This is a genomic window from Streptomyces capitiformicae, from assembly GCF_002214185.1.
Classification (GTDB): domain Bacteria; phylum Actinomycetota; class Actinomycetes; order Streptomycetales; family Streptomycetaceae; genus Streptomyces; species Streptomyces capitiformicae.
This window is the reverse complement of the sequence record NZ_CP022161.1, coordinates 2716184-2772865: the sequence shown is the minus strand read 5'-3', so window position 1 is coordinate 2772865 and position 56682 is coordinate 2716184. Positions and strand designations below refer to the sequence as shown.

Genomic DNA, 56682 nt, shown 5'->3' with positions numbered 1-56682 from the left:
TTCAAGAGCGCATCGACCGTCATCGGAGCGGAAGGCGGCGGCAGATCGGGGCCAGGCATGAAGAGTCCTTCCTCCTCCGGTGTCGCAGCCAGTGCACGCGCCACCTCAGCCCGCGGCACTTGGACCTTGCTTGCTGCAGGCGCGTGCATCAATGTGTACGGCTACCCGGCGTGCTCGAAGACCTCCGACACGGGCGGCCGACCAGTGGGCTGCGTCGGGAAGGAGCCGACGTCAGCCAACGGGCTCGGGCACCAGGTCGAAGAAGCGGGCGCGAGCGAGTTCCACACCCACCTCGACGGTCCCAGTCCGGCCATGCCTGTTGTACGGCACGACGAGCTCGGCGCGCTGCACGGCCGGCTCGGGCAGCCCGTACCGCGGGAACAGGTCCGCCGGGTACAGCTCGGGGTCGGGTGAACGGTCGTAGCGGCCCGCGCGGTGCTGCGGGTCGTAATAGGCGGATCGGTGCAGCAGGATGATCGTCTCCGCGTGGCTCAGCAGGGCCTCACCGTGACAGAGGTCGCTGAGCCGGGGCCGGTGATCGTCCCGGAGTTCCGGCGCCCTTGTGAGCTGTTCCACGATCACCACGGCGGCCTTCAAACGGGTCGCCAACTCCTGGAGATCTGCCACCACATGCGCGACCTCCTTCCTCCGGTCCCCCGACGCACGCTGCTGCAACGCACCGTGCATCAGGCCGAGATAGTCGACGACCAGCAAGTCCAGATGGCCGTCCCGGCCCACTACGGTGGCGCACTGCCGCTCGATCTCGGCGACGCTAGGCGTGGTGCCGTCGCCACCGAAACTCAACTGCGCCTTTCTGGCGGCGTCTGCAAAGGCGTGAATGAGGCCGCGGTCAGAGGGATCCAGCGTCCGGCGACGGATCCTTTCGGTAAGGACACCGGTCTCCGCGGCGAGCATCCGCTCGAAGAGCCCCTCGTTCGACATCTCCAGGGAAGCGACCAGAGCGGGACGCCCCTGCCGGAACGCACAGTTACGGGCCACGGTCAGGGCGAGCATCGACTTGCCCATTGCGGTACGGGCAGCGACCACGGCGACCCGTCCAGGACGCAGCCCACCACCGAGAAGATCATCAAGGGCCGTTAGGCCGGTCAGGACCCGAGGCTTGGGCGCCTGCTGCTTCACCGCGCTCCGGTGGCTGCCCCCACCGGACAGGGTGCTGCGGCGGGCATCGGCCTTGCGGGCGTGGTTACGAACCACGGTGTCTTCCGTTCTGACGCGTCAGGCCCGTGGTCCCGTACGCGCCGTCGCTCAACGAGTGACCATGCCGGGAAAACGCTGGCATTGATGCGCAGGCACCTGGGGTTCAACGCCCCTGGTGGTCCACGGGACCGGTCAGAGGCTCACACGGGCCGACGCAGCAGCGGCCATCGCACAGCAGCGTAGCGAAGCAACGCCCTCTCCACCGGGTCCTCCACGCCGGCGCGTGCGCTCTCGGACGGGCGGCGTGGGCGTGCCCGTCGCGACGCTCAGCCCGTCCGGGACCGTGCGCCACCACCGCTGGGCCGCAGAGTGGTTGACCTTCTCCACCACCCCCTTGCGAAGGCGGCCTCGCGGGTGCAGTCCGCGGCCGCGAAGTCCAGCAGCAGATTCGCGTCTGCCGGAGCTGCCCGGGGTGACAAGGCCTGAGCCAGCCTCACCGACTTGTACATCCTTCGGCGTGAGGCCGACGGCACCTACGATGCGAAACGGTTCCGTCCCCGGCAGGTGAATGCCGGGGACGGAGCCGCCTCGAGGGCGGCCAGACGAGCCAGACCTGGGTGGTCTGTGGGGGCGATCAGGGGGCGTCGGCGAGTTCCTCAATCTGGTGGGCGAGGCGTGAGTCGGGGCGTAGGACCCGGAATCCCCACTCCTCAACTTCGTTGACCTTCAGCCGGCCGACTGCTTCGCGCAGGGCCAGGGTGGGGCGGTGTCGGGGGGTGCGGCGCCGGGAGAAGGGCGTGAGGTGGATGTGGGTGTCCAAGGTGGCCGCCTGGTGGGCCCAGTGGTCGGCGTCGCGCAGTTCGCCGCGGCCGAGGTGGAACAGGTGGAGGCAGTAGGCGGCGGTGGCGTTTCCGGCTCCGGCGGCGAACTGCCACCACCATTGGGCTCCCTCGGCTGAGTCGGCGAGGCTGAGCAGACAGGCGAAGTGCAGGGCGCCGTCGACGTCGGCGGGCTCTTCGGTGAACTTGGCCAGGTGCGCGCCGGCGTCGTCGCTGTAGAGGAGCTCAGTGGCCAGGGCCTGGAGATCTATGTCCGCGCGGTCCAGCATGATCGGGAAGCGGTCATCGGGGGCCAGCCGGGTGCCGAACATGAGGGTGGCGGTGACCTCGCGGACGACTTCCTGCTTCAGGCCGGCGACGTCCTGGTCGGTGAACGCGTCGGGCGGGGCGGTCTGCGCCAGGATGTCGCGGATGCTGCGCGGCACGGTGTTACTCCTTTTCTTCGTCGCCAGCCGGAATGTCCAGGCCGAGCTTGCTGGCGATGCGTTCGCGGGCCGAACGCCGGTGTCCGCGGACGGTGTCCGGCTTGATGCCCATGATGTTGGCGACCTGCTGTGTGGAATAGCCCAGCACGTAATGGAGCACGATCACGTCGTACTGGCGCTCGGGCAGCGCCGCTATCGCGGTGTAGAGGCCCAGGGCCGATTCCATGGCCTCCAGTTGCCGGCGCATGGCCTCCAGCGTGGCCCGGGCCGCGCGCTGCATCGCCGCGATGCGCACGTCCGGCGCAGTGGAAGAGCCGAGGCCTTGTGTACTGCCGGTGATCCGCGAATGGAGCTCCACGCGTTGCTTGAGCAGGCGCCAGGCATACGCCTCCGGGCTCGCCTCTTTCAGGACAACGGTCCAGTTCAGCGCGAGATGCGAGTAGCAGCGCTGAACGACGGTCCTGGCGGCCTGTTCGTCGCCCAGCATGGTGTGCGCGTAGCGCAGGTGAGGCCGGGCGTAGAGGTCGACGAAGGCCTCAAGGTCCGGGGGCATGACGTAGTGGATGCCGTGGAGGGCGTTGAGTTCTGCGGCGGTGCTCGGCAGAGTGAACTGTGCCTCGCTCGCGCCGTCGGAGTCCTCGTAGGGCGGGAAGGTGCTCATGACCTCAGGCCTCCTGGTCGTGGGAGGCCTGAGGAGTCGACGCCGGCGTGCGCGCGGGGTTCTGCAGCAGCTCGCTCACGCCGACCTGGACGCCTGCGCGGAGCAGCAGACGTGCCGCTTTGCACATATCCGGTGCGAAAACGCGCAGTGCGGTGACGCCCGCCAGCGCGGCGATCACATCGTCAACGGTCACTGGGGTCCTGCTCTTTCAGTCTGCGGGCAGCACCAACTCCCCCTCCCCAAAAGGGAGGTGGCGCTGAAGGACACCGCTGTCCTCACTCGCAGGATTTCGGATCACGGGCCCCGAACGCGATTTCACAAGCGATCAATTTCTGACCCAAAGTGATCGCGCGAACACCTACAGAAATAAACAACCCTCTAAGCTATCGCTCATGCACTTACGGTGATCAGCGGAAACGCGTCTCGGTCACCTCGAAAACCCGCCCCAGTGCACCCCGGGAACATCCACTTCCCATTCGAATGCGTGACGCAGATCACAGCATAAGGCGTTTCGCGGCTACCCGTCTCCATCTCCTTAAGCTCGTTCCTTATCGTCGGCTGTCACGCAGAGCGATGAGTGTCTCGGGGCGTTTGACGGTCTTGCCCACGTCGTAGCGGGTGGCGGGGTGCCGGTTCTTGGAGCCGGGTGGTCGTCCTGGCCCCGGCCGGGTGGGTTTGGGTGCACGGGCCGGACTGCCCAGGTGAGGGCGGATGTTCCTGAACCCCCGCCGGACGCGGGTCGGGGTGAGCGCGGTGCCGGGGCGTGTGGTCTTCTCCCAGGGCTTGCGCCGGTCGGCTGTGAGCGGGAGCGCGAGGCGGAGCTGGGTGTGGGCTGCGATGACGAGCCAGGTCCACCGGTCCGCCGCCCGCGGGTCGCGTAGCCGGGGGCGGGTCCAGCCCAGGGACTGCTTGAACAGGCGGAAGGCGTGCTCCAGGTCGAATCTGCGCAGGTAGCAGGACCAGACGAAGTCGACGTCGTCCGGGGTGGCGCCGGTCGCGGAGGACCACAGCCAGACCGGTGGCGCGTCACGGTCGCCGGGCAGGTGATCGACCTTGAGGCGGATCAACGTGCCCTCGACCAGGGGGAGTTCGCCGTCCAGGTCGATCCAGGCCGAGCGGTGGGTGAGCCGGGGATGGACTCGGTCCCAGGCACGGGCCTCGGCCTTGCCGTAGCGGGGTGTGTCGTTGAGGGTCACCGCTGCCGGCTCCGGCCAGGTCTCCGGCTTCGCCAGGCGGAACTCCGGGCCGTGCTTGGGCGGCCGACCGCCCTTCGGGTCGTAGACACGCGGCGGCTTCGGCAGCCGCAGTACGCGATCCGAACGAAGGCGCCCGACCAGCTCGACGGGCAGGTCGCGCAGCACCCAGGCCAGGCGCATCACGTCATAGCCCGCGTCCATCACGACCAGGATGTTCCGGTCACCGCACTGCCATTGACCGGCCGCGACCAGGCGTTCGACCACGGCCCGCAGCTGGTTGGCGGTGACGGCCGCGGTGTCGTCGGTGGGCCCCAGCCGGACCGCGTCCAGGACCTGCGTCCACGACGTGCGGTCCGGGGTGAGCGCGGCGACGAACGAGTACAGCCCGGGATGATCTGCGCGGCCTCACGAGAACGGCCGTGGACGTGGCAGAACAGTCGCTCCGGCGAGCAGGACGCGTCCGAGCGCAGCCACGGGGAGACGTCCACGGTGAGTACGATCCGCCCATCGAAGCGCGGCATCGGCAGTGATATCAGCAGGTCCCGCAGGCCGTCCGTGTCGAGCCGACCGTGATTCAAAGCCCCGTACAGCGAGCCGTAGCCGCGTTGGTGCTCGGCGAGCAGCGACAGCTCGACCGGTGTCCGGGTCGGCCCGTCCGCACACAACAATGCGTCGGTCAGATCAACGAACGCATCGGCCCGCGCGGACAAGCACCCGTAGAAGACCGTCCGAAAGCGTGACAGTTCCGCGAACCCATCCCGTCCGCCCACCTGCGGCAGCACACTCATCCCCACGGCCTTCCTGGTGAACTCCTGCATCTCGTCGCAGAGTTCAGGATCACGAGGAAGACCACACGGCCGGGTCCGATGTTAAGGAACAAGCGTACGTCCAGCAGTCCGGACGTTATTGCAGCTCAGAAGGGATGTGAACGATGTAACCGGACGACAAGCTCAGGATAGCCAGCCGGTGCAAGTCCGGTCCGGGGAGACGCCAGGGTCCCCGGTAGCTGACTCCCGGCGTCGCTCGAAAGGGTGGCGTCGAAGTGGAGTGACAAGCGCCCTTTGGGGGCGTGCAACCGGCCAGTCCGCAACATGAAGTGAAGCCTGCAGCGCCGTCATTTAACCCCCGCCCGTGGGCGGGCCAAGGAGGAGCCGAGCCTGTGCTTGTTCGGCGAAGGCCATGGAAGGCGATCTTGGACCTGGAGCGGTCGCCGAAGAACCTCCCGGCGTAAGGGGCGTGGAATGGCCGGACGGTTGTCCTGGGAACTGGAGAGAGCCTCCTCGGCCCCGCAACTTGCGGTGCGGGAAGCGTGACCTGCCTATAACCGGTGGAACCGGGAAGTGGCGGGTTGCCGAGAGGCAGTCGGAGGGGGTCGTAGTAGTGCCGATCGGCGGGACAACACAACCCGCAGGGAGCGAAGGGCCCCTGCTTCATCGATGCGATCCGCGAACAGGGAGGGGTCCGGATGAGTGCCGTTTCGGCTAGGTCCATCCGCCGGGAGGAAGGCGCCGCGAGACTGGGCGGCCGTCCTTTGGACAAGGTCCGAGCCTTGCAGCGGACGCTCTACCGCTGTGCCAAGCAAGAACCCGAACGCCGGTTTCATGCCCTGTATAGCCATGTCCACCGCATGGACGTTCTTCGGCGGGCGTGGGCCGGCGTGTGTGCGAACCGGGGAGCCCCCGGCGTGGACGGCGTGACCGTCGACGCGGTGGCGGCCTCGGGGGTGGATGCATTCCTCCAGGACCTGTCGGAGAAGCTGCGGACGTATATGTATCGTCCGTCGGTGCTGCGGCGGGTGCAGATTCCCAAACCGGGGCGGCCGGGAGAGTTCCGGCCGCTGTCGATTCCCACCGTGGCGGACCGGGTGGTGATGACAGCCGCGAAGCTGGTCCTGGAACCGGTCTTCGAGGCCCAGTTCACCGAGGCGAGCTACGGATTCCGGCCCAAGCGGTCTGCGATCGACGCGTGCGAAGCCGTGCGCGTCGCGGCGAACCAACGGCGGGAATGGGTCTTCGAGGCCGACATCCGGGACTGTTTCGGCACGATCGACCACGATGCGCTCATGGCCCAGGTGGCCCGGCGGGTGGTGGACCGGCCGTTGCTGAAGCTGATCCGGGCCTGGCTGCGGATGGGAGTCCTGGAGGGCGGGGTGACCTCCCCGACAGGGGCGGGAACCCCTCAGGGCTCACCGATCTCCCCGCTGCTGGCGAACATCGCCCTGCATGTCCTCGATGAGGCGTGGGAGGACGGGGGCCGCCGGCTGGGGGTGTTGGTGAGGTACTGCGACGACTTCGTGGTCCTGTCGCCGACCAGACAACGGGCCGAACAAGCCCAGCAGTTGGCGGCAAGGGTGCTGGAACGGCTCGGGATGCGGTTGCATCCGGAGAAGTCCGGCATCACCTGCCTCACCCGGGGCGGGCAGGGCTTCGAGTTCCTCGGCTTCCACCACCGGAAGATGGAATCGTGGAAATGGCGAGGCAGGTTCTACCTGCAACGCTGGCCCTCGGCCCGAGCGATGAACGTACTGCGGGACAAGATCCGCGCGGCCACCTCCCGCTCGAAGACCGAACGGCCGGTGTCTGCCGTGGTCGCAGACCTCAACCCCGTGCTGCGGGGCTGGGCAGCGTACTTCCGCAACGGGAACTCCGGGCGGAAGTTCAACGCGGTCGACGACTACGTCCACGAGCGGCTGGCCATCTTCGCCAGTCGGAAACACAGACTCCGAGGCCGGAACTGGACCACCCGTTTCACCTACGGATGGATCACCTGGCTTGGGGTCTACCGCCTCACGGGAAACGTGCACAGGGCGACGGCGCATGCCAGTCGGTGAACGATGTCGGAAAGCCGTGTGCGGGAGAACTGCACGCACGGTTTGAAGCGGCGGGGGCTGGAAACGGAGCGGAAGCCACCGCGCCAGTCCCCGACCCTACTTATTGAGTGGGGAGGCTCAGGGTGAAGTGGGCGCCGCGGGCGCTGGGTGTGAGGGTGAGTGTGCCCTGGTGGGTGCTGGCGATGCGCTGGGCGATGGCGAGGCCGAGTCCGGCACCTCCGGTATCGCGGGTGCGTGCGTCGTCGAGGCGGGTGAAGCGTTCGAAGATCCGCTCGTGGTCTGCCAGAGGGACTCCCGGCCCGTCGTCGAGGACGTCCAGGACGGCTTGGCGGTTTGTCTTGTGGTGTGTCAGGCGGACGGTGACAGTGCTGTTCGCGTGGCGTTCGGCGTTGTCGAGCAAGTTGCCCAGGACGCGGGTGAGTAGTGCGGGATGGCCGCGCACTGTGACGGGGCCGGGATCGGTGTGGACATCGAGAGTGAGACCGCGGGAAGGCCGACGGCGGGTGGCCTCGTCGCGAACCAGGTCGGTAAGGTCGACGACCTGGTTGGGGCCGTGGCGCGTGTCCTCGGCATCGAGGCGGGCCAGGAGCAGCAGGTTCTCCGTCAAGTCTTGCAGGTGCATGGTGTCTGTGTGGGCGGCGTGGACGACTTCGGGCCAGTCGACGGTGTGAGGTTGGTTGAGCGCCAGTTCGAGTTCGGTACGCAGACAGGCGAGGGGCGTACGCAGTTCATGGGAAGCGTCTGCGGTGAACTGACGCTGCTGCTCGACTGCGGTCTGCAGCCGATCCAAGGTGGTGTTCATCGTCGTAGCCAGGCGGGCGATCTCGTTGCCGGAGCGGGGGACTGGGACGCGTCGGCCGAGATGGCGAGCGCTGAGCTCGGCGAACTCGGCTCGGATCGCTTCGACTGGTTGAAGGACCCGGCCGACCGCAAACCACGTACTGCCCGTGATCAACGCTGTGACCCCGAACGTTGCTCCGGCCAGGAACCAGATCATTGCATTCAAGCGATTTTGTTCTGTTTCCAGAGAACCGATCAGCATTGGCGCTTGCCCATCTACGGCGCGATGGCTGAAGACTTGCCGGATGGGCGTGGGGCCATGGTACGGATCTGTCCAGGGCTTCATGGAAAGCACCCCCACGTCATCGGTGGCAGGGTCGCGCACTTCCACCGGCGTTCGGCAATGGCTGATGTCCATGTGCCTTTTCGGCTTGGGCGAGGGTGAGCCACAATCAGGCAGCTCACCTTCCTCAAGCAGCCTTTCCGCATCGTCTGCCGCCTGCAGCCATTGTCTGCTGGTCGTCATACTCGTGGCTTGCTGCAGGAGGTAGGCCTGCCAAGCGATCGCGACACCTAGGGCGGTGGGGGCCAAAGAGAAGACAGCGATCAACATGGCCAGGAGCGTGAGCCGCATGCGCATGGTGGCAGGCCTTAACCGACGCAGCAGGGACAGGCGACAGATCCGTTTCATGGCCGTGTGTCTCCTGCACCGTCCACGCGATAACCGGCGCCGCGGACGGTGCGGATCGTGCGCTGCTGGAACGGGGTATCTATTTTGCGGCGCAGGGCGCTGACATAGACCTCGACGATGTTGACGTCGCCATCAAAGCGGTCGTCCCATACGTGCTCGAGCACCTCGCATTTGGAAACGGTCTCTCCGCTGCGACTGGCGAGGTATTCCAGAACGGCGAATTCCCGGGCGGTGAGGGCTACGTCGATGGCGCCGCGTCGGCAGCGCCGTGCGGCTGGGTCGATTTCGAGGTCACCGATCCGCATCACGGCGGGCCGCTGAGGCCGTCCTCGGCGGATCAGAGCGCGTAGCCGCGCAGCCAGCGCGATGAACGAGAACGGCTTGGTGACGTAGTCATCTGCGCCGGTGTCCAGGCCCTCGGCTTGGTCGTACTCGCCGTCCTTCGCGGTGAGCATCAGCACCGGCGTCCACACCCCCGCCTGACGCATCTGCCCGCACAGCCGGAAGCCGTTCAGGTGGGGCAGCAGCACGTCCAACACGAGCGCGTCGTAGTCGGTCTCCAGCGCCAGTTCCAGGCCGCGTCGTCCGTCGTGCGCAACGTCGACGGCGTACCCCTCGCCGACCAAGCCACGGCGCAGCAACTCCGCCAGTCGCCGGTCATCCTCAACCACCAGTATCCGCATCCCCCCAGCATGGCGGCCCCGCCCTGTGAGGAACCTGAAGACCCTTCAGGAACCCTCAGCATCCCCACAGCCCTGACGTGTCACCGTCTCATCCGGGCTCACAACAAGGTGAGAGATCCGCGAAAGCCAAGACGCCGGACAAGCCTGTCCAGGCGCCTGAACAGTTCGTGGAGTGAGTGCCAACGAGACAAATCCGAGCGAAGGGGAGAATAAAGTGGACAAGCGTAAAATGCTCAGGGGAAGCCGTAGGGCTCTGATGGTGGGAATCGCTGCGGTCGGTCTCTCCACCTTGGCCATCGCTCCGGCATCCGCGAGGGACGTCGACGTTTCGCAGGGCGACGACTATGCATACCTGGATCAGCTTGGCAGCAAGGACCGCGTCGGAGTGTGCGACATCGAACGCGACGGTCACGGCGTCTACGTCAAGGTCTGGCTCGACAACGGCTACGACGAGTTCAGCGACGGCAACGGATCGGCAACTGGCTGCAGCACCCGTGACTACGGCGCCTACAGTGTCGACTCCATCGAGGTCTGCGAAAGCGTGACAGGACCCGACTGGTGCTCTGACAGGAAGTACTCGTAGTCCTGGCTAAGGGCAACGCCCCACTGCGATACGCAGGAGAAAATTGGTATCTCCTGATTTTTCGCGGAGTGGCTTCGGGAACGACGGCTGGACCCACCTTCGGGCCACTCTTGGCCCCCCTTCGCGATCTCCGTGGAGCTTGATCGGGAGTGAGTACTGACCCCTCCCCGGTGGGGGCTGGCCTGGTCGGTGGGTAGGACCAGAACTCGCTGGAACCGCCTCCCGGAAACCCGTGGTGGGGCCGAGGCTCCTCGTGGGGTGGGCCACAAGTCGTCCCCGGAATCACGGGGGAGGAGTCCGGCACCGTACTGCCTTCAGACCGGTGGAGCTTACCTCCAGAAGGCAGTACGGCTGGCCGGACTCTCGCCGTGCAAACTGCGCTCGATCACCCAGCGGCGTCCAGCCCCATGCCGTGCTGTGCTCCGCAACGGGCGCCGAGGATCGCCGCAGGCAGGGGCGAGCCTGGAGACGCTCAGAACCGCTGCTCGTCAAACGTCAGCGGCTGCCTCCGCCAGCAGGGCCTATGGCAGCCCCATGATGCGGTGCATGAACGTGACGTCGCTCCTCACCCATGACACCTAGTCGAGGTGGATGACACCGGCGCCTCGTCGGCACGGCCGTCGGGGTGCGGGGGGCCATTGACCGGCAGACACCTTGGTCCAGGTGACAGATGGGCCGACCACCGCGAGCGAGTGCCAACAACGATCTATCGCGACCAGTCACAGGCATACGCCGATGGTCCATGCCGCGTTGTTGGTGGTCGTCAGCCGTACAGCCACTGCTCCCAGGCTTTGCGGCCGGTCAAGGCGGTGGCGGGGATGCCCAGTTCGGTCAGCGCGCCGGGGTACACGCGCTCGTAGGCCGTGTTGTAGGCGCTGGCGAGGGCGGCGTCGCCGAGCAGCCACGGCGCGCGGGCGTGGTCGAGGTCGAGCACGGCGAAGGCGCCTTCGTAGCGGATGCGGCCGTGGAGGAGGCCGCGCTCGAGCAGGGTGTGCCAGCCGCGCCCGACGCGCTCGACCTCGGTCATGCCCTTGGCGGTGTCGATGACGGAAGCGACGTCGAACCGGCGGGGTGGGATGCGGGCATAGAGCTTCGCGATCATCCAGGGCAGGCCCAAGATCCGAAAAAGGTGTGTGCGATGGGCGCCGCCCATGGAGACGCTGTAGAGCGGTCCAGCCGGTCCGTTGATGACACTGAGGGAGATTGCGGGTTCCTCGGCAAGGTGGTGGCGGAGGAACGCGGCAAGCTGCTCGGGCTTGGTGGTGAGTAGTTCGCGGGTGGCGCGGGGTATCCAGCTGGGGCCGCGAGACGCCTCGGACCGGTCGAAGTCGCCCCAGAGCTCATCGATGGCATGCACGATGGCGTCGGTACGCACCCAGGCGGCGCTCTCGCTGGCTGCCCAGTCGTGCTCCCTCTGGCGGTTGTAGAGGTTGAAATGCGGCGACTGTGGCGCACTGGTCTGGAGCTGGGTGGTGGCCGCGCGCACCCGATCGCTGATCTCGTGCTCGGGCCAGGCCCGCTGAAGTTGGGTGATCGCGGCGACGGTGGCGTCGAGCGCGGCGCGGTCGGCATCGAAGGCGCGCAGGACATCCACCCGATCGATGCCGGGTGGGTCACTGCCCGCGGCGGGGGCTTCTGGCCGTTCGCCGTGCAAGGTCAGGGTGATCTGTGGGCGGTGGCGGCTGGTGGCCTCGAACGACTGCAGGGCTTGCTCGGCTGCGCCGGGGGTGGCGCTCCAGCCGTGCACACAAAGACCGTCGTCGCGGTGCGCGGTCAGGGTGCCGTCGCTGTGCCACGTCGCTGCCCAGGTGCCGCCCGGCCGATCGAGGTGCACGGGCCGGCGCGCGAGGTCGGCTTCAAGTCGCTGAAGGTCGCCGCGGCGCCGGGCACGGGCGAGCAGGCTCGGCGCGGGGCGCAGCACACCCGCCAGGAGTGCTTCGTCGAGCGGATACTCTGCGCGCTCGCTGTGCCATTCGTGCAGGAGGTCTCGTGCCTGGGTGATGCGGTGTGCGGCCTGCTGGGCTGCGTCGCGGAGTTCGTCGCCGTCGAGGTGGCCCTCGACGGCGGCCGCCGCGTGCCGGCCGGCCGCAGCCACCACCTGGTCCCACAGGTACAGCTCGTCGGCGGCCTGGTGCCACAGGTAGCCCTCGCGGGCGGACGTGTCCGACTCCTGGGCCGCGGTTAGGGACCGTACGATCTGGGCGCGTTCGGCGGGCGGCTGGCCGCGGCCGCGGCGTACTGCGAACTGCAGCAGGATCGAGGTGAGGCGGCGGGCGAGGTGCGTGGGCCGGGGGCGGCCGTCCTTCGTGGTGCACGACTTCATGCGCGAAGCCGCGCACGTGGGGCATGTCCAGTCCAGTGCGTCCCAGTCGGCCGCCACGCATCGGTCCTCTCGTCGGCGATCAGGTCAGTCACCCCCGCAATGGGGACGGTTGCAGTGTGACAGCGGGGACTGACACGGGAGCGCGAATTGCACCGTCGTATTGACAGCCGAAATCAGCTTCGGCGCGCTCCAGCGCAGTTTCGTGCCGTACACGGGAGCCTCGGGGACGACGTCCAGGCGGCCGGTGTCCCCGTCGCACGCCACGGGCCTGGCGTGCGAGGTCGACCCGCTCTGCTCGCTGCTCACGCGATCACAGCCCCAGCCGTCTCGCCGTCCAGTGTGCGCGGGGCCAGCTCGGTCAGCCGTACCGACCACGGCGCGGCCGCCGCCTGCCCGGTTCGGTCCGCGGTCCGCTCGCGTAGCTGCTCCAGCCGCACCGTGAACAGGTACTCAGCAGTGCGCTCCCGGGCGGCGTCGGCGGCCTTCGTCGCGGCGGCGACCGCGTCTGCGCCGTTTGGGTTCGCGCGGAACCACCTGCGGTTCTGCTCGGTCCTGTACGCCCGGCGGGCTTCCTCCTCGGCCTCCTCCGTGCTGCCCAGCCGCCCGAGCGCGCTGCTGCGGTACTCCGGCAGCGCCTGCTCCACCACCTGGAGGGCGTTGAACGCGAGCACGGACGCCGCCGCGACCCGGTCCGCCTCCAACTCGCCTGGCTCCATCAGCTCAAGGAACTGCTGGTGGGTGGCCTCGATATCGGCCTCCAGCGTCGAGCGGACGTGCGTGGCCACCGCGGCGACGTCGGCAGCGTCGTCCAGGTCGGCCGCCCAGGTCGCTGCGACCAGCCCGGCCTCCACGATCGCCGCCTCGGTCCGGCGCCGAAGACCGCACGCCTCGCACAGCCCGGCCGACCGGCCCTGCCCGCAGTCCTCGCACGGCAGCAACTGCCGTACCCCTTCGGCGGCCGCCGCCTCCTGGCGCTCGCGCTCCCCCCGCTCCCGGGCAGCCGCACGAGCCGTCTCCCGCCGCGCCTGCTCCACCAGCGCCTGCTCACGGCGCCACACGAAGTCCTCCGCCTCCGCCACGGCGTGCTCACGCAACCGGTCCTCGAGGACCTGACGGCGCTCCGCCGCACCGATGCCGGGCAGCTCCCGGTCGATGTCGGCCGCGATCCGCACCCGGCGAGCACGACGGATGTGGATCACGTTGCCGCAATTGTCGCAGTCACCGCCAGTGTCCAGCCGGATCCCGTCGTCACAGCGCACATCCGAGCACGCCGGCCGCTGAACCAGGCCCCGCCGCGTGATCCAGCCGAACGGGCTGCTCACCCGCGCCTCACCACCGGTCTCCTCCAGCCGGTCAGTGAGCCGGTCGGCCAGCAGCCGAGGCGCACCCTCCGGCTGCATCAACAGGTCCTTCAGCCGCTCCAGCTCGGCGTTCACAGCCGCCACGACCTGGTCCTGCTGCCAGCGGTTCAGCCCCGCCCACAGCCACGCAACCGGCCCCAGGGCTACCCGCAGACCAAGATCGTCGGGAAGGTCCACCCTCCCCTGCTGCCGCATCTTTCTACTCGCCACGACCTTCTGCCGACCACCGGGCTGTACCTCGGCAGCACGCTGCCCACCCTGCTCATCAACCGCGGACTTGCCAGGCTTTTCCCCGCGGAGCGGGCCGACCTCCGCCACCGACAACGCAGACTCGGCAACGGCGTCCTCGCCACCCGCGGCCTGGTCCTCGCGCACGCACACGCGCTCCGGCCGACGGCCTTTACCCCCACGGCCTTCGCCGGAACAACCCACAGAGAGCGGCGGAGAAGAGACGGGAGTAACCACAGAAGCGTGGACTGCGTGGAACTCTGCACCATCGGGACGCTCCAGATCCCCCGCCTCCACAGCCGGCCTAGCACCACAAACCCGAGACGTACCAAGGGCATTGGCGTCCTGACCAGGACCAAGATCTCCGCCTGCACCATCGGGACGCTCCGAAAACACGGGCTCAGAGCCCTGGACGGCCTCCATGAGAGCCGGAATCCGTCCGTACGCGCGAGCGACGGGCAGCAACATGACCCGGCCACGGCCGTTCATCCGCGTCACCGTGGCCTTCCGCCCACGGGAGACCACACCGGCCTTCGTCAACCGGGCCAGCACCTTCCGCGCCCCGGACGGCGAGCACCCCAGCAGCCGCGACAGCGTTGCAGCCCCGCGCCCCTCCTTCTTCCGCACCGAGCCGCCACACAGCTGCAGCCAGCCGGACGCCCGGGTATTCAGAACCATCAACAGCAGCCCGAGCCGGTCGGTCGCCGCCCCCTTGCCGATACGGTCGGCCAGCAGCCCCGGTGGCGTGGGCTCCTTGTCCGTCGGCGTCCAACCAGGTCCGAACAATGCCTCCAGCAGGCGCAGCAGTACCGCCAGCTCCACCTTCGACAGCGCCAGCGGGTGAGCCGCTCCCTCGTCCTGGTGCGCCCGCCACAGTGGCATGACCAGGCAGTCCAGACCGACCGGGTGCCCCTCATCGTTGGTGACCATCCGGGTGTGCAGGGCGTTGGTCTCTCGCAGCACGGGCAGCACATCGTGATGGACCGTCGACTCCGTCATGCCGAGCCACCGGCCCAGCTCCGCACCCCAGATGTACGACTGCAGATCGTCCTTGCGACCCTCCAGCGCCCGCGACTTCGCGTACAGCACCACCGTCGCCAACCGCGCCGCGTCCCCGAGACCAGTCAGAGAAGGATCCGCCAGCAGAGCCCGGATCGCGGCCAGCAACCGCAGCCGCATCCCCCGACCCAACCGAAGCGCGTCATCCAGGCCCCCACCTGGCAACAGTCGCAGACCATCCCGCCGCCCGGGACGCACGGGAGCATCGACCACGGAATCGTCGAGGAACATCGGCGCCAACGCGGCCGACCCCGCAACGCCGCTCATTCTCCCGCCTCCAGAACAGGCACAGCCCGCACGTCGGTCGCCAAGCGAGCGCGACTAGCCCGGCCGAGCGTCAGCGGACGCCCCGAACCACCCTCCACAACCGGATCGGCAGTCTTCGGAACCGCATGCAGCCAACGACGACGCGACGACCGGTGTCCGCCAGTCAGGGCCGCGGCGCTCACCTGGACACCTCGGCGGGCAGCGCGCAGGGCGCTGCTCCAGCCGGCTCGCATGGCGAAGTGGTCGGCTGATGGGGAAACTGTGATGCGGAAGACGGTACAAAATGCGCCAACCGGGCATGGATGGGCTGACAAAGGGCAGCGCAATGCTGCAACATTGGAGAGTGCCTCGCTTCGATATCGAGGTGGGCATAACGAAGGGCCCTTTGGCGCTTCGTAGGTTCTGGAGCGAACCAAGATCGAACTGTTCGACCGGCTGCTAACCGGAAGGACAGGTCCTTCGGGAGGGCCCGCTAAGCCCACCCGGTGGCAGATGGGACGCCATAGCCGAGGTGACCGCTAATCACCTGGGTGGCCGGGCGTCCCGGCGGCTCGAAGCCCCGTTCAACGGGCGCCGCCACAGACGGCTACGACATCTCGCCCCCCTCCGGGGCAGAGGTGCGCCCGCAGCCGGACTGGCGCGGGAAGACAAAACAGGCACCCAGCCGGAGCGACGTACGAGTCATCGCTGCCACGGCGGGTGCCTTGGTGTGTGTCTGTCGGAGGGTACGGGTACCCTTCATCGCGTCGAGACCTTCCCTGGATAGGTCTGCGGCCGTGCCCCGGAGTGCAGCCTCGCGGGGCTTAACCATGTCCATATGGATCTTATTCACGGACACGGTACCCCTCTGAGATCCCACAACGACACCCCGGTACCCCTCGTGTCGCCAACAGACATGGGCCTCCTGACAGAGCGCCAGAACTCCCCGACTACCTGCCCCGCTCCACAGATGAGGCACCGCCCGGGCATGATGAGCGGTATGCACGCGACGCAGAAGCCCAGGAACGATGATCACCTTGACGTGGAGACCTTCGCTCGCCCTGAGCAGCAGCGCCGCTACACCGCGGCCATGAACCGCATCGCCGCAGAGCGACGCCCCGACACGCCGGTCCGCGTCTACGTCAGCGCCGCTCCCAAGACCGTCAACGACTCCAACTGGGAGCGATGGCTCAAGCGCATCACCGAGGACTTGCCTGGCGGAGTCGAACTCCTCCACTACCGCTCCGCCTTCGGGGAATCCCCGTACGACTGGGACACGCTCGCAGACCAGCTCGACGGCCTCGTCGTCATCGGACGACCCAAACGACTCGGCAGCCGCGTCCACGTCCTCGGACCAGTAGCTCGCCTCGAACTCCGCTCCCTGGTTGCGAAGAAGCCGGTCTTGCTCTTCACTCACAATTTTGGCCTCGTCCCAGTCGTTGACTGCATGAGCCAGGTCATGTCCCCGGCCGAGGCACCGCGGCTCAAGCTGATTGCGCCCAAACGGTGGAACCGTGACTCGCGCACCCTCCACGCCGCCCTGGACGCCCTTCGGCCAGCTGGCCTCGCCAGGCAGGAGCCTGAACCGCGCCAAAGCGCGCAGGGTCACCTGGTGGCTCCGTTCGCCGTCGGCGCGAGCTGACCGCTGATGGCAGGTGCAGCGTGCTGCGCAGCCTTTCGGGAGGGTCACCGAATCCCACCCCCATTGGGCAGCGCGGTGTCGTAGTAGTAGGCAAGCACGGCCTCGGCGCCCGATCCATGTGCGGTGGCAATGCGCTGGTAGCGCGCGGACCGGATGTCGCCGGCGATCCGGATGCGCCGGTGCTGCTTGTCGGGTGGGCAGTAGCCATCCTCGGCAGACACGAGCCCAGTCACAGCCGCCGGCTTGTTGCCGAGGTTGTTGAGCACCGACGTGGCGGCGTAGATGGTCTTGGCCCCATCGTGGCCTTCGACCTCGACCGTCCAGCCGCCGCCGTACGAGGGCTTGGTAATCGTTGTGTGCGAGATGGGCACGAGCCGTACGCGGCCGTCGTCCTCGACTTCGGTCGCCTTGTATGTGTCGGCTGGTGGGCACAGCACGTGCAGGGTCGTCGTCACATCCGGGTGCGCTCGCAGCCAAGTTCCGAGCGGACGATCAGCACCGAGAACGTACGTTCGCACGGTGAGGTCCTGCGGAGTGGCGCGCCACAGCGGTGGAGCGGAGAACTCGTCGGAAGCGGTTATCCACTCGGCGTCGGCCGGGGCCAAGTCGGTCACGCCCGTGGCGACCACGACGAACTCCGCAGAGAGCACGCGGCCGTCGGCGAGGGCGAGTTCGGCCCGGTCGTCGTGCCCACTGACCCTCGCGGCGAGGCCTTGCACGAGCGTGCATCGCCCGGCTTTCTCCAGGCGTCCCAGGTCTGAGGCCAGGGCCTCGGCCAGTTGGGGGCCGGTCGACCAACTGCCCGGGACGTTCTCCAGGGCACCGATCCGGTGCAGCTTGCCGCCCACCGGGCCAGCCTCCACGACCGTGGTCCGCAGGTTGAGGCTGGCCGCCATGACCGCGGCCGCTACCCCGGCCGGGCCCGCGCCGACCACGAGGACATCCGTGTCACATGATTGTGTATTCACGCGTACTCCCCCGTGTTTCCGTGGATTTGAGACAGGACGACCTCACTGGTGACCAGGTGGTCCGCACTGATGTTTCGGGCTGCCATGAGCAGCGCTGCATCGTGGTACTGGGGACCTCCGGTGGAGGCGCAGGCGTCGGTGACGATCCACGGCCGGAGCCCTTGGTGATAGGCGTCTCGGGCTGAGTCGTACACGCAGGCGTCCGTGTCGATGCCGCATAGCACCAGGTCGGTCCAGCCCGCGTCCCGGATGAGCTGCGTGCCCTCGGATGTGAATACGGAAGCCTGGTCTTTGTCAATGACGGCGGTCGCGGCATCAGCGAACGGTGCGAGCTCGGCGGCGAGGGACTGTTCCTCGGAGGAGCGCAGCCGGGTCCATCCGGTGATCATTTCGTACGGCGATCCGGGTGTGTTGTGGAACCTGGTCAACACTACGGGTGCACCTGCTGCCTGCCAGCCCTCAACGAGCCGCGCGATAGCGGGGAGAACACCACGGCTGTGCCGGTTGACGAAGCCCTGCTGGACGTCGATGACCAGCAGCGCTGCCGAACGAAGTTCCACTCAGTCCGCCTTCCATATATATGTCTGTTATGGGTTGCTGTCTCGCAGTGCATCCTGGGCGGCGCGGAGCCGATCAGGGAGTTCGCTCGTGGCCAGGATCGCCTCGCGCATCACCCGATGCTGGGCGGTCTCCGTCGGCCGGGCGGTGGTCAGCCGTACGTATGCGCCGCGCAGGAAACGCCACCCGTACGCCGGGGGCATAACGGGGTCCTGTCCTTCCTCGATCATGCGCAGGATGTGTGACGACAGCGCCCACAGCGCCTGGACGTCCAACTCCAGGGAAACGATCTGGCTCGTCGTCAGGGCACGCTCGTCCGTCTGCGGGTGATAGGACACTCCGGACCAGCCAGCCACTCCCCTCGAGGCACCGCCGTCGAAGGCCACGGCTTCCGGGTGTGCCCAGCCGTCGTGGAACTTTGCGTGCTCAACGCCGGCACCGAGAGGCCTGATGTTCTGCGGGTCCTGCCGGTTAACGAGGACCGATGGTGTGGTCAGCAGCTGCAAGGCGGGATCGAGCCCCGTCTTCGTCCACGAGTGATCACGCAACTCGTATACGGACAGGACGTACTCCGGATCCGGCGACGGATCAACCGCCTTCCCGCCAGAGTGTTGCTCCAACAGGTGCGTCATGCGCTGACCGGCCCAGGCCCGATCCGTTAAGTACGACCGGTAGCGCCACAGAGCCAACTCGGTCAGCGAGCCAACGCGTTGGTGTTCTTCCAGAAGCGCCAACGCGATCCCGCAGGCGAAGATGTGGACTGTGGAGGCGTGCGCCGTCCGATGCTCCCCGGGCAGAACCCGCTGCTCAAGCCCTCCGGGGCCCGACGGTCGGGGCGCCCCGGCAGCGTAGAGCGAGCCGAGTCGATCGCCTAGGTACACCGGCAGGAATTTGTACGACACAACGGTGCACGGTGCTGGCTGGGCTGCGTCAGCCCCAGGCGCACTAACAGGCTCCCCGCGCAGTGCCGCGAGCCGGAAGCGGAACGCTTCCTGCTCTTCCGGCGTACACCGGGCGAGTGCGGCATCAAGGATCTGTGCCATATGGGGACGGCATTCGCGAGTTGGATCCTCTTTCCAGTGCGAGACCGTCCGGGGGCTGATGCCGAGGTCGTCAGCGAAGTCGCGGACGGACTGGCGCTTCACCGACCGCAGCAGCAGCCCCTCTTCACCTGTCCACTGCTCCACAGCGATCACTAGACACCTCCTTGGCGGTCCTTGGCCAGGCGGATGAGGCTGTATTGCCACGCTGAGTCCACACCACTGCTACGCGGGGGCATCTCGCTCACGGGCCTTGGGCCGGAAGCTGGTTCTCGTTGATCCAGTCACGCGAATCCTGGTCGGGGAGCCTCATGTCGAACGCCGTAGGACGGTCAGGCCGACTCATTGCCGTCCTTAGTCAGCTGGGCGCTGGGGCTGCGGCTGATGGAGTAGCCGATCTCGAACTCCTCAGCGGACATGACGGTGTCGTTGACCTCGACTACCCGCCCGCTGGGAGAGGTTGTTACTCGCACAACGCGAAGCAGCGGGACCCCCACGTCGGCGGGCAAACCCAGCACCTGGGCCTCTTCTGGAGAGGGCATGCGGGCGCTCACCGACTCTGTCCATTCCAGAGGGCCGTGGCCCATCTCCTCCAGCCGGTCGTAGATGCCACCAGGGCCGGTGTCGCGCTCGGCAAGTTGGGTTCCCTGGGCGATATCTGCCGGGAGGTAGCTCGTGGCCAACTGCTTGGCCTTCTTCGTCTCAGGATCGCCCATCACGCGAGCGCGCATCAGCACTTCGGCACCCACGTCCACGCCCAAGACTGGAGCGAGGTCGACAGGGACCGTTCCCCATCGAACGGCTGGAGTCTGGACGGCAACCCAACCCTGGGCCGTCGGATCGAAGTAGTAGCCGATCTCGTCGCGGTACACCTGCCGCGACCTGGTGACCCTTCGTCTCTCAGGACGCTCGCGCACAATCGTTCCTCGTCGGCGGATCGCGACGACCAGACCTTCTTGCTCCAGCAGCGCGATCGCGCTACGCACGGTCTGGTAGCCAGCTCGGTACTGCTCCTGAAGCTCCGTCAACATCGGCAGCTTTTCGCCCGGCTGGTACCGCCCCTCGATGATCTGTTGCCGCAGTTCGGCGGCGATATCGCGGTACGAGACGGACATCGAGGTCACCTTTCCCCTGAGCTGGCGTGGCCAAGTCTAGAGCTAGCCATATCAACCGGCCCTCGTGCGACATCGAGCGTGTTCCAGAGTTATAGCTATCGCTATTGACATCGCGCAAGGCTGCGGGGTCCAATAGCGATAGCCATAACGCTCTGTCGATGCGATGTGGCGCTGAGCTGCCCGGTTTGCCGGGCTCACATCTGAATAGCTCGCTCGTGTCCGAGGTGACGAACCACGAGATCCCTCACCGAGCGGGAGCACCATCCCTTCTACCGCGATGCGGTGTCCACATGCTCAGGGTCCGAATGGGGCCTGAGCTGCGGAGACTTCATCCGCTTCCCGTCGTTTCGAGGCCGCTGCCCGTGGGAGCCTGCGTGAAACCTGATACGTCCCGCCCTGCCCTGAAGATCAGCACGATCCCCGCCCACCACGTCCAGCTTCGTGAAGGTGAGCGCCGCTCCATCGTCTGTCCCGAGTGCCAGGAGTGGCACTTGCTCCGTCGCAACGTCGTCTGGCCGCACCACTTGGAGCGCACCGAGCGCGGCAAGAACGGACCCCGCTGTCCGGGCAGCGCCCGCCGAGTCGAGATCGATGTGGACCTCGCTGAATGGGCCCGTCAGGTCGCGGAAGCGGATGCCACGGTGACAGGGCGCCGCTCCAACCGCGTTAATCGCAAGCCAGGGAACGTGACCCCGCCGCCTGTCAGCCGCTTCGCGACGGCCCTCAAGGAGTCGACGCCGCGGCTGCCCGCCGTGCTGGAACGGGCCCGCACAGCTATTGCGCTCCACCGCGACGCCTGCCCCCAGTGCCGGAGCGGCGCCCGGTGCGAGAAAGGCCGGGAACTGGAGATTTGGTTGGGCGAGACAGAAGCCTCCTCCCGCTTTGCCCAGGAACAGAAGCAGCGGGCGGAACGGCAGGCGGAGCGAGTCCAGGCCCGGCAACGCGCTGCGCAGTGGCGCCGAGTCCAACGGGGCGTGACCCGCACAGACACCCAGCGCAAGGCGCAGATTCCTCAGACCTGAACTCCCTCCTGGGCTACCTGCGATCGCCGCCCGCGTGACGAGCGGCGATGGCAGGGGGCAGCAGGACCATTTTCGGTCCGCAGTCCCGCTGCGGGTGGCCTCTACCAGGGGAGGCCACCCGCAGCTGTGCAAAACCAAAAAGGACGGCCCCGGGATGCACCCCGGGGCCGTTGTCGGCCGCTGAAGTTCATCGCGAGAGGAACACGACCTTGTTGGAGAACATGATGACATCCCCCGGGCCGATCAGTGCGCAGGGGGACGGTAACCCGAGCCAGGAGGACGAGGCGTTGCGCCGCGCCCGGGAGGAAGACAAGAGGGGTGGGAGGCGGTGACCGCCACCGTCTACGGCACCGGCACCCTGCACGCCGTGGCCGTGGACGAGAGGCCGTTGCTTCCCGATCCGGTGCCGGGACTGATGGTGAGCGAGCGCGAGCGCGGTTTCCGCGCTGACCTGACGGCGTCCCGCGAGGCCGTCAGCGGCGTCCGCAGGCTGACCCGGTCGATGCCGGCGTCGTACGGCGCGGACGCGAGCCTTGCGGAGTCCGCGGAGCTTGTGGTCTCCGAGCTGGTGGGTAATGCGGTGCGGGCGAGTGGCCCGGACGTGGACGTCCCGCTGGTCGTCGAGGTGTACGCCGCGCTGGTCGGCTCGCCGGGCATTGAGGTGATCGTGCACGACACCGTCCCGGGGCAGCCGCACCGCGGTGAGGCCGCGCTGGACAGTGACGAGGCGGAGTCGGGCAGGGGGCTGGGCATCCTTGCCGCGCTCACGGACGGCTGGTCCGTCGAGCCGTCGCCGGAGCCATCCTTCGCAAAGATGATCAGGTGCCGCGTCAGCCGAGCTGAGTAGCACCGCCGCTGTACGGGGGGCGGCGCGAGGAAGGTCAGCCCCCTCCGGCGTTGCCCTCGCGCCCGACAGGGCCGGAGATCACCTCGCGCCCGCCCCCCATCCGCCCGAACGGGCTCAGCAAGTCCCTCAACTCTGGTGCTGGCCGTCCTGTTGGCCAGCGCCTCTCGACTACTTCACGGAGGAATCACATGGACTGGCGTCACAACGCGGTGTGCCGGGACGAAGACCCCGAGCTGTTCTTCCCGATCGGCAACACCGGCCCGGCACTGCTGCAGATCGAGGAGGCGAAGGCTGTATGCCGCCGCTGCCCGGTGATCGAGCAGTGCCTGCAGTGGGCGGTCGAGTCCGGCCAGGACTCCGGTGTCTGGGGTGGGTTCAGCGAGGACGAGCGCCGGGCCATGAGGCGCCGCGCCGCCCGGAACCGCGCCCGGCAGACCAGCGCCTGACTGTCCCGCCACCTGCAGCCCTGCGCTGCCCGGGCGCCACCGGACCAGCCCCTCGTTGGCCCGGTGGCGGCGGAGAACGCAGGGACCAGGCCGCGCCAGACCGTGGTGCGGCCGCTCCTGGACCCACACCCCTCCGACATCCTCAGGGAGATCCCCGATGGTCGCGAACACCCCGTGCAACCACACCCCGCTCTGCCCGACCGCCGACAGTCCCGATCGCGAGGCGGCCCGCGTCATTGCCAGTCACCCGGAGCAGGGATGGAGCCTGCTGTGCAACGGGTCCGTCGTTTTCGAGGACACGGGTGAACTGCTGCCCGACGGACGGGTCATCGCGCCGCACCGGCCCACGGACACGCCCGCTCCCCTCTCCATCCGCTTCGCGGACACCAGCGTGCTCATCGGCGGCACGTCCGGCAGCGGGAAGACCAGCGCGGCCGCGGCGATGCACCGGTTCGCCCTGGCCTCGGACCGCGACCGTGCCAACGTTCCTGCGGACCACCCGTCGGTCTGACGGCTGTCTCCCCCGTCCGTTCCGGCCCGGCGCCGGCACGGACGGGGTCGAAGAGAGCCGGACAGCCCGGACGGCACGGCCACAGGTATAAGGGGGAGAACCATGCTCCGTGTCATCACGAGCGGCACCCACCGTCGTTTCCAGGAGGCGGTGACCGAGGCCGAGAGGATTCCCGGCCTCGAAACCGAACTCGCCGACCTCCGCGCGAAGTTGAAGAACGCGCAGAGCGGGAAGGACGACGCCGCGCGCACGGCCGAGGACCTGGAGGACGCCCGACAGGCCGGGGCCGAGATCGCGGCGACGCTCACCCAGCCGGACGCCCGGCAGCGGGATGCCATCCTCGACATCGCCGCCTCGCTCGTCCGGCACGCCCAGGGCCTCGGTCTCGATGTGAAGCGGCTGCACAGCGGCGAGCCTTACAGCACGTCCCCCACCGCCTCCGTCGAACCGGAGTCACCTCCGGCCGCGGCCGAGAGCGGGGAGAGCGCGCGCCTTCCCTACGTGCACGTCTACGTTCACCAGGGGCAGATCCGTTCCGTGCACCGCTGGAGCGAGGCTGCCGTGCGCCAAGCCCATGCCGACGGCGCTCCCCCGGAGGGCTGGTGCCAGGACCGCAGCTGCTCCGAGATGCCCGGGCCGATGCCGTACTCGCTGTACCCGCTGCCCGTGCAGGAGCCGTGGCCGGACCGCAGCCAGGTGCACCTCCTGCTCCGGGGCCGGCCGATCGCGGCGTTCGGAACCGAGCAGGCCGCCCGCCGTGACAGCGTCATCACGCGCATGGCCGCCACCGAGTCCGCCCTCATCACGGTCGTCAGCTGGCCGATCGCGGACAGCCACCTGTACCCGACGGGCACCGAAGATGAGCACGGCCTGGACACCGACGACGCACAGCGGCATCACGCCCGGCTGCTCGCGGCCATGGCGACCGGCCGGTGCGCGGCAATGCGCCGCGAGAAGGTCGAGCCGCCCGAGGACTTCCTCCAGCTCTGCTCGAACCTCCGCGCCGCCGCTGTGAAGCTCTCGGTCACCGAGGCCGAAATCGACGAGTACGCCTCGACCTGGGCGGCACTCCTCTGATCGCGGCTCCACGGCGATCCGACCACGGAAGGCCATCTGTCATGCCGATCGCGCTCCTCCTCGTCCTGGTCGTGTTCGGCGGCACCGCGCTCGTCCTGGTCGCCAACCCGAAGCAGCCGTTCATCCGGCAGTTCTTCGGCACCGATCGGCCCACGGAGCAGCGCCCGGACGGCCAGAACTGACCTGCTTCCCTGTGTTGCCTGTCGCCCCCGCCGACCACCTGGGCGGGGACGGCGGGGAGTTGCAGGGGCGTTCCCTCGATCCTGCGCTCCACGGCCGACCTCCTCCGTGGGAGGTCGGCCCTCCTGCTCTCCCAGCAGGACCATTTCGTGCCCGGCCCGGTGTGCAGTCCCCCGCCGAAGCCTGAGCTTCGTGCCCGCTCTCCAGGAACTGCCGGCTGTTTCGCCCCCACCTGTCGACGCTCCCCGGAACCCGCGTCCGTCCCGGGCGGGATGGCCTCTCGCCATAGCCCGGTTTCGGGGGCGCGTCGGCGCCTCGGAGCTCGTTTCGGCTCCGGCGACTGCCGTTTCGGGAGCGGCCCTCACTGTTTCGAGCACACCCTGAACCGCCCCTTCCGGAGGCCATCATGACGATCACCGAAGTGCCGCAGAAGGCGGCACACGAGACCCCCGTTTCGCACGCGCGGACCCCCGCTTCGGAGGCAGCCGATTTCGTTTCGGATGCACGCGGGACCGTTTCGAGCGCGGAAGAGCGGAAGCCGATCAAGCCCAAGCGCGACCGCCTGATGACCGCCCTGTCCTTCGTTGCCGCGATCGGCGGCACGGTGGTCGGCGGCATTGGCTTCGCCATGTCCTACAGCACCTTGGCAAAGGTGGCCCTGAGCTGGGGGTTCAGCGAGCGGCTCGCGCCCTGGTTCCCGGTCGGTGTGGACGCGTCGATCATCGCGTTCCTCGCGCTGGACCTCTACCTGATCCGCAAGGGCACCCCGTGGCCGCTGCTGAGGCTGGCCGCGCACTGCATGACGGGCGCGACGATCTGGTTCAACGCCAGCTCACAGGGCCAGATCGCCGCCGATCTGGTCAAGGCCGCCTCGCACGGCGTCATGCCGGTCCTCTTTGTGGTCGGGGTGGAGGCCGCTCGCCGCCTGATCATCCAAAAGGCCAGGCTGGAGGCGGGAACTGCGACTGACCGGATCCCGCTGCACCGCTTCATCCTCTCCCCGCTCGCCACCCCGAAGTTCTACCGCCGGATGAGGCTGAACGGGGTCACCAGCTACCCGGAGATGGTCCGGCGTGAGCAGGAGCTCATCGCCTACAAGCAGTGGCTCACACGCAAGTACAACGGCGATCTGAGCAAGGCGACTGAGGACGAGCGGCTGCCGATGAAGATGGCTGCCTACGGCTATACCGTCTCCGAGGCGCTCGCGCTGCCTGAACAGCAGGAACGCGAGGCGGAGAAGCGGGCGGAGGAAGCCGAGCGCCGGCGCCTGGAGGCGGCCACCCGCCGGGAGATCGAGCAGAAGCAGGCTGAAGGCCGGCGCCTGGAGGCCGATGGCCAGCTCGAAGCCATCCGCGCCCGTGTGGAGGGCGAGACGGGCCAGGCCCGTGCACACGCTCGCGCCCAGGTCAGCGCCGCTGAGCGGGCCGCTCAGCGGGAGGAGCAGGAGTTGGAGACCGCCGTCATCCTCGAGGCCCGGGCCCGCCAGGCGGAGGCGGAGCGCCAGGAGTCCGAGGCGCGTGAGGCGAAGGCCGCCGCCGACGTGCGCGCGGCCGAACTGGAGGCGGAGGCCGCCGAGATGCGGAGGGCTACGGAGGAGGCCGACCGGGTCGCCGCGGAGGAGGCTCAGGCGATCGAGACGGCGACCACCGCCGAGGCCCGCCAGCGTGCAGCCGAAGCCGACAAGGCCGCAGCCGAAGAGGAGTTGGCCGCCGCCGAAACGCGGCGCCGCGTCGTCGAAGCCGACCGGCTGGCGGCGGAGGAAGAAGAGCGTGCGGCAGTTGCCCGGGCCAACGTGGAGGAAGCCGGGCAGCGCGAGGCCGAAGCCGCGATGGCCGCCGCCGAAAAGCGGCTCGCCGCTGCCGAAGTCGAGCGGCGGGCGATCGAAATCGAGGACGCCGCGAAGCTCACGCCGCGCGAGCGTGCGGTCCGCAAGGTCGCCAGGATGGTCATCGCCGCAGGTGGCAACGCAGACCAGGTGCTGCTCGCCGACATCCAGCGCGAGATGGCCGTGTCGTCCACCGACACCGCTTCGCGGTACCGCCAGGAGGCCGCCGAACTCCTCGCCAGCGGCTACAAGGCTGCGTAGCGGCCTGTACGAACTGCGTCGACGGTTCCACCGGCCCCCGAGATGACGTCAACACCTCGGGGACACGGTGAAGGCGCCGAAGCGCCGGGTCCCACCCTCTCACCCAACCTGCCCGTCAGGAAGCTGAATCGGGGGGTGACCAGCACAAACAGCGGCCGGGAGATCGGGCATCGCAGCCTGTGAGCCGCCCGGCCGTTTTGACCCCGTATGACCCAGCGATCGAACGGAGGATCACGAAGACGTGGGCGGAACCGCGTACTGGACAAAACAGGTAAGACGGGCGGACGAGCGGTCTCCCAAGGCGGGTGCGACCAGGCGGCTGGACCGGCTGCGCGGACTGCTGAAGGAGGCTGACCCGTCGGTCGCCGACCGCGCCTGGCGAGAGGTCGTCGACACCCTCCAGCGGACCACCGACCGTCACTCGACGCGCGGATCTGCGTACTGGACCGACGAGATCAAACGGGCGGACAAACGGTCGCCCAAGGAGGGCGCCACCAAGCGTTTGGATCGGCTGCGCAGCGTGCTGCAGAGGGTCGATCCGGTGGTCGCCAACCGTGCCTGGCGCGAGGTGAGCGACACCCTCCAGCAGATCACTGTTCGTCACACATGGTGATCGTTCACCCATTCATTCACCCGGGGGAGAGATGAACTCGACCCGCCCCTACGCGCGTACGTACGCGCACGAGGGCAGGCGTTCACTCCCCCGGTCGCAGACCGTGAGGGGAAAGCAATGGAATTGCTGCTTCTCGCGTGCGCATGGCTCGTGTACACGGCGGGCGCGCAGAGCGAGCAGGCAAAGGTCGGGCTGTCCCCGGCGCAGCGGGACATCCTGAGGGAACGGACGCGGCACGAGAAGGCCGTGCAGAAGATCGCCGACAAGCACGGGGTCTCTGCGCCGGCCGAACCCAAGGCGGGCGTCTCGCCCTGGAAGGAGCCGCCGGCCTCGGAGCGCGATCAGGTGCTCACGCTGCCGGAGGCGTTCCGTTCGGGCTACCGCGGACACACCCGCGTCGAGCGTGTGGCGACCCCGATGGGGCGCCGCGCCGGAGGGTGGGCCGCGCGAGGCGTGGCCTGGGGCCAGGACACCGGCCGGGGCGCCCTGCGGGAATACCGCAAGCGCCGCCGCGCCGCGGGCCATGACGACCCGGCCCCGGTGCACGAGCCGCTGCCGCTCCCGCCGGACGCGCCACCGATCCCGGCGCATCCGCCGACGGCGGGGGACGACAGCGGCAAGGAAAAGGGCAAGGGCGTCTCGCTGGAGAGGCCCAAGGAGGAGACCGAGCCCCCGGAGCCGGACGGCACCGCGAAGCCGTCTGAGGGGGCCACAGCGCCTCCCGTAGGCGGCGACGGCTCCCCGGGGGCCCCGGAGCCCTCAACAGGCCCTGAAACGCCGCCAGATGGGGCTGCAGAGGCGTCGGCGAAGGAGCCCGCGGCTCCCGCACCGGATGCCTCACCGGCTCCCGAAGAGGCCACGGCCGGACCCGAAACCAAGGACGCGGCGGTCGAACCCGAGCCCGCCGCCGCCGAAACCAAGGACACCTCGGAATCGAAGAGCTCCGAGGAACCGCCCGGCGCACCCGAAACGGAACCCGCGCCAGCCCCGGCGCACCCGGAAGGCGCCGCGCCGGCACCCGAAGACGCGGCAGCCGGGCCCGAAAGCCCGGCCGCCGAACCCGAAAGCCCGGCGGCGGCGCCCGAAGGCACCGCGTCGGGACCGATCCGAGACAGCGAACCGGCTGCAGCCGGTGGAGGAGTTGGGCGTATGGCAGCAGAGGTGACGTACGAGTCCGTCGCGGAGGAGAGCGACGAGCTCTCCCTGATGTGCAAGGAGGACTCGCAGAGCTGCGACCGGATCAAAGCCCGCGCCGATCGGGAGGTCGGACGCGGTGACACCCTGCTCGCGCAGATGAAAGCCACGGGATTCGGGACGTCCCTCCAGGCCTGGGTCACCAGCTGCCTGGAGGACTACCAGGGGATGGGCACCCATCTCGACGAGCTCAAGAAGAACACGATCGCCCAAGACGAGAAGGTCGTGCAGGCCAAGGGCCACCTGATCGCAGGCCAGGGCGTCTACTACGACATCGCCCTGGACATGGAGGAGGTCGCCGAACGCGAGGCGTACATCAGCGACGCCGTCGACTCCGAGGACACCTCCGCCCACACCGAGGTCTACGAGACGAGGGGAGCCTGACCATGAGCGCAGGAAAGGCTGTTGGTTCGATCGTCACCGTCGCCGCCATCCTGGCCAGGGCGACGGCGTACGGGGTCCGAGCCGCCCTGACCAAGCGGGCCGTGGAGCGGCTGGAGAAGCGCTACCACGACCGCGCCGAATCGGCGAAGTACCTGTCCGAGGCGATGACCAAGCTGGAGGTCGACGAGCCGACCACGACCGCCTACATGGAGGTCTTCACGCTGTCGGAGGCCATGGCGGACAACGTCCAGGGCATCGTCGGCCGCGCCGACTCCCTGCAGGCCAACGCCCAGGGCCTGGCGGAAGCGACCGAAGCGGAGCACGGCCGGATGCGGGAAGCCAACCGCACCCACACCGTGAAGATGGCCGACCGGCAGTTCATCCAGCCCCGTTAGGCACCAGACACCACCCTCACCTCGAAGGGCGGGACCGCAATCCGTGGTCCCGCCCTTCGTCTTCGCTGAAAACGGAGAAGAACCGGATGGCCACGACCACACCCACCCAGGAAGAGACGGAAGAGACCGCTCCCCAGGAGCTGACCGGACTGCGTGCGCGGATGGCCCAGATGCACAACCCGGGCCTGTACGTCGGCTCCGGACTCGGCATCGCCTCCGGCTGGCTGTCCGGTGACCCACTGCTGTACACCACCCTCGGCACCACCGGAGTCGCGGCCGGCTGGGCCGCGCTCGGCATGCACCCCGGCCCGTGGCGCTGGCTGCCCGGGCAGGGAGAGCCGTGGGACTGGATGACCCGCAGCAGCCGGCGCGGCTACCGGCGCCGGGTCCGCCGCATGCGCCGCCGCCTGGGCCTCGACCACGCGTACGGGCCAGCCGTCGGCTCCGACGGCCTGCTCGTGCCGACCATCGGCATCGCCGACGGCTGGCGCCACCACGACGACCGTGCCGCCCTGGTCCGCGCGGCGAAAGCCGACGCCTACCGCAAGCGGTCCGCGGCGCTGCGCGCCATCTGGGCCAAGGGACTTCCCGACTGGGAGCGCGGCTGGTGGCGCCGCTACAGCCCGACGGAAATGGCGCTGCGGGCCGGCCCTCTCGCGGTGATCCCCGCCAGCAGCTACATCGACGTGCCCTGGTGGGCTCGCCTCCTCGTCGCCTCCACCGCGGCGACCTGGGGGGCGCGGATGTGGGCACTGCCGGATTCGGCATCGCCCGCGGCGGCCGAACACCCGGACGGCATCGACTGGTACCTGGCCCGCTGGGACGAGTGGATCGCCTGCGACCAGGGCCCGCTGCCCGCGTCCCACCTCGCCGATGTCCGTCTTGACGAGGACCGGCTGACCGCGATCATCGTCTCCACCACCGCCCGGCCCGCCCTCGGCGTCGGCCAGGACGCGGTCTCTATCGCGTTCGAGGTCCCGCCGCGGGGAGTCAACATCTACCGTCCCGACGACATGCCGGCTTCCCGCGCCAAGCTCACCGTCAAACTGCGCAACAGGACTGGCGAGCTGGACATGGACGACCTGTCGGCCGTGTGGGAGGAGTACAACCCCTACCACGGCAGCGAGCTGTACGACGCGGAGGAGACCGAGTTCGGCCGGCGCTTCAAGCTGCTGATGCCGCGCCGGGGCTCCTCGGTCGCCGACGTGCAGCCCCTCGCCATAGCCCAGGCCTTGGACATGGACGGCGAGGACGCGGTCTCCCACCTGCACCTGCGGGTGATCGACGCCCGCCGCATCGAGGTCAACGAGATGTCCATCAACCCGCTCCAGGACGGCGTCCCCCTGGACCCGCAGCAGCTGGCCATGGACGAACGGGGCTACGTCACGGTCGGCAAGGACATCTACGGCGACCCCTCCCGCTGGCGCCTGATGATCCCCAACGAGGGGAAGTTCGGGCTCACCGGCCAGCAGGGCATGTCCGCCGTGCACTCCTTCTCCTCCGGCACCACCGGCTCCGGCAAGAGCAGCCTGGAGGAGACCCTCCTGATCGCCCAGATGATCAACGGGATCGTCGGGTGGCTGGCCGACGGCAAGTACGGCGCCGGCTTCGCCTCCTGGACCCACGTGCTCGACTGGATGGTCAAGAGCCACTACGGCGCCATGCTCATGGGCCAGGCCGGCGTCGACGTCGGCAAGTTCCGCTTCTCGACCCAGATGAAGATGCAATGGCAGGACGCCGACGGCTACATCATGGACGGCCGCAGCTTCTTCGTCCCCGGCGAGCCGTTCGCCCCGATGCAAGTCACCTGGGACGAGTTCAACGAGATGGTCATGGACCCACTCAAGGACCACGTCAACCCGCTCCTGGGCAGCGTGTCCAACCTGGGCCGCCAGACCCGGTCCGCCGGCATCGGCGCCCGGGTCTACGTGCAGATCCCCAACCTCGACTCCATCGGAACCAACAAGCACGCCAACGCCATCCGCGACATGCTCCAGTCCGGCAACATCGCCCTGTTCCGCACCGCACGCGCGGACGTCGACGTGATGTCGCTCGGATCCAGGACACCCAAGTTCCGTCTGGAGCCGATCCCGGAGAAGTTCCCCAACGGCGCTGGCACCGGCGGCCTGGGCTACATCGCCGACGGCTCCGACCAGTACACCCAGTCCCGCATGATGTTCCACCCCAACCCGGTGCGCATCGCCCGCGAACTGCCCCGCCCGACCCTCACTCAGGCCGAGGCAGACGCCATCGCCGACATGAGCCCTGCCGGCATCGCCTACCTGCGGCGGGACGAGTACCGGCACATGGACGCCGGCGAGGAAGAACAGTTCCTGCGCGACCTGGTCAAGCAGGAGCAGGAAAAGCGCTGCAAGAACACCACCGTCGTCGACCTCGCCCCGGTCCCGGCCATCCCGGCCGGCGTGAACCTGGACGCCGAAGACCTCGAGGACGAAGACCTGGACGCCCTGGTGCCGCCCAGCCGTTCCGAGCTCGTCTGGCACGCCGTCGACCGCGGCGCCCGCCGCAACAAGCAGATCGCGGAGGTCACCTCCCTGAAGCCGCCCAACGTCGCCAACGCCACGAGGCGGCTGGAGCGGCTCGGAAAGTTGACCCAGATCGACCGCGACTGGCACACCGTCGAGCGACTCGACGCCTGACCCACCGCCCCTTCCCCCTCTCACGAAAGTTGGAGATCAACCATGCAACTCACCGTCTCGGGTCTCGCCCTGCTCGTCGCCATCGGCATCGGCATCTGGATGAGGAAAGACAGCAGCTTCCGCAAGCGGGAGGTCGCCGTCGTCTCGGTCTTCTGGATCCTCGTGATGATGACGCCCCTCGGCGCGTCCGGCGTCGAGAAGGTCCAGGAGATGTTCGGCAACGGGGCCAAGGGCTTCAGCGACACCGTCAACAACGTCTCCGCCAAGTAAGAGCGCCTCAGCAGCAGGGCGGGCCCGCCGCATACGGCGGGCCCGCCCTGCTGCCGTTCCCACGCCTCCGGCCACAGAACAGAAGGGAGCACCCCATGGCCGACCTCCGCGACCACGACGGACCCCGGCGGCAGTTGACGGCTCAGGAAGAGTTCGAGTCGATCAGACTGATCGCCGAGGGATACAGCAGCACCACCCCCGTCGCCACCCGGTACAAGGACGTCGTACCCGCGCCGACCCAACCCACCGTGGGGAACGCCGTGCCCTTCGCCCAGCACGGACGACCCCCCATGTCCCAGAAGGCCACCGACCACGCCACCCTCGTGATCGTCTACACCTGGGGGTCGCTGCCGGTCGGCGGCGCCATCTCCCTGGTGCTGTGGCAACTGTCCAACGTCAGCCCGATGCAGCTGACCTTCGCCGGCCTGGGCGCCGCCGGAGTGTTCATCACGATCGGCGCCGCCGCCCGCATGATCGGGCGCGCCTTCCGCGACGGCGCCTCCGCCCTGCCCGACCACACGGTCAACCAGTACACCGGCACCGTCTACGTGCAGCACACCGAACTGCACACCGAAACCCGCGGGTTCGGGCGAACCAACAACCAGATCACCGACGGCACGCAGTGACCGTCGGTCGCCGCCATCCCACGACGTGCTCACGCTGACCTCTGCCTGTCCACTCCCGAACCCCGCCACGGGGGCCGGGGGCGGGCAGGGAGCCGGAACAGCTCCCACCGACTGGATGAGGATGCACATGGACACCCCGGATCCATCCGAGGACGAGACTGCGGCCGTGACTGCGGCCGTGACCGCGCTCCTCCTGACACGCCACCCGACAGCCACATTCGACACGACCGGCGCCGTCGCTACGGCAGGATTTCTGTGCTCACCCGGTGCACCCGGCTCCGCGCAGACCCGCGTCTGCCACCGCGCCCCGTTCCCGAGCGTCTTCAACGGCCGGTCCTTCACCGATATCGAGGCCGAGGAATACGTCCTCGTCGCCGCCTACGCCGATCTGCTGCGCGACGACGGCTGGACGGTCACCGAGCTACCCCCGGACCGCCCGGGGCTTCTCGTCTCCAAGAACACCTTCGCTGCCGGGGAACTGCTTCATGGCTGACCACGACCCGCAGCTGTTCAACTGCCCGGACTGCGCCGCCGCACCCGGCCAGCTCCACGAAGAGGGCTGCGACCACGCGCACTGCCCAGACACCGGGTGTCAGCGCGCGGCATGCGACCACAACGGCGCGTGCGCAAGCCGCTGGAACGGCGACTTTGTCGGAGCCGCTGAATGCCGTGAGTGGAACTGGTGGCTCATCGAGGACCCCGAGCTCGGTCTCACTCCGTGCCCCGCCGGCACCAAGGACGCCATCGAGGACTTCAACCGGCTGCTCACCCATGCCCGCTGGGACGCCGATCTACAGCGCTACGTCCGCACCGACCTCACGACCACCTGATGCGCGCCGCCGCGCGCTCCGTGAAGAGAGGCACACCCATCATGACCACCAACTCCACCGCTGGGAACGGCCACCAGCACACGCCCCGGTGGCCCTCCTTACAGTGGGCCCGCGGCTGGATCAGCCACCGGACCCGCCAGGCCCGGACGAAGCTGGCGCAACTGTGGGGGTACGAAACCGTCCGCCACTTGGCCTTCAGCGCCGCCGTCACCCTCCTCGGCGCATGGGTGCTGGGCCAGTTCCTGCCCGGCATGCCCGGCTTGGCCACGACCGTGGACGCGGTGGGCGCCACCATCGACGACCCCGTACGCCGCTACCTCGTCGCCCACACGCAGGGACTGCCCATCACCGCCTTCACCACCTACAGCATCTGGAAGGCCCTCGGACTCATCGCGTTCGTCCTCGGCGCCCTCCACAACGGCCCCGCCCGGCTCGCCTGGGCGGTGTGGGGCGCAGCCACCGTGATCATGGTGTCGATTGGAACTCCCGGGCCCGGCCGCCCAATCGCCACCGCAGTCGGCCTCCTGGCGTGGGCCGCGCTGTCCAGCTTGGCGCTGCGTGGGCTGCGTCTCCCGCCGCTCGCGTTCGTTCACGTCGATGTGCACAACGAGGCACCGCCCCCTCCCGACGTACAGGTCAGCACGGAGATCCGTATGCCGAGGACCGAGCCGCCCCAGTACCTGCCCTACCCCCTTCCGTTCTTGCCGCCGTCGCCGAACTGACGTCTGCCTGTCCGTCCTTCGGGCCCCGTCACCGGGGGTCGGGGGCGGGCAGGGAGCCGGAACAGCCAGCGCGCCGTTGGCCCCAATCACTCCGCCTGTCGGCCGCCCCGTCGCCCGCCCCGGCCCACGACCGGCATGGGGCTCAGAGCAGGGGCGCCTGACATCCTGTTCGGAAAGGACTTCCTCGACCATGACCCTCGGCCCCGACACCGAGTCGTACGTGCTCGACTCCGCACGCGACGCGCAGCGCGTCCTCGCCGGCATGGATGGCGATGGCGCCTACGCGGTCGAAACGCTCATCGGCGAATACCTGGAGTTGCGCGACCGCGTCCAGCAGCTCAAGGACGGCCTGCCCCGCTACCACACCGATCCCGAACTGTGCCCCGCCTGCGAGGCGTTGGAGCAGCTGTGCCCGTACCACTCCGGACGGGCCGAGGGCTGGATCGAGCTCGCCAAGGCGGTACGCCTCGTGGCGGGCGACGACTCCACCTACGCCACGCTCGTCATGGAGCACGCGGACGCGGCCGGGGACGACGTATGACGGTCGTCACCGGCACCACGCTCTCCACGGCAGCGGCCTTGGGCACGCCCCAGGACGACACCGGCCACGACGTCGACGCCGCGATCACCGCCCCGGAGGCCGCAGGGAACGCGGCCCTGGCCGCCGTACGCACCGGGAACCGCGAAGCCGCCCAGCAGATCATCGCCGAGATGCTCCCCGACGAGCGCGCCGACCTCGCCGACCACCTTGAGGAACTCCGCAAACTGCTCGGCCCGGCCTGCGCCGAGTGCGGCGCACTCACCGAACTCGGCACCTGCACCACCGATCCCTTCAGAGCGGACTGCCGCTTCCTCTGCAGCCGCTGCTGGCTTTGTTCACGACTCCCGACAGCACGTGTTCACGGCTCCGGGAGGCACCCGCCCGCCGGAAGAGTCGATGTTCACGAGAACGGGAGGGCACCCGGCCGCGGTCGGCAACGGCGCGATGGCGGCTGTCACCTACGCCCGTAGCCAGCGCTTTTGCCCCGGACTCCCGATGGGCGGCAGACGGCGTCCTGCGGGTCCTCTCCGAGCTGCTGCCGGAAGTCGTGTACATCCGGCGCGGGCGCTGCCTCCCGGACTGCTGTCGAAACGCTGCTCTTCGACGTGAACAGAGCCACGCTGCACTGCCGCCCGCCGCACCCGCTGAACGACCCCACCGAGGCAGCCGCCTCATACGCCGATCCGCCCTGGCGGCGAGTCGGCTTTTCCTGCCCCGCTCACGCGGGAGGGTGCTTCGTTTTCTCCCCCGGCTGAAGCCGGGGATATCCAAGAAGGAGGCCTGATGACCGGCCGCTCCGAAACCACGGACACCACTCCGTTACCCCAGTCCGTCGACCTGCGCTCCATCGAGAACGATCTGCAGACGCTGCGCGGCCGACTCCGTACGGTCGCCGAGTTCATCCACGACCCGGCCCATGACTTCGCGACCCGCCACGCGCTCGCGCAGCGCCTGGGCCTGCCCGTGCCGACCCCGGCGCCGGCCGCGCGGAAGACGAAGGAGGCCACCCGGTGAGCCCGTCCCCGACCACCACCGAGCCTGGCGCTCAGTCCTCGCTCGTCGACCAGAACCTCAACGACGCGCTCGCCACCGTGGCATCGGAGATCGGCCGCACCGACAACAAGACCTCCTTCCTCCTCGCCTTCAACGGCGCAATCATCGCGGGCCTGGTGGGGTCGGCCGACAAGGATCTCCCCGTGCTGTGCCTCGTCGCGGGCGGACTCGCGGTCCTCGCCCTGGCCGCCTCCACCATCTTGCTGCTGTTCGTCGTCCTGCCCCGACTGCACGGCGCGGACCGTGCGAGTTTCCCCTACTGGGCTACGTGCGACACCCAGCAGATCCTCGCCGAGATGAGCGACGACCGCCGGGCGGACCAGCTTCGTGTCCTCTCTCAGATCGCGCTGCCCAAGTTCCAGGGGCTGGGGCGGGCCATCCGCCTCTCGCTGGCCGCCGTTGTCCTCATCGTCATCGCCGTCCTCGCGCTCATCGTGACCGCGCTCGCCTGACAGCAGAAGACCCGGCCACGTGGCGACGCCGGAAGACGAACGCTCCGCCCGGCCCCGCCACCGGACCCCGCATCACCTGCCTGCCCAACCTCCCTGGAGCCCGCTGTGAAGAAGACACCCGCCAAGAAGCCAGCCGCGAAAAAGCCCCCTGCAAAGAGGTCACCGGCCAAGACAACTGCCGCGAAAAAGGCCCCTGTGAAGAGGGCCGCGGCGAAAAGGTCACCAGCCAAGAGGCCCGCCGCGAAGAGGGCCCCCGCCAAGAGGGCCGCGGCGAAGACGTCGCCCAGCACCAGGATCGTGTACTGGCTCTTCCGCAGTATGGGGCGGAGCGCCAGGAACCTCGATCCGGCGCACCGTAAGGATGGCGCCGCGCTGCTCCTGCTCGGCAGCGCGCTGATCGTCGCCGTGGGCACATGGGCCGGCCTGCGGGGTCCGGTCGGCGATCTCGTTGAGATCTTGGTGACCGGCGCCTTCGGCCGCCTCGACCTGCTGGTGCCGGTGCTGCTCGGCGCCCTCGCCGTGCGCTTCATCCGGCACACAGAGAAATCCGAGGGCGACGGCCGAGTCGTCATCGGGCTGTCCGTCCTGGGCATCGGCGTGCTCGGGCTGGTCCACATCGCCTGCGGCTCGCCGGCCCGCAGCGACAGCATGCAGGCCATACGGGACGCTGGCGGCCTGATCGGATGGGGCATCGCGACTCCGCTGACATACACGATGGGCGACGTGCTGGCCGTACCGATGCTGGTGCTGCTCCTCTTCTTCGGGCTGCTGGTCGTCACGGCCACCCCGGTCAACGCCATCCCGCAGCGGCTGCGGTCGCTCGGCGCGCACCTCGGCGTCGTCCAGGGGCAAGCAGCCGACGTGCCCGGCGAGGACGACCAGCGACACGCGCCGCAGCGGCGCGAGGCGCCGCCCGCGCGCTCCCGCCGTTCCGGGCCCGACGGAGAGGCACAGGCCCCCGACGGCGTTCAGCATGAGGCCCTCCCACGGCGCGGGAAACTCACGACCGCAGCAAGTCCGGCGCCCGCCAGCGCCCAGCCGAACCGGGTGATGCCGTCCCCTCTGGTCGTCCCCGACCTCACCAAGGCGCCGCCCGCTAGCCAGGAGCGCGAACATCCCGCGCACGCGGAGCAGCTCCAGCTGTCGAACAACACCACCTACGCCCTGCCGGCACTCGACCTCCTCACGCGCGGCGGCCCCGGCAAGGCACGCAGCGCCGCCAATGACGCGGTCGTCGCCTCGCTCTCGAACCTCTTCTCCGAGTTCAAGGTCGACGTCGCCGTCACCGGCTTCACCCGCGGGCCGACGGTCACCCGTTACGAGGTCGAGCTCGGCCCCGCCGTGAAAGTCGAGCGGATCACCGCGCTGACCCAGAACATCGCCTACGCCGTCGCCAGCCCGGACGTGCGGATCATCAGCCCGATCCCGGGCAAGTCCGCGGTCGGCATCGAAATCCCCAACACCGACCGCGAGATGGTAAACCTCGGCGACGTGCTGCGGCTGGCCGCGGCCGCCGAGGACGACCACCCGCTGCTGGTGGCGCTCGGCAAGGACGTCGAGGGCGGCTACGTCATGGCCAACATCGCGAAGATGCCGCACATCCTGGTCGCCGGAGCCACCGGTTCCGGCAAGTCGTCATGCATCAACTGCCTGATCACTTCCATCATGGTGCGCGCGACCCCCGAGGACGTCCGCATGGTCCTCATCGACCCCAAGCGCGTCGAGCTGACGGCCTACGAGGGCATCCCGCACCTGATCACCCCGATCATCACCAACCCCAAGCGGGCCGCCGAGGCGCTCCAGTGGGTCGTGCGCGAGATGGACCTGCGCTACGACGACCTGGCGGCGTTCGGCTTCCGGCACATCGACGACTTCAACGAGGCCGTGCGCAACGGCAAGGTGAAGGCGCCGGAGGGCAGCGAGCGGGAGCTCCAGCCGTACCCGTACCTGCTGGTGATCGTCGACGAGCTCGCCGACCTGATGATGGTCGCCCCGCGCGACGTCGAGGACGCCATCGTGCGCATCACCCAGCTCGCGCGCGCGGCCGGCATCCACCTGGTGCTTGCCACCCAGCGGCCCTCGGTCGACGTCGTCACTGGTCTGATCAAGGCGAACGTGCCCTCCAGGCTCGCCTTCGCCACCGCCTCGCTCACCGACTCCCGCGTCATCCTCGACCAGCCCGGCGCCGAGAAACTGATCGGCAAGGGCGACGGGCTGTTCCTGCCGATGGGGGCGAACAAGCCGACCCGTATGCAGGGCGCCTTCGTGACCGAGAACGAGATCGCGGCCGTCGTCCAGCACTGCAAGGACAAGATGGCACCCGTCTTCCGGGACGACGTCACCGTGGGCACCAAGCAGAAGAAGGAGATCGACGAGGACATCGGCGACGACCTCGACCTGCTGTGCGAGGCGGCCGAGCTGGTCGTCTCCACCCAGTTCGGGTCGACCTCGATGCTCCAGCGCAAGCTGCGCGTCGGCTTCGCCAAGGCCGGGCGGCTCATGGACCTCATGGAGTCCCGCAACATCGTCGGGCCCAGCGAGGGCTCCAAGGCGCGCAACGTCCTCGTGAAGCCGGACGAGCTGGACGGGGTGTTGGCGATGCTCCGTCCCGTACCCGGCAGTGCTCAAGGAGACAGCGCGGACACTGACAGCCTCCAGGAGCGGGTTCAGACCGTGACTGGCTGAGCGCGGCTGCAATGAGCCGCTCCCGCCGGCACCCCGCGCCGGAGCGGACGCTCGAGCACTCCATCGCCCGGGTCTGTCATGGTCGGCCCGACCATCAGCCCCGACCACGGCAGCCCAGGGAGCACGTTGCCGCATTGTGACCGGTGGTCGGGGCTCATGGTCGCTCGCGTGGTCGGGGGCCCAGGGTGCGGTATCTCCATGGGCCCCTCGTCTTCGTATCCCGGCACCGGACGGACTGACGTCCGGGGTCCAGACCGCAACACCTCTCAGTGACCGGCTGATCCCAGATCAGGTGGCCTACCCGTGTTTCCAACCCACTCCCGAATCCCGAAGGAGCAGATCCTCATGTCCCAGACCAAGCAAGCCGCCGCGGCGATTGCCACCCCTATGGGAGCGATCGCCGTGGCAGGCCTCGAACTCGTCATCCTGGCCGCCGCCGCCTGCACCGGCGGCTGGGTGGGCTCTAACGCGCCTGGCGTGCCCAGTGGCTGGGCCGGGGCGCTCGGGGGCGGCCTCGGTCTCGGCCTCGCCGCTGGCGTCATGCAGCTGCTCAGCACGTTCAAGGCGTCGCTGCGCGAGCTCACCCGCACCTCGTACTCCCCGGCGGCCGAGCGGAGCATGGAGGAGCCGGCGGAATCCTTGCCTAGCCACCCCGAGGACGTCATGGATCTCCTGACCGATGCGGCGCAGGCCGGGGCCGCTCACGAGGCCGCGTTCTACTCCGGGAAGGTCGACCCCGCAGGCGCCCTGCTGGGCAAGAGGGGGCTGTGGGTGGGCGTCGACGGCACCAGCGCCATGTTCCATCTCGCTGACGGCGCGTACGTGTACTACGAGAAGGACGACAGCGGGAAGCACCCCAGGCACGAGTACTCCTTCGTCGCCCCCGCCACCAGGACCGAGCCGGTCCCCGTCACGTCCATGGAGCAGGTGCGTGACCTCCTGGAGCAGCACGTCACCCGCGAGCTGAAGGACGAGCCGGTCGCGGTCTGACCCCTGCCGGTCCCCTGTGCCGCCCCGGTCTCTCGTAGACCGGGACGGTGCGGAGGCCCGACAGGGCGAACTCCGACCGGCAAGGAGGGCGGCACCCTATGACGACCACGCACATCACCCACAGCCGCGCGGAATCACCGGAGACGACCGAGTCCCACCGGCACAGCGTCCGCCACGCAGAGACCCCGATGATCAGCGACCTAGTCGTGGCGACACTCCACCTGGAGCGCCTGGCGAAGACGGCCGGTCCGCCCGACCACGAGGCCACCGCCCACACCAACGGCCTCACGCCGGAGCAGCACCGCTCCTTCGTCGTGGACCACGCCGCCCGCATCCGCGACGCACTCGACAAGATCACCGACCCCTACGAGGTGCCGACCGACCCGTCCGCGCGCCGGGCGACCGCAGCCCTGCACGCCGTACGCACCGGGGACCGCGAGACCGCGCAGAAGATCGTCGCTGACATGCCCGCCAGCGAACGCGCCAGCCTGGCCAACCACCTTGACGAGCTCCGCAAACTGCTCGGCACCGTCTGCGACAACTGCGGAGACCTCGCCGAGATCGGCACTGCCACGACCGACCCCTTCAGCGAGACCTGCCGCTTCCTGTGCGCCCGCTGCACGGCGGCACACCGCACCAGCTGACCAGACAACCGGCGCAGTGCACTCCCACACTGAAGACCACGGCTGCTCCCGGAGCATGGAGGTTCTCGAACACGATCACCTCTGCCCCGTCTGCGGTGGCGAAGAGTTCGCACCCGAGTACTTCGGCCCCGACCAGATGCAGCTGATGGGCGAGCGCCTCGTGCAGGCCCTCGCCGCCAGGACACCGGCCCCTCGGCCGCTCCGCGGACGGATCCGCCGCCACAGCCACTGAGCCGATCATCAGCGCGCCGACCGGACACACCACGCCGACCACGGCGCGACCAGCGCAACGACCAACCCCTGTACTTACTCAACGCATTGAGGAGCATCTCCATGACCGAGCACAGCACCCGAGCGATCCGCTTCGCCGCCGCCTACGCCCTGCTCCGCATGGCCGCGGACGTAGGCGATCACTGGATCCAGTCCCACCACCAAGCCCTCACCAAGGGCCAGCACGACGAGAACGAGGGCCAGTCCAGCCGAGCCGGACGCATCGCCTGCACCGCCCACGTCGCCACCTACACCGCCACCCAGGCCGCCGTCCTGCTCACCGGTTCCCGCGTGCTCGGCCTGCGCCTCAAGCCCTCCCGGGTTATCGCCGCGCTCGCCCTGTCCGCCGGTACCCACTGGTGGGCCGACCGTCGGATCCACCTCAAGGCTCTCGCCGAGGCCATCGGCAAGGAGGAGTACTACGCCCTGGGCGGCCCACTGGGCGGCAACTACGCCCTGGACCAGTCGTTCCATCACGCCGTGGAGACGGCCGCCGCCCTCATCGCGGCCTCCAAGTGAGAGGCGGTCGAACGTGAGTACCGTCCCCAACACATCGCCCCTCAGCCAGCCGAAGCCGGAGACCGGCTGGGACGAGGCGACCTTCCGATGCGGCCTCTGCGGTGCCGTACGCACGGCCACCACCGAGGACGCCTACCTCCGAACCGTCGTCGCCCACCAAGAAGCGCACGAGGTGGCTGAGCGCCTCAACGCCATCGAACGCGACGGCCTCGCCTCGATCCTGCGGGTGGTCCTGGCCGCGCCCGAACTCGGTGCGGAGTTCCTGCTGCTGCTCGACCAGCAGGCGCGCGCAACCCCCGCCGAGCCGACACCTCAGCAGGCCGCGCCCGCCGTCGACCGCGTCGACACACCGCGCGCCGACCTTTCCAGCGTCAACGGCGCCCCGCGCAGCTGACGGGTCTCCGTGCCGTCCCGGTCCGCCTTTGGATCGGGACCGTGCGGAGGACCGGCCAGACCCGGACGGACCACTGGACGGCAGCCCACCGACTCCCTTCTTATCGGCGACTGCCGCCCCCGAACTTGCGCATGACGGGCAAGCGGCACCGCCTGCCAGCCCTCCGTGCGCATTCGCCCACCCTTTCCACGGAGGACTTCGTGCGCCGAACCAGCGAGCCCGCGCTCACCCCGCTCCCCCTTCCCGACGGCCCGTTCCTACTTGCGCTGGTCGGCGCCGCCGGCAGCGGAAAGAGCCGCGTCGCTCGGGCGTTCCCGCCCGACTGGCGGCTCGAACTGGACAACTACCGGTGGCAGGCCACCGGGTCGCCCGGAGACCAGTCCGCGACCCCGATCGCAAGTGTGGTGTTCCGCGAACTGCTGGACGCCCGCCTCACCCGAAACCTGCCCGTCCTTGCGGACTCCACGAACAGTGAGCGCGGTGTGCGCGCCTACCTGATCCAGCGTGCCCGGCACTGGCGGATGCCCACCGTAGCGATCGTGTTCCGGGTCCCCGTGGAGGAATGCCTGGCCCGTCAGGAGACGCGCACGAAGGCCAAGCAGGTGCCGCCCGATGCCATCACCCGCCAGGCGGCTGGCGTACCCACCCTCGACCAGCTGATCGACGAGGGCTTCGACCACGCGTACTACGCCGACGAACTCGACCTGCTCGGCCTGCTGCTGTGCCGCGCGGCCACCGCCGACCCCGACCCGCTCGCCGACGTACGGCGCACCTTCGGCGAGGACCTGGCCGCCGTATTCGCCTGGCACAGCGAGCGCCAGGACGGCTTCGCCACCGGCACCTTCGCCGTGGCCAGCCGTGAGATCACGGTGCGCTGGATGGACGACGGCGACCCGTACGACCACCAATGGCAGGCCCGCCTCAACGAGGCCTGCACCGACGGCTGCCCGGGCCCGCTGTGGGTGAAGGTCACCGACGCGGCAGACCTGCAGAGCGTCCACCTCGGCGGCGCACCCGACGAACCGTGGTGCGACGGCTGCCACAGCCACAGCCTGGCCTTCGGCTGACCAGAGGCACCGATGGACGCCGCACTCGCCAGCCTCATCGCTGTCGCGGGCACCCTGCTCGGCACGGTCCTCGAACCCCTCCTCCTGCGGCACACCACCCGCAAGGACCAACCTCGCACCACCGCAGCCCGGTTCGCGTCCCAGCTCTCCGTCCACCGCGGACACCTCTACAAACGCTGGGAGATCGCCCGGCGGGAGAACTCGGACCCCCGCGAGACGGAGGCCGCCAACAGCACAAGCAACACCTCCCGCGACGACGTCACGCTCCGCCTGTACGAACTGCGCGTCCTGACCCGCAATGCGGAACTGCTGAGACTGGCCGGCGCCGCGGGCGACGCGACCTACGCGGTGAAGCCGCACGACGAAGATCTACCGACGGTCACCCGGGCGGAGATGGACGCCCGCCGAAACCGTGCCCTCACCGCGGACCGTGCGTTCCTCACGGCGGCCGCCGCCATCTGAGCCGGTCCCCTCTTTACGCCGTAAAGCTGCGGACCACCCTCGGCACACCAACACCTCAGCCGCGCCCCGCCCGGGCGTGGCAGTGCCCTACCCGCGAACACGCCGCGGGGCGCGCCCTCGGCCTACCAACCACCGGGCGCGCCCCACCGACCCCCGAAACGGAGGCACTTCGAGATGACCACAGCCTTAACCCAATCCGCAACCACGTCCCGGGCCCCCGGCTGCCGGACATGCGCCGGCCGACCCAGCGAGCGCCTCTACTCCATCGGGACCGGACAGCCGCGTTCCCTAGCCAAGGCCGACGACGTAGCCGCCGAGGCCGGCCAGGACGCACACGTCCACCAGTCCCTCAGCGACGACCAGTACGTCGTCGTACGCCCCGTCGCCGACAACGAAGCGGGACAGCCGTGAACGAGATCCTGCTCGCCGCCATACCGGCGGCCGGATGGGGCATCCACGCGGGCCTGCTCTCCCGCATGCTCCGCGCCGAACGCCGTGACCCCGTCAGCGGCCTGTGGACGCGACGCCCCTGGATGCGCCGCACCGAACGCCTGATCCGCCAGGGTCGCATCACCCACGTGATCCTCCTCGACCTCGACCGCTTCAAGCCGATCAACGACGACTTCGGCCACCCGGCAGGGGACGCCGTACTCAAGGCGACGGGCGGCCGACTCGACGACTTCGTCGACCAGAACGGCGGACCGCGCAGCATGTCCGCCCGTCTCGGCGGGGACGAGTTCGTCGCCGCGATCAGCATCCGGGACCAGGACTTGCAGGGCTTCATCGACGACCTGGCCCACGAGCTCGCACAGCCCGTGCCCTGGCCGGGAGGCCCGCTCCAGGTCGACGCCTCGATCGGTGCCGTAGGTGTCACCGACGTGCCGGAGCCGTCCGCGTCGACCGTACTCAAAGCCGCGGACGACGAAATGTACGTGATCAAGAAGTCGCGCGGCCGCAACGGCCGCCGCGCCCACCGCCGCGTCGCCGACCCCACGGCCAGCCCGGAAACAGCCCTCCACCCGGCACAGGAAGCGAGGGCCTCGGCATGAGGAAACCCACTGTCAGCGAGCCGTATCCGGTTCGCGCTCTGACCCTCTGGCAGCCCCATGCCTCCGCCGTGGCCGTGCTCGGCAAGGACATCGAGAACCGCGGCTGGCCGCCCAGCAGCTTCAGCGGTGGGCTGATCCTCGTCCACGCCGGTCTCGACACCGACCAAGCGGCCCTGCGCCAGGTGCCCCGAGACCTGGAATTACCCAGGGGAGCCGTAGTGGCCATTGCCCGGATCACCGGGGCCCACACCGACTGCGACGGCCGGTGCAGCCCGTGGGCCGACCGCGACAGCACCTGGCACTGGGAACTCTCCGACGCCGTCCAGCTGCCCACCCCCGTCACCGAAGTGAAGGGACGCCAACGGCTGTGGGTCCCCGACGACCCCCTCCGCCGTCGCGTCGCGGCCGCGCTCCCCCAGAACGCGGCCTGCCTCGCCTCCCACCTCCGCAAAGAACCCTCCGCCAGCACCGCTGCCCTCCCGGCCGCGCCCGAGACGGTCATACGACCCGCGAGGAGCTCAGCATGTCCGTCCACACCCACGAAATGACCTTGAGCGGCGCGCTGGCCGAAGCCGCCGTCCTCGTCGACGGCCAGGCCTACTTCCGCCTGCTGTACACGCCCGACGCGCACAGCACGCGCCCCGCAGAACTCGATCACGAAGTCCGCGAGACGGTTCTGCCCTGTGCGCTCGCCGACCCGGTAGCCGCCGAAGACCTCGCCCAGCTGCCCCCCGGAGCCCTGCTGACGGTCAGCGGCTTCCTCGCCCTGCCCGACACCCACCACACCGACCTACGCCTGGTGGTCCTCACCGTCGACGCCGAGAGCCCGGAACCGCGGCCTCCCGTCACCACACGGCCGGCACTGCGTCTCGTACGCACCCACGCCCGTACGCACCGGCTCGCCGCAACTCCCGACTAACAGCCGCACCGCAAAGGAACTCCTCACGATGGCGACCTCCGTCATACCCAACCCGCACCCGGCACTGACCCTCATGCAGGCCGTCGCCCTGGGCCTGCTCCGCGACGGCTTCAAGCAGCGCACCATCACCGCCCGCACCGGCATCCAGGCCGACACCCTGTACGCCCTCGCCGTGCTGCACGACATCACCGCCCCCTGCGGCACGGTAGAAGGCCACGACTGCCACGAAGCCCGCGAGGAAGAACCCTGCGCGCCCTGCACGCATGCCCACGGGCGAGCACACGCCCGCCAGCACGCGCAACGCCGCAGGACGCTCGGTGCAGTTCCCCGGTCGCTTCGTCCCCGCGGCCGAGAGGGAAGGAGGGCCGTGCGATGACCGTGCCCATCCCGGTCCCGCCTCCCGGCGAGCCCGACGGCCTGATCGTCCTGGACGGCTACCTCGACGACGAGACCCTCCCGGACGACCTGCCCGATACGCCGGTCCGGTTCCAGCTGGTCGTCTCCCCCACCGAGGACCGCATCGACGAACTGGTGATGCCCTGTACGGTCACCAACCCCGAGCTGGCGCACGCGGTCGTGAACGACCTGGGCGCCAGCGACCTGCTCCGCGTCACCGGCCACCTTCAACTTCCCCAAGTCCCGGGGGACGGAATGCGGCTGCAGGTCAACGCCATCCACGTACTGGAGGGCGGCGTCGACCTCAGCCAAGTCGCCAGCGAGGACGAACTGGGACCCGAGGTCCTGTCCGAGTACGGGTTCATCGAGCGATACGGCGACTACCAGACGTGGAACGACCCCGACACCTGCCTCACCAGCGTCTGGCACACCTCCGGCAAGTGGGTCGACTCCACCGACGACCCCAGCGCCCTCGGCGACCTCATCGCCGCCCACGAGCAGCGCGCACCTTCCACTCCCACCGAAGCTACCCACACGGAGGAGCCCGCCCCAGCGCTGCCGCCCTTGTCCAGCAGGCGACGGCTGGCAGGCCTCGTGCGGAGCTGGCTCCGCCGGACCTGACCGAGCGCTGCAAGGCCACGCACAGTCCCTGCCCAACACACCCCCTGAACGGCCCGGGGCGGCCGTCGACCCCTGAGACCGGCCGCCCGGATGCCAAACCCCACCCCGCGAACACCACACCCACCAAGACCAGGACTCCGGGGGCCGACTCCCTGCCCCTCCGCCGCGTCGACCTCGCCACCATCCACGCCACCTGCACCCGCGACAGCATCGGGCGAGCAAGCTCCTACGCACCGTTCTGCACCCGCGCCGTCGTCACCCCCACACCGCCCCGCCGCAAGTACCTGCTGTCCGAGGCGAACTACTGGGGAATCGGCGTCTTCCTCGACCACGAGAGCGGTGAGCTCGAGACACTCGTCGAGCCCGATCTGTGGCGACCGAAGCGGCACACACCCGCCGCCTGGCGCTTCGCGGAGGCCGCGTACGCCTCCTACCTCTCGCACACCCCAAACCCCCAGACGACCAAGACCCTCAACCACGCAGGAGAACAGACCCGTGGGTGACAACACCGGCATCGAATGGACGGACCGCACCTTCAACCCCTGGTGGGGATGCTCGCGGGTCTCACCCGGATGCAAGAACTGCTACGCGGACCAATTCGCCCGCCGCTGGGGCCTCGACCTCTTCCACCGCGGCGGCGAGCGACGGATGCTGTCCGACCAGTACTGGCGCAAGCCCCTCGCCTGGAACCGCCAGGCGGAGGACGCCGGCGTACCCCTCCGCGTCTTCACGGCCTCCATGGCCGACGTCTTCGAGGACCACCCCCAGGTCACCGAACCCCGCGACCGTCTCTGGCAGCTCATCGAACAGACCCCCTGGCTCCGGTGGCAACTGCTGACCAAACGGCCGGAGAACATCGCAGCCATGGCCCCGTGGGGCGACGCCTGGCCGGACCACGTGTGGATCGGCACCAGCGTCGAAGACCAGCGCTACGCCGAAGAGCGCATCCCCCTCCTCCTCAAGGTCAACGCCGCCGTCCGGTTCCTCTCGTGTGAACCGCTCGTGCAGCAGATCGTTCTGGAACCGTACCTGGCCGACGTCACCACCGGCGCGGGCATCAACTGGGTCATCGCCGGAGGCGAATCCGGTGCCAAGGCCCGCCCGATGAACCCCGCATGGGCCCGCAACGTCCGGGACCAGTGCGACGCAGCAGGCACGCCCTACTTCTTCAAGCAATGGGGCGCGTGGGCGCCGTCTGGCCGCATCGCCATCGGCGGAAACCAGCGTGGCCATGCCCTGGTGGGCGACCCGGTCGACGGACTCGGCCACCGCGTCGAGATGATCCGCCTCGGCAAGAAGAAGGCCGGGCGCCTCCTGGACGGCCGACTGCACGACGCCGTGCCGCCTCTCCGCCCTGCCAGGACAACAGCTTCCGAAGCCTGACTCCCCTCGGCGGTCCTTACGCCGTAAAGACCGCCGCCCTCTGCCTGTCCTCATTGCGCAGCCACGGAGGACACCGTTGATACCCACTGCCGGAGATCTGCCAGATGACCGGCAGCCGACTGACAGCATGGGCGCTAGCCCCGACCTCGGGAGACACGAATGGACCCGACCCCACCGCCCCTCTTCCTCCCGCTGCCCACGGTCCCCGACGCGCGGGCAGCTCTCGTCCGTGACGATCCCGCCTGGCCCTTCCGGTCGGCGTGCGCAGCCGGCGGAGGAATCGCCCATCTCCGGGTCTGGAAGGCCGAAGGCGAAGGCCACGTTGCCATCGTGACGGAGACCGGCCTCGGAGCCTCCACGACCAACAGTGCGGGCGAGATCTGGACGGAACTTGCCGCTCGCTACCCCGGCCCGCTGGTCCTCTTCGAGCACTGGCCCGCTGGCGACTGTGACGACCACGACCGCCTCGACCAGGTCGCGATGGAAGACCGGCGTCCGACCTGGCGCCGCATCTGGCCAACCGCCCCGGCCAACCCTGATCACGACCTCTGCACGGCCTGGATGCAGGCGTACGGGCACGACCTGCTCGCCGTATCCAACCCAGCCGTGTGAGCAGCACGAGCAACAAGGCCCCGCCGTCGCCCGCGTTCTGGAGCGGCTGCGGGGCCTTGCCATCGTCCCTCCTCTACTGCGACACCCGCCCCCGGCCCGTCTCCTGCGCGGTTGCTTGTGGACCAGAACGATCTCTGCTCTTTACGGCGTAAAGACCTCCCGAGTCATCCCACCGGGGGAGCAGGGGACGGGCAGCACCCCCACGCACACGGTCCAGAGCCGAACAGGGCCACGTCCGTACCCATCGACAACCTGCCTTCAGGGAGGCAGCAATGCTCGAAAGCACCGACTACATCGAACCCGACGACCGCCCCGCCGCCTGGATGGCGCTGGCCCGCGAGTACGCCGCGCGGAACTGGCCCCGACACGAGATCGCCTATGCGCTGTGCGTCGACGAACCCACCGTCGACCAGTTGCTGGCAGATGAGGGAGCGGCGCAGCCCGAGGCCAACGCAACCGCCCAGTGAGCACAGCGACCGCCCGCACCTGGCGCCCGGACGGGCCCGGCTCCTTCCAGGCGCCTGCCGGCGTGCGCGCCGTGCGGGACCGTGATGGACGCCTCTGGACCCGCGGCCCAACCCGCTGGACTTGCACGAGCGCGCACTGGATCCGGTGGAGGGTCCTGATCGCCGAACACGGGCCGGTCACCGAAGAACCGGCCCCGTGACCCATGTTGGCGCACCACGGGAACCAGCCCGCCTCCATCTCGCCACCCCCGCCTCTCGTGCCCGACCGCCCTCGAATCCCGTCCACGGCCTTCGGAACAACGACCCCACCCAAGCGCAACTCCCTTCGGCAACACCCGTCGTACGAACGGACAGCCATGGAATCCCTTGAACAGACCCCCACCGCGGCCCCTGAGATACGGCGCGCCGCAGTCATCTCGGACTGCGGCCGGTACCGCTATCTTTTGGTGCGGCAATGGGAGAACACCGGCCCCACAGCAGTGTTCGTACGGCCGCGCATACTGCACACCCTGCCCCTCCGCCAACACCGGCACGTATCCAGCAAACGCGCACCAAGGGGTGGCGCGTCGGAAGGGCGAAGGTCGTCGACCGCAGCAGCCGTTACGGCAACCCCTGGCGCATCGAGAACTGTGTCGTCATCGCACCGGACGGCACCACCCAAGACCTGGGCACCCCCGCGGCCGCCCGCCAGGAGGCCAGCACCCGATACCGGGCCTGGCTGAACGGCGAGGGCCCCGACACCTACGCCGTCGGCCGCAGGACCCTCGATCGGCGCCGCGTCCTCACCGGCCTGAGCCATCTACAGGGCCGGGACTTGGCCTGCACGTGCTCACTTCCCCGCGCAGGCGAGCCCGATTACTGCCACGCGACCGTGCTCCTGGAACTGGCCGCACACCCCGAGGGGATCAGCACGTGACTGGCCCTGCAACGGCGCCGTCGCCGCGTGGCTACCCCCCGGTGACCCTGCACCTGAGCATCGACCCCAGGGAACCACCGCTCGCAACGGCGTCACTACGACGGCGCAGGGACGCCTTCTCGCTGCACCTCGTTGATCCGGTCCTTGACTCGCTGATCGTTCTCAAGGCTGACTGGCAATACTGTTTTCAACGTCGGTCGTGCCGATACGAGCTGATCCACGGTGATTTCCGCTCCGCGAAGGTTGGCTTCATGCAGGATCGTTTCCTGCAGGCTGGCTCTCTGGAAGAACGCGCCCCGCAGGTCCGCTCCCCACAGGTTGGCGTGGTTGAGGTTGCTCCCGGCCAGGATCGCGCGACTCAGGTTGACGGCATACAAGATCGCCCGCTGCAAGTTGGCGTCGGTCAGGTCTGCGCCGCGCAGATAGGTCTCTCGCAAATCCACCACGACTTTGGAGTCCTCTGGGCGGGCCCCCAAAATGTTCAGAGCCGCCTGTACGTCCCCCGCAAGCCGGGGCTGTAGTCCCGGCGCCAGGCTTTCATCATTGGTACTCCAGGGACGCCCGTGATCCCGCACAAATACAGCGAGTACCTCGACCACCATGATGTGGTCCGGCTCAGACTCCCGCATGATCCGATCAAGGGCGTAGATGCCCCCAACCCGCTCGCTGAACGACTCTCGCACGAGTAGGTCGATCGCCCGCATATACCTGTCATTGACCTGCCCCTGGCGCGTCAGCTCAGCCTGCCGTGTGGCATGTTCCTCGGACTGCCGAAGCGCCCTTTGGGCATGTTCGGCCTGTTCCTGGGAGGTCCGCTTCGACTCCTCGAGCACTCTCCGCGAGTGTGCGAGGTTGTGGTGCGTGTAGACAACGCCGGCGGTCGCGACCGCGGCGGCCGCGAACGCGACGAGAGCCGTGCGCAGACCACTGACCACCGCGGCCTCGCCCGGCGTCAGCTCATCGCCGAAATGCGAGCCGTCCAACCACCACGGCGCCCAGATCAGCAGTGCCAAAAAGGCAACCATTGCGATCGGCAGGCCGATCTTCCACTTCGTCGCAGACGTCACAACGCGATTTGAAAGCGTGGTCGGCCTAGGCACCAGTGGGGTGCATGCAATCGACGGACGGCCGTGCGGGTGGCAGGAGCAGCGGCCTTGATGGTGGCCAGCCTCCCTATGAACCAGACGGTGAAGATGCTCAGAAACCCGATCTTGATCGTTCTCTTAGACCGGAAAAGTGCCAGCGGACTGACGGAACTCCTCGCGCCGAGGCTGCGGCAGCGAGGCCTGGATGTGCAGATCGAGCGCCTCCACGTCCACCTGCCCCGTGTCCTGAAGGCCCGAACGGCTGACCCGCTTCCTGGCCCGGCGCGCCCCGAGCCCGTCGGCCGCGGACAGACCTGAGACCAGAACGCTCCGAGGAAATGGATCAACGATGGCACAGGCTTTACCAGCACAGCACCCTGAGATACGACGCTCCTCAGTCCTGTCCGACTGCGAGCGATACCGCTACCTCCTCATAAGGGAGTGGGCGGACACCGGCAAGACCGCCGTCTTCGTCCTCCTGAACCCATCCACCGCGAACGCGACCACGGACGACAACACCAGCCAGCGCTGCATCACCTCCGCCCAGGACTGGGGATGCGGCGGCCTCCTCATCGTCAACCTCTACGCGTGGCAGGCGACCAAGCCCCGCGACCTCGCGGCCGCAGGCGACCCCGTCGGTCCCGAGAACAACGCCTACCTACAAGCCTCGGCCACCATCGCCGAATACATCGGCGGGCCTCTCATCGCGGGCTGGGGAACGAATGCCCGTCCGGATCGCGTCGCCGAAGTCCTCGCCCTTCCCGGCATGCACCGGCTCAGCACGCTCGCCGTCACCCAGGCGGGCCAGCCCCACCACCCGCTCCGACTCAAGCGCGGCCTCGCACCGTAACCCTGGGACGCCCGTCCCTCCCGCCGGGTGCTGCGTGAACAAGGGGAGCAGTACGCCGTTGTCCTCGCCCGGCCCGGCCGCCCCGACATCCGCCTCGGCCCCTACGACTTCCTCGACCAGGCCGCGTCCATGACCACAAGCCTCCGTCTGCAGAGGCGCAGCACCCAACATGTCCCGGGCACGACCGTGCCCGCACACCCCTACGTCCCCGGACTCGACTACCTCGATCCACGCCTTCCCAGGGACCCCGATCAGCTCGCCACGCTCCTGGACGGCGATCTCGGAGGTGACGGCACGGGTCGCAACTTCCCTGATCTCTGGGCACGCCTGCAGGCCCAGGAGGGATACGAAGAAGCTGCTCGGATCTGGAAGCGGGCCTGCATCGAGTATGACGCGCCCCTCGACTCCGACAAAGCCGGAAGACTCGCGCGGCTCAAGCCGTCACCGACCACTGCCCACACCAACGTGAGGCCCCGCACCGCGGACACAGTCGCGGGGTGCGGGGCCTTTCGTGTTTGTCCGTTCTCAACGAACCTAGTCGGCACCGATCTGCTGACCAGGACGGACAAACTTCGGTGAGACAGCCGCTCATCGAGCCGTCTTCTGCAGCCATTTGCTCGCCCTGCGACGACTGGCTTCGTTGATTCGGATCGGCACTCGACTCAATTCGCTGAGACGGGACCAGGGTTTGAGGGCCAACAGGGACGCCTCGCCGCTCGCCCGCGGTGCGGCGTTTTCATTGGAAACGCCGCAGGGAGAAGCCGCCAGGTGCAACGGTCGGCCGAGCTGGCCACCGAGGGGATCCTTGACGACCGGACGGCCCATACTCGCTCCATGGAACGCCTGCCGTATCAGTCCGTGCGCGTCAACTTCGCCAACAGCGACTACCGGAACGTCTGCGAGGACTTCGGTGGGGGCTTCGATGCCTGGCCGGCCTGGGAAGCCCTTGGCAACTTCCTGGCTCATCGCCCCGGCTGGCATTTCGATGTGGTCAAGCACGGGGAGCCCTTGTGGTCGCTCGGACTCCTTGGCGAGAGCAGGCTGAACGTCTCTGTCGAGGATGACGGCAGCTATCACTGCTACGACGCCGACCGAGACGACGACGTGACGCTTTCCAGCGTCGGCGACGTCGAGAGCTGGGTGGAGCCCCGCGAAGACGAAGCTCGTAAGCCGAGCAGAGTTCTCCTCGGAATGGCCCGGAGCGACGACTGGCGGATCCTCAAGGCGCACCTGTTTCAGCTCTACGTCAGTTGGTCGGACGGGTACTTCGCCGCGACATTGCCCGCGCTCACGGAGACAGGGTTCGGGCGGACGCTGGCCGAGGCCGTCAACCACGCCGGCCAGATGCTCTGTCACCTCTTCGGAGCCCCGATCGAGCTGGCCCCACAGCTGACGATGCTGCTTGAGTTGGACGTGGCCGCCACACGGAGGCTGGGATTCGTGACGTAACGACTCGAACCGTGACAGCTGCCGAATCCCCGGTGTGCGTTTCCAATGGAAACGCCCAGCCCGCCGCAGGTCGGCGTTTCCATTGGAAACGCTAGTCTCGGTCCGTACCTACCGACGTCGTCCTGGAGCATCAATGTCCGGTCCCCTCCCGAGGCCCGCGCGAAAGAGCACAAAGCCCGTACAAACCAAGCCAAGTGCTCGTGGTGCCCTCTATGAGGACAAAGTGCGCAGCGGCGATCGCTTCGAACTCCCGCTGACGAGCCTGTGCCCCAACCCCTTCAACAAGCGCCAGATGAAGGGGATCCCCGAACTCGCGGCCACCATCCAAGAAGTGGGGTTGCTGCAGGACATCGCTCACATCCGGGCCGATGTGTGGCTCAAGCAATACCCCGAGACCCGAGACAAGATCACGGCCGACAACGTAATCCTCTTCGGGGAACACCGGTGGCGGGCCTTCCAACTCCTCGAGCGCCCCACCATCCCGAGCGTGCTGCGCGATGACAAGGTCCAGGAAGCACGCCTCATCACGCTCATCGAGAACCTGCGCCGTGCGCAGCTCAGCGTCATGGAGGAGGCCGAGCACTACCAGGCGCTGCGGGAGGAAGGCCTGTCGTACGAGCAGATCGCCGAGAAGGTGGGCGAGACCGCTGAGGGGTCTATCTCCAAGGGAACTGTCTGGAAGCGGGTGCAGCTCCTGAAGTTGGACCCCGCGGTCCTGGAACAGCTCCACAAGGGCAAGCTCGCGATCAGCTCGGCTGAGAAGCTGCTCACCTTCACCGATCCCGCTGACCAGCGGGACGCCCTCGCGCTTATCCAGGACGGCGTGCTCGCGGCCGCGGCTCAGGCGCAGATCCTCGCTCGGAAAAAGGAGCCCAAGGAGCAGGCTGGCGGCCTGCCCGCGCAACCGTCGGCCGCTGCCGTTTCCAGTGGAAACGCCGATGCCCCAGCCCAGCCGAGCGGTTCGGCCGCGAGTACCGCCACCAAGGGGGAGCTGGCCGTTTCCAATGAAAACGACGCCAGCGGCCAGGCTGCCGCAACGGGGAGTCCTGCCGCCGTTTCCAATGGAAACGGGAACCCGGTCCCGCCCCGACAGCGGCAGAAGAATGACGACAGCAAGCCAACGGCGGACCAGTACGAGCAGGACCGGGCTACCGCAGCCGCTGACCGTGACGCTGCCTGCCAGCACCTCGTAGAGACGGTGGACCTGACGAAGCCGGAAACGCACGAGATGCTGATCCGGGTTCTGACCGCCGCAGCCCTGGCTCCCCCGCAGCAGGGCCCGGCGCAGCAGCGGGCCCTTGCCTGGCTGCGCCGTGTCGGTCGGCAGCAGTTGGAGGAGTCACGCGCCGGCGCCTACTACAGCGCCGTGCTTGAGTCCGGCGACGAGGACCTCCTCCGGCTCGCTGCCTTCGCGAGCGCTCTGGCTACGTGCGAGCTACGGACGTCGTCACGACGGCAGTCCTGGGGCCCCATCGAGAGCGGGCATGTGAGGTTCCTGCAGCACTACGCCAAGTACGTGCCTGAGACCGAGTGGGAGAAGAAGGAAATGGGTCTGCTCACCACCGGAGGCAGTCGATGAGTTCCAAGACGGCTGTCGTCGATCCTCGCTTCCGGCCCCGCGGACGCAACTGGCCCCTGCTCTTCGCGTACCTGATTGCATGCGGTGGATCTACGAAGTCCACCACCGGCACTTCTCTCGCCGTGACGATGGCCCTGCGCGGCTATCGCAACACGTTCTGGGACCTGGACGCCAACATGTCCGGCACCAAGGTCTTGGGCTACACCCCGGAAGACCTTGAGGGTCGCAAGACCGTCATTGACCTGATCGAAGGCAAGGCCACGTTCGACGAAGTCGCCCTGCCCGCCCGCTACTGGATCGGCGAGGACGAGGACGGCAACAGCCTCTACGCGCCGATTCCGAACCTGCGCCTCATCCCCAGTGACCCCGGCCTGGCCGGCACGGACACGCTGATCGCTCTGGACCCGGACCGCAATGACTGGTTCATGGAGGTCATGCACGCCTACGACGGCGACGATGAGGTCTGGAACGTCGACTTCCCCGCGTCCTACGGGAAGATGGTCTACTCCGTCGCGCGGATGCTCGACGAAGACGACAAGGTCATCCCCTCGGTACGGGCCGACCCGAAGGACGTCAACCTGCTCGGCCCGCTCCTGGACGAGCTTGAGAACATCCGCGACAAGAACGCCAACAAGAGGACCGTTCCCGGTCGTCCCACAATGAACCACCTGGTGCTCACAGGGACCCCGACGCCCAGCTACAACGAGGCGCCGGCGCGACGCGCGACCGAACTTGCCAAAGCCGAGTACGGATCGGTCCTGCTTCCACTCGTCCGCTACTCCGTCGACGCAAAGAAGATGTACGAGGACGGTGTTCCCCTCCCGATCCTGCTGCCGAAGTCTTACCCCGCTGAGGACTACCGGAAGGTGGCGACGGCGCTGGGCTTCCTGCAGCGCAAGGACTGAGGGACCTGAGCGTTTCCATTGAAAACGGGGTGGGCCCGGACGGCATGGTCCGGGCCCACCCCGTTTTCAATGGAAACGCCATCACGGCGCGCTGATGCGAAACCTTCCTGGACGCCACCGCCCGCCGATCGGCACCTTGTGCGCCAGACGGAAGCGCCACGTATTCCGACGGAATACTGCTGCGGCTACCACCCCAGCCCGCATGGGGTGCGTGCGGTGGGAGACGCAGCCACAAAGTCCGCTTGGACCTACGAGACCAAGCTGCAGTGATCACTTTTCGCTGACGATCCGCAACAAGTGACCCGCGAAGCGTCACAACCTCACCCACTCGTGGGAGTGTGAGAGCTGCTTAGTTGTGAGGCTTGGATAGGGGAGTGGGACGTGGCTGCGGGGAAGGGCGAGATACCCCAGCTGACCCGAGCGCATCGGGTCCTCATCGGCGTCGTCGTGTTCGGCGCCGTCATCATCGCCGGTATCGGCTTCGCGGGCTCGTACGCGGCCGTCCGCGAGCTGGCCATCCAGAAAGGCTTCGGGAACTTCTCCTACGTCTTCCCCATCGGCATCGACGCAGGGATCTGTGTCCTGCTGGCCCTGGACCTCCTGCTGACCTGGATCCGCATCCCCTTCCCCCTCCTCCGCCAGACAGCATGGCTGCTGACGGTGGCGACCATCGCCTTCAACGGCGCGGCGGCCTGGCCGGATCCGCTGGGCGTGGGAATGCACGCCGTCATCCCGGTCCTGTTCGTGGTCGCCGTCGAGGCCGCCCGGCACGCGATCGGCCGCATCGCGGACATCACCGCCGACAAACACATGGAGGGCGTGCGCCTTACCCGGTGGATCCTCTCGCCCGTGCCTACGTTCCTGCTGTGGCGCCGTATGAAGCTGTGGGAGCTCCGCTCCTACGACCAGGTCATCAAGCTGGAGCAGGAACGTCTCGTCTACCAGGCCAGCCTCCGCTCCCGCTTCGGCCGCGGGTGGCGACGCAAGGCCCCCATTGAGGCGTTGATGCCGCTGAGACTGGCCCGCTACGGCGTGCCGCTCGCGGAGACCGCGCCTGCCGGTTTTGCCGCAGCCGGAATCGAGGAGCCGCCGATCCAGTTCACCGTCGAGCGGGTCGCCGTCCCC

59 protein-coding genes and 3 pseudogenes (1 of these 62 running past the window's edge) are annotated in these 56682 nt (G+C 68.6%); 47 read left to right on the top strand and 15 right to left on the bottom strand.

Annotation, left to right across the window (positions count from 1 at the left end; genetic code table 11):
* The 6 genes and pseudogenes from CES90_RS12320 to CES90_RS12295 all read right to left on the bottom strand — a co-directional run.
* Positions 1–59 carry the 5' portion of a hypothetical protein gene (locus CES90_RS12320; RefSeq protein WP_189784792.1) on the bottom strand. 196 nt of this gene lie to the left of the window's left edge, so only the first 59 of its 255 coding nucleotides appear in the window; the start codon lies at positions 57–59; its stop codon lies off the left edge, out of view.
* 172 nt (positions 60–231) lie between these two features.
* Positions 232–1215, bottom strand: a complete 984-nt coding sequence (locus tag CES90_RS12315; protein ID WP_189784793.1) for a DnaB-like helicase C-terminal domain-containing protein — start codon at positions 1213–1215, stop codon at positions 232–234.
* Between the two features lie 577 nt (positions 1216–1792).
* Positions 1793–2422, bottom strand: a complete 630-nt coding sequence (locus tag CES90_RS12310; protein ID WP_189784794.1) for a hypothetical protein — start codon at positions 2420–2422, stop codon at positions 1793–1795.
* A 4-nt stretch (positions 2423–2426) separates the two neighbouring features.
* Entirely contained in the window at positions 2427–3083 is a 657-nt protein-coding gene (locus CES90_RS12305; protein ID WP_229914028.1) for a sigma-70 family RNA polymerase sigma factor, read from the bottom strand.
* Between the two features lie 4 nt (positions 3084–3087).
* Complete coding sequence (locus CES90_RS12300) at positions 3088–3276, bottom strand: hypothetical protein (RefSeq protein WP_189784795.1); 189 nt, start codon at positions 3274–3276, stop codon at positions 3088–3090.
* Between the two features lie 355 nt (positions 3277–3631).
* Positions 3632–5067, bottom strand: a pseudogene (locus CES90_RS12295) (NF041680 family putative transposase).
* A 677-nt stretch (positions 5068–5744) separates the two neighbouring features.
* Between CES90_RS12295 and ltrA the strand changes: the two are divergent.
* The gene (gene ltrA / locus CES90_RS12290; RefSeq protein WP_332836395.1) at positions 5745–7109 is read left to right on the top strand and encodes a group II intron reverse transcriptase/maturase; all 1365 of its coding nucleotides are present in this window, start codon (positions 5745–5747) and stop codon (positions 7107–7109) included.
* A 100-nt stretch (positions 7110–7209) separates the two neighbouring features.
* On the opposite strand, the gene CES90_RS12285 is transcribed toward ltrA, so the two are convergent.
* A complete protein-coding gene (locus tag CES90_RS12285; protein WP_189784797.1) occupies positions 7210–8580 on the bottom strand; it encodes a sensor histidine kinase in 1371 nt (456 codons plus the stop codon).
* Positions 8577–9263: a response regulator gene (locus CES90_RS12280; RefSeq protein ID WP_189784798.1), complete on the bottom strand. Its 687-nt coding sequence runs from the start codon at positions 9261–9263 to the stop codon at positions 8577–8579. Before CES90_RS12280 ends, CES90_RS12285 begins: the two co-directional genes overlap by 4 nt.
* 172 nt (positions 9264–9435) lie before the next feature.
* Here CES90_RS12280 and CES90_RS12275 point away from each other — a divergent pair, with 172 nt between their 5' ends.
* Positions 9436–9846: a hypothetical protein gene (locus tag CES90_RS12275; RefSeq protein ID WP_189784799.1), complete on the top strand. Its 411-nt coding sequence runs from the start codon at positions 9436–9438 to the stop codon at positions 9844–9846.
* A gap of 763 nt (positions 9847–10609) precedes the next feature.
* Here CES90_RS12275 and CES90_RS12270 read toward each other — a convergent pair.
* Positions 10610–12169, bottom strand: a complete 1560-nt coding sequence (locus tag CES90_RS12270) for a hypothetical protein (RefSeq protein ID WP_189784800.1) — start codon at positions 12167–12169, stop codon at positions 10610–10612.
* Positions 12170–12471: 302 nt separating this feature from the next.
* Complete coding sequence (locus CES90_RS12265) at positions 12472–15084, bottom strand: hypothetical protein (RefSeq protein ID WP_189784801.1); 2613 nt, start codon at positions 15082–15084, stop codon at positions 12472–12474.
* Positions 15085–16063: 979 nt separating this feature from the next.
* On the opposite strand from CES90_RS12265, the gene CES90_RS12260 reads away from it, so the two are divergent.
* A complete protein-coding gene (locus CES90_RS12260) occupies positions 16064–16705 on the top strand; it encodes a hypothetical protein (RefSeq protein WP_189784802.1) in 642 nt (213 codons plus the stop codon).
* A gap of 44 nt (positions 16706–16749) precedes the next feature.
* Here the strand turns inward: CES90_RS12260 and CES90_RS12255 are convergent, their stop codons facing one another.
* From CES90_RS12255 to CES90_RS12240, 4 genes are all read right to left on the bottom strand, one after another.
* On the bottom strand, positions 16750–17673 hold the full coding sequence (locus tag CES90_RS12255) for an FAD-dependent oxidoreductase (protein ID WP_229914030.1): 924 nt from the start codon (positions 17671–17673) through the stop codon (positions 16750–16752).
* The gene (locus tag CES90_RS12250) at positions 17670–18233 is read right to left on the bottom strand and encodes an isochorismatase family cysteine hydrolase (protein ID WP_189784803.1); all 564 of its coding nucleotides are present in this window, start codon (positions 18231–18233) and stop codon (positions 17670–17672) included. The genes CES90_RS12255 and CES90_RS12250 overlap by 4 nt, the downstream gene beginning before the upstream one ends.
* A 27-nt stretch (positions 18234–18260) precedes the next feature.
* Positions 18261–19427 carry an XRE family transcriptional regulator gene (locus tag CES90_RS12245; protein ID WP_189784804.1) on the bottom strand — a complete coding sequence of 389 codons (1167 nt, stop codon included), beginning with the start codon at positions 19425–19427 and terminating at the stop codon, positions 18261–18263.
* 176 nt (positions 19428–19603) lie between these two features.
* Positions 19604–20386, bottom strand: a complete 783-nt coding sequence (locus CES90_RS12240) for a GntR family transcriptional regulator (RefSeq protein ID WP_189784805.1) — start codon at positions 20384–20386, stop codon at positions 19604–19606.
* A 374-nt stretch (positions 20387–20760) separates the two neighbouring features.
* On the opposite strand from CES90_RS12240, the gene CES90_RS12235 reads away from it, so the two are divergent.
* From CES90_RS12235 to CES90_RS12050, 38 genes and pseudogenes are all read left to right on the top strand, one after another.
* Positions 20761–21408 (top strand): hypothetical protein, encoded by a 648-nt coding sequence (locus tag CES90_RS12235; protein ID WP_189784806.1) that lies wholly within the window; start codon positions 20761–20763, stop codon positions 21406–21408.
* A gap of 328 nt (positions 21409–21736) precedes the next feature.
* Positions 21737–22255, top strand: a complete 519-nt coding sequence (locus tag CES90_RS12230) for an ATP-binding protein (protein WP_189784807.1) — start codon at positions 21737–21739, stop codon at positions 22253–22255.
* 188 nt (positions 22256–22443) lie between these two features.
* A complete protein-coding gene (locus CES90_RS12225; RefSeq protein WP_189784808.1) occupies positions 22444–22701 on the top strand; it encodes a WhiB family transcriptional regulator in 258 nt (85 codons plus the stop codon).
* A 157-nt stretch (positions 22702–22858) separates the two neighbouring features.
* Positions 22859–23047 (top strand): annotated as a pseudogene (locus tag CES90_RS49450) (DUF5999 family protein); the annotation flags it as partial.
* Between the two features lie 267 nt (positions 23048–23314).
* Positions 23315–24289, top strand: a complete 975-nt coding sequence (locus tag CES90_RS12215; protein WP_189784810.1) for a hypothetical protein — start codon at positions 23315–23317, stop codon at positions 24287–24289.
* Positions 24290–24330: 41 nt separating this feature from the next.
* Positions 24331–24471, top strand: a complete 141-nt coding sequence (locus CES90_RS12210) for a hypothetical protein (protein WP_189784811.1) — start codon at positions 24331–24333, stop codon at positions 24469–24471.
* A 404-nt stretch (positions 24472–24875) separates the two neighbouring features.
* Positions 24876–26555 (top strand): DUF2637 domain-containing protein, encoded by a 1680-nt coding sequence (locus CES90_RS12205; RefSeq protein ID WP_189784812.1) that lies wholly within the window; start codon positions 24876–24878, stop codon positions 26553–26555.
* 241 nt (positions 26556–26796) lie between these two features.
* Positions 26797–27168, top strand: a complete 372-nt coding sequence (locus CES90_RS12200; protein WP_189784813.1) for a hypothetical protein — start codon at positions 26797–26799, stop codon at positions 27166–27168.
* 117 nt (positions 27169–27285) lie between these two features.
* Complete coding sequence (locus CES90_RS12195) at positions 27286–28746, top strand: hypothetical protein (RefSeq protein WP_189784814.1); 1461 nt, start codon at positions 27286–27288, stop codon at positions 28744–28746.
* Between the two features lie 2 nt (positions 28747–28748).
* The gene (locus CES90_RS12190) at positions 28749–29141 is read left to right on the top strand and encodes a hypothetical protein (RefSeq protein ID WP_189784815.1); all 393 of its coding nucleotides are present in this window, start codon (positions 28749–28751) and stop codon (positions 29139–29141) included.
* A gap of 86 nt (positions 29142–29227) precedes the next feature.
* On the top strand, positions 29228–31801 hold the full coding sequence (locus tag CES90_RS12185; protein ID WP_189784816.1) for a hypothetical protein: 2574 nt from the start codon (positions 29228–29230) through the stop codon (positions 31799–31801).
* A 42-nt stretch (positions 31802–31843) separates the two neighbouring features.
* A complete protein-coding gene (locus CES90_RS12180; protein WP_189784817.1) occupies positions 31844–32071 on the top strand; it encodes a hypothetical protein in 228 nt (75 codons plus the stop codon).
* Positions 32072–32166: 95 nt separating this feature from the next.
* Positions 32167–32697, top strand: coding sequence for a hypothetical protein (locus CES90_RS12175; RefSeq protein WP_189784818.1), 531 nt, complete (start codon positions 32167–32169; stop codon positions 32695–32697).
* Positions 32698–32863: 166 nt separating this feature from the next.
* Positions 32864–33190 carry a hypothetical protein gene (locus CES90_RS12170; RefSeq protein WP_229914031.1) on the top strand — a complete coding sequence of 109 codons (327 nt, stop codon included), beginning with the start codon at positions 32864–32866 and terminating at the stop codon, positions 33188–33190.
* Positions 33183–33527 (top strand): hypothetical protein, encoded by a 345-nt coding sequence (locus CES90_RS12165; RefSeq protein ID WP_189784820.1) that lies wholly within the window; start codon positions 33183–33185, stop codon positions 33525–33527. The genes CES90_RS12170 and CES90_RS12165 overlap by 8 nt, the downstream gene beginning before the upstream one ends.
* Positions 33528–33568: 41 nt before the next feature.
* Positions 33569–34249: a hypothetical protein gene (locus tag CES90_RS12160; protein WP_189784821.1), complete on the top strand. Its 681-nt coding sequence runs from the start codon at positions 33569–33571 to the stop codon at positions 34247–34249.
* Between the two features lie 190 nt (positions 34250–34439).
* Entirely contained in the window at positions 34440–34790 is a 351-nt protein-coding gene (locus CES90_RS12155; protein WP_189784822.1) for a hypothetical protein, read from the top strand.
* Positions 34787–35260, top strand: a complete 474-nt coding sequence (locus tag CES90_RS12150; protein WP_189784823.1) for a hypothetical protein — start codon at positions 34787–34789, stop codon at positions 35258–35260. Before CES90_RS12155 ends, CES90_RS12150 begins: the two co-directional genes overlap by 4 nt.
* A 313-nt stretch (positions 35261–35573) precedes the next feature.
* Positions 35574–35804 (top strand): hypothetical protein, encoded by a 231-nt coding sequence (locus tag CES90_RS12145; protein WP_189784824.1) that lies wholly within the window; start codon positions 35574–35576, stop codon positions 35802–35804.
* Positions 35801–36295 (top strand): Pycsar system effector family protein, encoded by a 495-nt coding sequence (locus CES90_RS12140; protein WP_189784825.1) that lies wholly within the window; start codon positions 35801–35803, stop codon positions 36293–36295. The genes CES90_RS12145 and CES90_RS12140 overlap by 4 nt, the downstream gene beginning before the upstream one ends.
* Before the next feature lie 297 nt (positions 36296–36592).
* On the top strand, positions 36593–38980 hold the full coding sequence (locus tag CES90_RS12135) for a DNA translocase FtsK (RefSeq protein WP_229914032.1): 2388 nt from the start codon (positions 36593–36595) through the stop codon (positions 38978–38980).
* A 345-nt stretch (positions 38981–39325) separates the two neighbouring features.
* Complete coding sequence (locus tag CES90_RS12130) at positions 39326–39970, top strand: hypothetical protein (protein ID WP_189784826.1); 645 nt, start codon at positions 39326–39328, stop codon at positions 39968–39970.
* A 98-nt stretch (positions 39971–40068) separates the two neighbouring features.
* Positions 40069–40614 carry a hypothetical protein gene (locus tag CES90_RS12125; RefSeq protein WP_189784827.1) on the top strand — a complete coding sequence of 182 codons (546 nt, stop codon included), beginning with the start codon at positions 40069–40071 and terminating at the stop codon, positions 40612–40614.
* Positions 40615–40669: 55 nt separating this feature from the next.
* Complete coding sequence (locus CES90_RS12120) at positions 40670–40846, top strand: hypothetical protein (protein WP_189784828.1); 177 nt, start codon at positions 40670–40672, stop codon at positions 40844–40846.
* 101 nt (positions 40847–40947) lie between these two features.
* The gene (locus tag CES90_RS51225; protein WP_189784829.1) at positions 40948–41403 is read left to right on the top strand and encodes a transcriptional regulator; all 456 of its coding nucleotides are present in this window, start codon (positions 40948–40950) and stop codon (positions 41401–41403) included.
* A 13-nt stretch (positions 41404–41416) separates the two neighbouring features.
* Positions 41417–41797 carry a hypothetical protein gene (locus CES90_RS12110; RefSeq protein WP_189784830.1) on the top strand — a complete coding sequence of 127 codons (381 nt, stop codon included), beginning with the start codon at positions 41417–41419 and terminating at the stop codon, positions 41795–41797.
* A gap of 200 nt (positions 41798–41997) precedes the next feature.
* Positions 41998–42864, top strand: coding sequence for an AAA family ATPase (locus CES90_RS12105; RefSeq protein WP_229914033.1), 867 nt, complete (start codon positions 41998–42000; stop codon positions 42862–42864).
* A 12-nt stretch (positions 42865–42876) separates the two neighbouring features.
* On the top strand, positions 42877–43326 hold the full coding sequence (locus CES90_RS12100; protein ID WP_189784832.1) for a hypothetical protein: 450 nt from the start codon (positions 42877–42879) through the stop codon (positions 43324–43326).
* 174 nt (positions 43327–43500) lie between these two features.
* Positions 43501–43737, top strand: a complete 237-nt coding sequence (locus CES90_RS12095; protein WP_189784833.1) for a hypothetical protein — start codon at positions 43501–43503, stop codon at positions 43735–43737.
* The gene (locus CES90_RS12090) at positions 43734–44375 is read left to right on the top strand and encodes a GGDEF domain-containing protein (RefSeq protein WP_189784834.1); all 642 of its coding nucleotides are present in this window, start codon (positions 43734–43736) and stop codon (positions 44373–44375) included. The genes CES90_RS12095 and CES90_RS12090 overlap by 4 nt, the downstream gene beginning before the upstream one ends.
* Positions 44372–44923 carry an ASCH domain-containing protein gene (locus CES90_RS12085; RefSeq protein ID WP_189784835.1) on the top strand — a complete coding sequence of 184 codons (552 nt, stop codon included), beginning with the start codon at positions 44372–44374 and terminating at the stop codon, positions 44921–44923. The genes CES90_RS12090 and CES90_RS12085 overlap by 4 nt, the downstream gene beginning before the upstream one ends.
* Complete coding sequence (locus tag CES90_RS12080; protein WP_189784836.1) at positions 44899–45294, top strand: hypothetical protein; 396 nt, start codon at positions 44899–44901, stop codon at positions 45292–45294. Before CES90_RS12085 ends, CES90_RS12080 begins: the two co-directional genes overlap by 25 nt.
* Positions 45295–45322: 28 nt before the next feature.
* A complete protein-coding gene (locus CES90_RS12075; protein WP_189784837.1) occupies positions 45323–45670 on the top strand; it encodes a hypothetical protein in 348 nt (115 codons plus the stop codon).
* The gene (locus tag CES90_RS12070; protein ID WP_189784838.1) at positions 45667–46311 is read left to right on the top strand and encodes a hypothetical protein; all 645 of its coding nucleotides are present in this window, start codon (positions 45667–45669) and stop codon (positions 46309–46311) included. Before CES90_RS12075 ends, CES90_RS12070 begins: the two co-directional genes overlap by 4 nt.
* A gap of 495 nt (positions 46312–46806) precedes the next feature.
* On the top strand, positions 46807–47694 hold the full coding sequence (locus tag CES90_RS12065) for a DUF5131 family protein (RefSeq protein WP_189784839.1): 888 nt from the start codon (positions 46807–46809) through the stop codon (positions 47692–47694).
* 159 nt (positions 47695–47853) lie between these two features.
* Positions 47854–48306 carry a hypothetical protein gene (locus CES90_RS12060; protein ID WP_189784840.1) on the top strand — a complete coding sequence of 151 codons (453 nt, stop codon included), beginning with the start codon at positions 47854–47856 and terminating at the stop codon, positions 48304–48306.
* A gap of 272 nt (positions 48307–48578) precedes the next feature.
* A complete protein-coding gene (locus tag CES90_RS12055; RefSeq protein ID WP_189784841.1) occupies positions 48579–48773 on the top strand; it encodes a hypothetical protein in 195 nt (64 codons plus the stop codon).
* Positions 48774–49227: 454 nt separating this feature from the next.
* Complete coding sequence (locus CES90_RS12050; protein ID WP_189784842.1) at positions 49228–49689, top strand: DUF4326 domain-containing protein; 462 nt, start codon at positions 49228–49230, stop codon at positions 49687–49689.
* 95 nt (positions 49690–49784) lie between these two features.
* On the opposite strand, the gene CES90_RS12045 is transcribed toward CES90_RS12050, so the two are convergent.
* Positions 49785–50756 carry a pentapeptide repeat-containing protein gene (locus tag CES90_RS12045; protein WP_189784843.1) on the bottom strand — a complete coding sequence of 324 codons (972 nt, stop codon included), beginning with the start codon at positions 50754–50756 and terminating at the stop codon, positions 49785–49787.
* Between the two features lie 367 nt (positions 50757–51123).
* Here CES90_RS12045 and CES90_RS12040 point away from each other — a divergent pair, with 367 nt between their 5' ends.
* From CES90_RS12040 to CES90_RS12015, 6 genes and pseudogenes are all read left to right on the top strand, one after another.
* A complete protein-coding gene (locus CES90_RS12040; RefSeq protein WP_189784844.1) occupies positions 51124–51624 on the top strand; it encodes a DUF1643 domain-containing protein in 501 nt (166 codons plus the stop codon).
* Positions 51625–51651: 27 nt separating this feature from the next.
* Positions 51652–52203 (top strand): hypothetical protein, encoded by a 552-nt coding sequence (locus tag CES90_RS12035; protein WP_189784845.1) that lies wholly within the window; start codon positions 51652–51654, stop codon positions 52201–52203.
* Positions 52204–52458: 255 nt separating this feature from the next.
* Complete coding sequence (locus tag CES90_RS12030) at positions 52459–53073, top strand: hypothetical protein (protein WP_189784846.1); 615 nt, start codon at positions 52459–52461, stop codon at positions 53071–53073.
* A gap of 223 nt (positions 53074–53296) precedes the next feature.
* Positions 53297–54652, top strand: a complete 1356-nt coding sequence (locus CES90_RS12025) for a ParB/RepB/Spo0J family partition protein (RefSeq protein ID WP_229914034.1) — start codon at positions 53297–53299, stop codon at positions 54650–54652.
* Positions 54649–55557, top strand: a complete 909-nt coding sequence (locus tag CES90_RS12020; protein ID WP_189784848.1) for a ParA family protein — start codon at positions 54649–54651, stop codon at positions 55555–55557. The genes CES90_RS12025 and CES90_RS12020 overlap by 4 nt, the downstream gene beginning before the upstream one ends.
* Before the next feature lie 381 nt (positions 55558–55938).
* Positions 55939–56644, top strand: a pseudogene (locus tag CES90_RS12015) (DUF2637 domain-containing protein); the annotation flags it as partial.
* Positions 56645–56682: the final 38 nt, after the last annotated feature.

Bases quoted from the DNA above. Each gene is read 5' to 3' on its own strand.
- CES90_RS12055 (WP_189784841.1), top strand. From the start codon at position 48,579: ATGCTCGAAAGCACCGACTACATCGAACCCGACGACCGCCCCGCCGCC.
- CES90_RS12185 (WP_189784816.1), top strand. From the start codon at position 29,228: ATGGCCACGACCACACCCACCCAGGAAGAGACGGAAGAGACCGCTCCC.
- CES90_RS12085 (WP_189784835.1), top strand. From the start codon at position 44,372: ATGAGGAAACCCACTGTCAGCGAGCCGTATCCGGTTCGCGCTCTGACC.
- CES90_RS12205 (WP_189784812.1), top strand. From the start codon at position 24,876: ATGACGATCACCGAAGTGCCGCAGAAGGCGGCACACGAGACCCCCGTT.
- CES90_RS12265 (WP_189784801.1), bottom strand. From the start codon at position 15,084: ATGAGCGGCGTTGCGGGGTCGGCCGCGTTGGCGCCGATGTTCCTCGAC.
- CES90_RS12285 (WP_189784797.1), bottom strand. From the start codon at position 8,580: ATGAAACGGATCTGTCGCCTGTCCCTGCTGCGTCGGTTAAGGCCTGCC.
- CES90_RS12240 (WP_189784805.1), bottom strand. From the start codon at position 20,386: ATGTCCGTCTCGTACCGCGATATCGCCGCCGAACTGCGGCAACAGATC.
- CES90_RS12125 (WP_189784827.1), top strand. From the start codon at position 40,069: ATGACGACCACGCACATCACCCACAGCCGCGCGGAATCACCGGAGACG.
- CES90_RS12210 (WP_189784811.1), top strand. From the start codon at position 24,331: ATGCCGATCGCGCTCCTCCTCGTCCTGGTCGTGTTCGGCGGCACCGCG.
- CES90_RS12155 (WP_189784822.1), top strand. From the start codon at position 34,440: ATGACCCTCGGCCCCGACACCGAGTCGTACGTGCTCGACTCCGCACGC.
- CES90_RS51225 (WP_189784829.1), top strand. From the start codon at position 40,948: ATGACCGAGCACAGCACCCGAGCGATCCGCTTCGCCGCCGCCTACGCC.
- ltrA (WP_332836395.1), top strand. From the start codon at position 5,745: ATGAGTGCCGTTTCGGCTAGGTCCATCCGCCGGGAGGAAGGCGCCGCG.
- CES90_RS12020 (WP_189784848.1), top strand. From the start codon at position 54,649: ATGAGTTCCAAGACGGCTGTCGTCGATCCTCGCTTCCGGCCCCGCGGA.
- CES90_RS12195 (WP_189784814.1), top strand. From the start codon at position 27,286: ATGGAATTGCTGCTTCTCGCGTGCGCATGGCTCGTGTACACGGCGGGC.
- CES90_RS12165 (WP_189784820.1), top strand. From the start codon at position 33,183: ATGGCTGACCACGACCCGCAGCTGTTCAACTGCCCGGACTGCGCCGCC.
- CES90_RS12270 (WP_189784800.1), bottom strand. From the start codon at position 12,169: ATGAAGTCGTGCACCACGAAGGACGGCCGCCCCCGGCCCACGCACCTC.
- CES90_RS12180 (WP_189784817.1), top strand. From the start codon at position 31,844: ATGCAACTCACCGTCTCGGGTCTCGCCCTGCTCGTCGCCATCGGCATC.
- CES90_RS12145 (WP_189784824.1), top strand. From the start codon at position 35,574: ATGACCGGCCGCTCCGAAACCACGGACACCACTCCGTTACCCCAGTCC.
- CES90_RS12060 (WP_189784840.1), top strand. From the start codon at position 47,854: ATGGACCCGACCCCACCGCCCCTCTTCCTCCCGCTGCCCACGGTCCCC.
- CES90_RS12120 (WP_189784828.1), top strand. From the start codon at position 40,670: ATGGAGGTTCTCGAACACGATCACCTCTGCCCCGTCTGCGGTGGCGAA.
- CES90_RS12190 (WP_189784815.1), top strand. From the start codon at position 28,749: ATGAGCGCAGGAAAGGCTGTTGGTTCGATCGTCACCGTCGCCGCCATC.
- CES90_RS12225 (WP_189784808.1), top strand. From the start codon at position 22,444: ATGGACTGGCGTCACAACGCGGTGTGCCGGGACGAAGACCCCGAGCTG.
- CES90_RS12075 (WP_189784837.1), top strand. From the start codon at position 45,323: ATGGCGACCTCCGTCATACCCAACCCGCACCCGGCACTGACCCTCATG.
- CES90_RS12150 (WP_189784823.1), top strand. From the start codon at position 34,787: ATGACGGTCGTCACCGGCACCACGCTCTCCACGGCAGCGGCCTTGGGC.
- CES90_RS12100 (WP_189784832.1), top strand. From the start codon at position 42,877: ATGGACGCCGCACTCGCCAGCCTCATCGCTGTCGCGGGCACCCTGCTC.
- CES90_RS12215 (WP_189784810.1), top strand. From the start codon at position 23,315: ATGCTCCGTGTCATCACGAGCGGCACCCACCGTCGTTTCCAGGAGGCG.
- CES90_RS12080 (WP_189784836.1), top strand. From the start codon at position 44,899: ATGTCCGTCCACACCCACGAAATGACCTTGAGCGGCGCGCTGGCCGAA.
- CES90_RS12260 (WP_189784802.1), top strand. From the start codon at position 16,064: ATGCACGCGACGCAGAAGCCCAGGAACGATGATCACCTTGACGTGGAG.
- CES90_RS12280 (WP_189784798.1), bottom strand. From the start codon at position 9,263: ATGCGGATACTGGTGGTTGAGGATGACCGGCGACTGGCGGAGTTGCTG.
- CES90_RS12130 (WP_189784826.1), top strand. From the start codon at position 39,326: ATGTCCCAGACCAAGCAAGCCGCCGCGGCGATTGCCACCCCTATGGGA.
- CES90_RS12050 (WP_189784842.1), top strand. From the start codon at position 49,228: ATGGGAGAACACCGGCCCCACAGCAGTGTTCGTACGGCCGCGCATACT.
- CES90_RS12030 (WP_189784846.1), top strand. From the start codon at position 52,459: ATGGAACGCCTGCCGTATCAGTCCGTGCGCGTCAACTTCGCCAACAGC.
- CES90_RS12305 (WP_229914028.1), bottom strand. From the start codon at position 3,083: ATGAGCACCTTCCCGCCCTACGAGGACTCCGACGGCGCGAGCGAGGCA.
- CES90_RS12070 (WP_189784838.1), top strand. From the start codon at position 45,667: ATGACCGTGCCCATCCCGGTCCCGCCTCCCGGCGAGCCCGACGGCCTG.
- CES90_RS12175 (WP_189784818.1), top strand. From the start codon at position 32,167: ATGGCCGACCTCCGCGACCACGACGGACCCCGGCGGCAGTTGACGGCT.
- CES90_RS12040 (WP_189784844.1), top strand. From the start codon at position 51,124: ATGGCACAGGCTTTACCAGCACAGCACCCTGAGATACGACGCTCCTCA.
- CES90_RS12160 (WP_189784821.1), top strand. From the start codon at position 33,569: ATGACCACCAACTCCACCGCTGGGAACGGCCACCAGCACACGCCCCGG.
- CES90_RS12095 (WP_189784833.1), top strand. From the start codon at position 43,501: ATGACCACAGCCTTAACCCAATCCGCAACCACGTCCCGGGCCCCCGGC.